The following is a 57,019-nucleotide window of genomic DNA, read 5'->3' as shown; positions in this document are numbered from 1 at the left end:
GAAGTGGTCTGGGCAGGAGGTGCCCAGGGCGGCCAGGCGCGGGTGCTCGGAGGAGCTGAGGAAGTCCAGCACCACATCGGCGTCGGTGAAGTGGCCGACCATCGGCCGGTCCGCCGAGGCGATCCCGCGGATCGTGGGGGCCAGTGCGGCCGCCTTGGCCCGACGCTCCTCCTCCGGGAGGGCGGCGTACCCGTCGAGGGCGGGGCCGAACGGCTCCGGGCGGCTGTGCTCGTCGATGTAGGCGGCGGCGGTGTCGATGATCCACAGCGAGTTCTGCTGTGCCTCCGCGCTGGTGTCGCCCCACGCCGTGATGCCGTGCCCGCCGAGGACGCAGCCGATCGCCTGCGGGTTCTTCTCCTTGATCGCGGCGATGTCGAGGCCGAGCTGGAAGCCGGGACGCCGCCACGGCACCCAGACGACCTTGTCCCCGAATACCGTGCGGGTCAGCTCCTCGCCGTCCGCCGCGGTGGCGATCGCGATGCCGGAGTCCGGGTGCAGGTGGTCGACGTGGGCGGCCTCCACCAGGCCGTGCATGGCGGTGTCGATGGAGGGCGCGGCTCCACCCTTGCCGTGCAGGCAGTAGTCGAAGGCCGCGACCATCTCGTCCTCCCGCTCGACACCGGGGTAGACGTCGACCAGGGCGCGCATCCGGTCCAGGCGCAGCACGGCCAGGCCCTGCTCGGTGAGAGTGCCGAGGTCGCCGCCGGATCCCTTGACCCAGAGCAGCTCGACGTCCTGCCCGGTGACCGGGTCGGTCTCGACGCCCTTGGCAGAGGTGTTGCCCCCGGCGTAGTTGGTGTTCTTCGGGTCCGCTCCGAGGGTGTTGGAGCGGGCGATCAGATCGGCGACTGCCGGGTTCGTCATGACGAGATCCTTGTGGGAGGGGTCGGGAGGGAGTCGGGGGCTACGGGGTCCGGGCGGCGAGGCTCGCGGGGGCGGCGCAAGCGCCTCAGGTCCAGGAGAGCTGGGCGCCGCCGACGCGGTCGGCCTCGATCTGCGCCTGGTAGCCGGACTCGGCGTAGGCGCGCATCGGGTCGGCGGGGAGTCCGCGGCCCTCACGCCACTCGGCCAGGTCGGCACGGACGTCGGTGTAGAAGGCGTCCATGAAGATGTCGTTGGCGCCGAGCACGTCACCGGCCTCCTGGGCCGCGGTGAGCGCCTCGCGGTCGAGCATCAGCGCCCGGGCGGTCATCTCCTGGACGTTGAGCACCGACCGGATCTGGCCGGGGATCTTCTGCTCGACGTTGTGGCACTGGTCGAGCATGAACGCGACCTCGCTCTCGCCGGTCGGGTTGGCCGGGCCGTAGCCGCCGCCGCGGATGACCTCGACCAGGATCCGGAAGAGCTGGAACGGGTCGGCCGAGCCGACGATCAGGTCGTCGTCGGCGTAGAACCGCGAGTTGAAGTCGAAGGAGCCGAGCTTCCCGAGCCGCAGCAGCTGCGCCACGATGAACTCGATGTTGGTGCCCGGGGCGTGGTGGCCGGTGTCGAGGCAGACCACCGCCCGCTCCCCCAGGGCCGCGACCTGGGCGTAGGAGGTGCCCCAGTCCGGGACGTCGGTGTGGTAGAACGCCGGCTCGAAGAACTTGTACTCGAGCACCAGCCGCTGGTCCTCGCCGAGCCGGTCGTAGATGGTGCGCAGGCTCTCCGCGAGCCGGTCCTGCCGGCCGCGCATGTCGGCCTGGCCGGGGTAGTTGCTGCCTTCGGCGAGCCAGATCTTCAGGTCGGCGGACCCGGTCGCGTCCATCACCTCGATGCACTCGAAGTGGTGGTCGATCGCCTTCTGCCGCACCTTGGGGTCGGTGTGGGTGAGCGCGCCGAACTTGTAGTCGTCGTCCTGGAAGGTGTTGGAGTTGATGGTGCCGATCCCGACACCCTGCTCCTCGGCGTACGCGCGCAGAGCGCCGAAGTCGTCGACCAGGTCCCACGGGATGTGCAGGGCGACCTTCGGGGCCAGGCCGGTGAAGCGGTGGACCGTCGCGGCGTCCGCGATCTTCTCCTCCACGGTGCGCGGGGTCCCCGGCGTACCGAACACCTTGAAGCGGGTGCCCGAGTTCCCGTAGGCCCAGGAGGGGACCTCGATCGCCTGCCCCTCGAGCATCGGGGCGATCTGCGCGAATGTCGTCATGGTGTCTCTGCCTTCGTGGAGCGGCGGCCGCGGTCAGCGCGGATCACGGTCGGTGGAAGTGGGAGCGGGGTCCGACGCCTTCGGCGGGTGGTCGGAGAGCGCGGTGAGCTGGTCCTCGAGGTGGAACACCTCGGGGATGAGGACGAACCCCTGATCGGGCGGCGTGCCGTCGAGATCGACGAAGAACTCGCCCATCTCGGCCTGCCAGCGGGCGTTGACCGCGGAGCGGTCCATCGCGGCCTGGGCCGCGTCGAGGTCGTCGGCCTCGACGTACCCGATCAGGAGTCCGTCCTCGCGTAGGAACAGGGAGTAATTGCGCCAACCGGAGCTGTGCAGCGCGCGCAGCATCTCCGGCCATACGGCGGCGTGCCGGGCGGCGTACTCCTCACGTCGCTCCGGGCGGACCTGGAGCTGGAAGCAGTAACGCATCGGTCTTCTCCCCTATCGGCGCGGACGCCTGTTCCTACTGTGGTGACGAACGGTCTTCAGCCGGATCAGAAGCTGAAGTCGTCGATGTTCTCGGCGTTGAAGACGAACGGCTCGCCCAGCAGGACCTCACCGTCGGCGCCGACGGTGTACTCGCCCAGGTCGCCGGCCTCGAAGGTGTCGCCCTCCTCGCCGGTGATCTCCTCGCTGGCCAGCGCGTTCGCGACGTAGGCCGAGAGGTAGCCGAGGTCGGTCGGGTTCCACAGCGCGAACTCGGTGACCGTGCCGTCCTTGATGTAGGCGCGCATCTGGTCGGGGGTGCCCAGACCGGTCAGCGCGACCTTGCCCTTGTACTCCGAGCTGGAGAGGTAGCGGGCAGCGGCGGCGATGCCGACGGTGGTCGGCGAGACGATGCCGGCCAGGTCGGGGTTGCGGGAGAGCAGCGCCGAGGTCTGGTCGAAGGACTTCTGGTCGTCGTCGTCGCCGTAGACGGTGTCGACCAGCTCGATGTTCGGGTGGTTGGCGGCGAGGTCCTCCTCCATCAGCTTGATCCAGGCGTTCTGGTTGGTCGCGTTGGCGGCCGCGCTGAGGATGGCGATCTTGCCCTTGTCACCGATCTGCTCGGCGATCAGGTCGACCTGGGCCTTCGCGATGCCGGCGGCGTCGGCCTGGTTGACGAAGATGTCGCGGCACTCGGTGTCGGTGTCGGAGTCGAAGGTGACGACCTTGACGCCGGCGTCGCGGGCCTCGTTGAGGGCGTCGCAGATGGCGGTCGGGTCGTTGGCCGAGACGATCAGGGAGTCGACACCCTGCTGGGCGGCGGTGTTGATGAACGACACCTGCGAGTCCGGCGTCGCGGTCTCGGGGCCGACCTCCTCCAGCTCGCCGCCGAACTCGCCGGCGGCGGTCTCGGCGCCGGTGGTGCTGGCGTCGAAGTAGGGGTTGCCGAGGTTCTTGGGCAGCATCGTGATGGAGGCGCTGTCTCCGGAGCCGCCGCTGTCGCTACCGCTGCCGCTGTCGTCGCCGCAGGCGGCCAGGCCGAGTCCGGCGATGAGCGTCACCGAGGCCAGGGAGGCGATCCTCCGGGTGTGGAGCTTCATCGTGAGTTCCTTTCGTTGGGCTGTTCGGACCGCTGGCCGCTTCTCGGCCGGTCCGGCCGCGGGTCTCGGGCCCGCGACCACATCACTCAGCTGGAGGCCGAGCTGGTGCCGGTGTTGCCTGGGCTGGTGCCCGGGTCGGGTGGATTGCTCGGCGGCACCGAGGGTGTGCTGCCCCGGCGTAGACCGGAGACCCAGCCGAGCAGGCTGCTGGAGATCACCGAGAGCACCAGCAGCACTCCGATGACGATGTTGATGACGTTGCTGGAGATCGACTCCAGTCGCAGGGCGCTGGAGAGTACGCCGATCAGGAGGACACCGGCGATCACCCCGTGCAGGGCGCCCCGGCCACCGAAGATCGAGACGCCGCCGAGCAGCACCGCCGCGATCACCTGCAGCTCGAGGAACTCCGCGTTGTCACCGCGGGCGCTGCCGTAGCGCAGCGCGAAGTAGATGCCGGCCAGCGCGGAGACGACACCGGTGAGCATGAACAGGGTCAGCTTGGTGCGGGCGACGTCGACCCCGGAGAAGGCGGCGGCCTGGTCGTTGAGGCCGATCTCGAATACCCCGCGACCGAAGGGGGTGAAGTGCAGCAGCAGCACGAAGACGACGATCAGCACCAGGACCACGGCCAGCACCAGCGGGAAGCCCGACCAGAACGACGGCCCCTCGACGAAACGCTCCTTGACCAGGTCGGTCCAGCGGTCGGGGAAGTCGGTGATCGCCTCGGTGCCGAGGAGCCCGACCGCGATGCCGCGGAAGAGCGCGAGGCTACCGATCGTGACCGCCAGGGACGGGAGTCCGACGTACCCGACCAGGAAGCCGTTGAAGGCACCGCACACCAACCCGGCGACCAGCGCCAGCACCGCGGCGAGGGGGATGGAGAGTCCGAGCTGGGCGTGGAAGATGCCGACCAACACGCTGGACAGGCCCATCACGCTGGCGACCGACAGATCGATCTCGCCGGTGATGATGACCAGGGTCATCGGCAGCGCGATCAGCAGGATCGGCGTGATGTCGAGGAAGAGGTAGTACAGCGTCAGCGGGCTGTCGAAGTTCTCCACACCGCCGCGGGCGATCAGGTAGACCAGCCCGAGCAGGACGATCATCGCGAACTCGCGGGTCATCACCACCCGCCACCACAGCGGCCGGGAGTACGCCGCGTAGGTGCGGGCGTCGACGGCGCTCTCGATCGTGCTGGTCATGATGCGTTCCTTGCTTCGTCACGGGCCTGCTTGAGTTGTCGCTCCCTGCGCAGTGAGAGCACCCGGTCGAGGGCCACGGCGGCGATGATCAGGGCACCGACCACGGCGCGCTGCCAGAAGTCGGAGATCCCGAGGAGCGGCAGCACCCGGTCGATGGTGACCAGCAGGAAGGCTCCGATGCCGGCGCCCCAGACGGTGCCGGTGCCGCCGAAGATCGCTACGCCGCCGATCACGGCCGCGGCGACCGACTCGAGTTCGAGGTTGCGCCCCGCACCGGAGCTGACCGTGCCGTACCGGGCGGCGTAGAAGACGCCCGCCAGGCCGGCCAGAGCGCCACAGAGGATGAAGGCGCCGAGCACCCGGCGGGTGACCGGGAGCCCGTAGAGCCGGGCCGCGGCCGGGTCGGAGCCGATCGCGTAGAACTCCCGGCCCGAGCGCATCGAGCGCAGGTAGAAGCCGACCACGGCCAGCACCACCAGGGCGATGATGGTGAGCACCGGGATGGTGAGGACCTGCTTGGTGCCCAGCGAGAGGAACCGGCCCGGCAGGTCGCCGGCGTTGATCCGGTCGCTGCCGGCCCATTCCAGGAAGACGCCGCGGTAGATGTACATCGTGCCGAGGGTGACCACCAGGGCCGGCACCCGCCCGAAGGCGACCAGGGCGCCGTTGATCAGCCCCAGCACCGCGCCGATGAGGGCGCCGATGACGAAGACCACGACCACGGGGATGCCGGGGAACTCCACGAAGATCTTGCCGACGGCGTACGCCGTCAGACCGACCGTGGACCCGACCGAGAGGTCGACGTTGCGGGTGATGATGACCGCGGTCTGACCGACCGCCAGGAGCAGCAGGATCGAGGGGGTGACCAGCAGGTCGCGCCAGCCGTCGCTGCCCACCAGGAAGCGCGGGTTGGCGATGGTGGCCACCACCAGGAGCAGCACCAGCACGGCGAAGACCGCGATCTCCCGCGAGCGCAGCGCCTGACCCAGCAGGCGCGCGGCCCGGGACTTGTCGGCGGCCTCCGCGGAGGGGCGGACGAGAGTGTCGCTCATGCGTCGTCCCCGTTCGATGCGGCCCGGAGCGAGCATTCGGATGCGGTGTTCACGCTGGGTCCCCGTTCGAAGCGGAGCGAGCATTCGGATGGGGTGTTCATGCGGTGACCTCCTCGACGCCCTCAGCGAGGGTGGCGCCGGCCTCGTGGCCGCCCACGTGGGTGGCGGCGTGCATCACGGTCTCGGGGGTGGCCTCGGACCTGTCGAACTCGGCGGTGACCCGCCCCTCGCAGACGACGACCACCCGGTCGGCCATGCCGAGCACCTCGGGCAGTTCGGAGGAGATCATCAGCACTGCCATCCCCTGGGCGGCCAGGTCGGAGAGCAGTCGGTGCACCTCGCTCTTGGTGCCGACGTCGATGCCGCGGGTGGGCTCGTCGATGATGAGCAGGCGCGGCTCGGTGGAGAGCCACTTCGCGATCGCGACCTTCTGCTGGTTGCCACCGCTCATCGTGCTGGCGTCCATGTCCAGCGCATTGGTCTTGACCTCGAGCTTGGCTGCCCAGGGCGCGACCGCCTTGTTCTCCGCCCGCGAGGTGATCAGCCCGAGCCGGGTGAGCCGGGTGCGGATCAGCGCGGCGATGTTGCGCGCGACCGACTGGTCGATGACCAGGCCCTGCTGCCGACGGTCCTCGGGCACCAGCGCCATCCCGGCCCGGATCGAAGCGGTCGGACGCCGCGGCGGGATGCGCTTGCCGGACAGGCGTACCGAGCCGGCGTCGTACCCGTCGATACCGAAGACTGCGCGCGCGATCTCGCTGCGCCCGGCGCCGACCAGGCCGGCCAGGCCGACGATCTCGCCGGCGCGGACCGAGAAGCTGACGTCGTGGAACGTGCCGAGCGAGGAGAGGCCCTCGACCTCGAGGACGACGTCCCCCGCCTCCGTCTCGGTCTTCGGGAAGAGGTCGGAGACCTCCCGGCCGACCATCAGCGCAACCACCTGGTCGGGAGTGACCTCGGCGATCTGCCGGGTGTCGACGTACTCACCGTCACGCATCACGGTGACCGTGTCGCACAGGTCGAAGACCTCGTCGATGCGGTGGGAGATGAAGACCAGCGCACGGCCCTCGTCGCGCAGGGCACGGGCGATCGTGAACAGTCGCTCGACCTCGACACCGCTCAACGCGGCGGTCGGCTCGTCCATGACCAGCAGGGTGGCGTCCAGGGACATCGCCTTGGCGATCTCGATGACCTGCTGATCGGCGATGGAGAGACCGTCCGCGGTACGACGGGGGTCGATCGCGACGCCCAGCCGGGTGAAGAGGGCCTGCGCCTCGGCGTACATCCGTGCGTAGTCGATCCGGCGACCGGACTTGGTCGGCTGCCGGCCCATGAAGATGTTCTCCATCACCGAGAGGTGCGGGAAGAGCGTGGGCTCCTGATAGATCACCGCGATGCCGGCGTCCTTGGACTCGGCGGTGGAGCTGAAGTCGACGTCGTTTCCCTGGAAGCGGAACACGCCGCTGTCACGTCGGTGCACGCCCGCGACCACCTTGACCAGGGTGGACTTGCCTGCACCGTTCTCGCCCAGGAAGGCGTGGATCGAGCCCGCCTCCACCTCGAGCCGGCCCGAGCGCAGCGCGGCGACGGGACCGAAGTTCTTGGTGACGTCGCGCAACTCGAGGACCGGTGCGGTCCCGCTGTCGGCGCTCATCGATTCCTCCTGATCGGACTGAACGGTTGAAAGGTTTCAACCTCGTCGTCACCTTAGGTGAGGGCGGTCACATCGTCAACGGTTCCTGAAAGATTCTTGAAACATTTCAACGTCCCGCTGTGAGCCGGACGACTCGTACTAATCTGAGCGCCATCCCGCGACCCCAAGGAGTCCCATGAGCACGACAGCCGCCCGCCGCGTCTCGGTCAAGGACGTCGCGGCCGCCGCGGGGGTCTCGCTCGGCACCGTGTCGAACGTGCTCAACCACCCCGAGAAGGTCTCCGCCGCGACCCGGGACCGCATCCTCGCCGTCATCGACGAGCTCGGTTTCGTCCGCAACGACGCCGCCCGGCAGTTGCGCGCCGGGCACAACCGCGCCATCGCGATGATCGTGCTCGACGTCGCCAACCCGTTCTTCACCGATGTCGCGCACAGCGTGGAGACCGAGTTCGCCGCCCAGCGGCAGCCGCTCATCCTCGCCGACTCCAGCCAGGATCCGGCTCGCGAGGCGACCTACCTCGATCTCTTCGAGGAGCAGCGGATCGGCGGCATCCTGATCACCCCGGTGGGCCGCGTGCTGCCGCGGCTGCGCCAGCTCCGCGACCGGGGCACCGCCATCGTGCTGGTCGACCGCAAGGCCGGAGCCCGCGAGTTCTCCTCGGTCTCGGTCGACGACCGTCGCGGAGGCCGGCTCGCCGCCGAGCACCTGCTCGAGACCGGCCGCCGCCGCCTCGCCTTCGTCGGTGGTCCGGCCGCGCTGGCCCAGGTCCGCGACCGGCACGTCTCGGCCAGGTCGGCCGTCGAGGAGCACCCGGGCGCGACCCTGCGCTTCATCGAGACCGACACCATGGATGCCCGGGCCGGCCGCAGAGCCACCGATCGACTGCTCGCGCTTCCCGCAGCAGAGCGCCCCGACGCCATCTTCGCGGCCAACGACCTGGTCGCCCTCGGCGTCCTGCAGGCGCTGACCCTCGCGCACGTCTCGGTCCCCGACGACATCGCCCTCATCGGCTACGACGACATCGAGTTCGCCGCCTCCGCCGCGATCCCGCTCTCCTCGATCCGGCAGCCCCGCGACGAGCTCGGCCGGCAAGCCGCGCAGATGCTCCGCGACGTCATCGCCGACCCCTCCGCCCCGGTCCGGCACGTCGTCCTCGAGCCCGAGCTCGTCGTACGCCGCTCCACCGTGCGCTGAGCACGTCGCGGCAGGCGCCCCGGTCAGGCGGTGTCTCCAGCCGGCCGCCGGGCATGGACTACGGCTGACTCGGCGCAGCGGGCCCAGCGGACTCAGCCGACTCAGCTGGCTCAGCCGACTCAGTGATCCGGCCCGGCATCAGCGCGGCGGCAACCAGCAACAGCACCGAGACGGCGGCGGCGAGCACGAACACGGCATGGATCGCGGGCTCGATCACCTCGGCGCTCAGGGTCTCGATCTCGGGCACTTCACCGACCAGTCGACCGGCGAGGACGGCGTTCGCGACCGCACCGAAGAACGCGACCCCGACCGCGGACCCGACCGAGCGGGCGAACATGTTCGCTCCCGTCGCGACGCCGCGGTGCTCCCACCCGACGCTCGACTGGGCCGCGATCACGCCGGGGCTGACCACCAGTCCGAATCCGAGCCCGATCACGAAGCATGGCAGCGCCAGGAGCACGATCGGCGTCCCGGCGTCGACCAGCACGAGCCCGGAGGCACCGAGGACGGCCAGCACCGCGCCCAGCCCGCAGGTGAACCTGAACCCGAGCCCGAGGTAGAGCCGTCCCGACTGTGAGGCTGCCAGCGGCCAGCCCAGCGACATCGCCGCCAGGGTGAGGCCGGAGACCACGGCCCCGTGCCCGAGCACCTTCTCCCCGAACAGCGGCACGTAGGACGCCAGGCCCATCATCATGCAGCCGGCCACCAGGCTGCCCAGGTTGCCGGCGTTGAGGGTACGCCGGCCGAAGACCCACAGCGGCAGCACCGGATCGGCCGCCCGGGTCTCGGCGTACACGAAACCGGCGAGGCAGACCAGCGCGACGGCGAACAGGCCCAGCGAGGCGGCCGACCCCCACGCCCAGCGCTGTCCGCCCTCCAGCAGCGCGAGCAACAGGGTGACCCCGCCGACGCTGAGCAGACCCGCTCCTGCCCAGTCGATCGACGTACGTCGGCGAACCACGCGCTCCTTGAAGTGGCGCTTCAGCATCCACAGCGCGGCCAGCCCCAGGGGCAGGTTGACGAAGAAGATCCACCGCCACGAGGCGAACTCCGAGAACACCCCGCCCAGGGTGGGGCCGATGACCGCGGAGAGCGCCCACACCGAGGCCATGTAGCCCTGCACCTTGGCACGTTCCTGGAGGGTGTAGATGTCGCCGACGATGGTCATGCTCATCGGCTGCACCGCACCCGCGCCGAGGCCCTGCACGGCCCGGAACAGGATCAGCGACCACATCGACCAGGCCAGCCCGCACAACAGCGAGCCGATCACGAACAGCGTCACCCCGGCGAGCATCACCGGCTTGCGCCCGATCACGTCGGCGAGCTTGCCGTAGATCGGCACGGTCACCGCCTGGGCGAGCAGGTAGATCGAGAAGAGCCACGGGAACTGGGTGAACCCGCCCAGATCCGCCACGATGCTCGGCACGGCCGTGGCCAGGATGGTCGAGTCGATCGCCACCAGCCCGGTGGAGAGCATGCAGGAGAGCAGGACCGGTCCCCGCTCACTCCTCAGCCCGACGCTCTTCCGGGTGATGGTCGGCTGCGGATCGGACACCCCTGCACGCTAGGGCATCGCCGGCCCGTCGCCCGCCCCGCCTCAGGGTTGAGTGGGTCCTCGCGGACTGTTGAATCGCTCCTCCGGGACGCCCCACTCAACGGTCCGGGAGGACCCACTCAACCCTCCGGGAGGCCCCACTCAACCGTCCGGGAGGCCCCACTCAACCCTCCGGGAGGACCCACTCAACCCTCCGGGAGGACCCACTCAACCCTCCGGGAGGACCCACTCAACCCTCCGGGAGGACCCACTCAACCGGCCAAAGGGTCAGCCGCGGACAGGCCAGGGGCCGAACACCCGGTCGGGATCGCTGCCGTAGCTGAGCCACGGGGCGATCGGCGCCCGCTCCCCCACGCCGCGACGGTCGTAGTCGCAGACGCCGCGCGGGAAGGCCGCCCGCAGCCGGCTCACCTGGTCATCGCTGAGCCCCGGGTAGTCGCGGGCCCGGATCGCGGTGGTGTGGCAGGCGAGTTGGGTCATGGGGAGCGACTGGCCCGCGACCAGGCGGGGGTTGGCACCGACGGGGTAGGTCGCCGCGCACGGTCCGCTGGCCGGATAGGTCAGCTCGGCATGGACCAGTTCCTGGCCGAGGTAGCAGCCGTCGGACAGGGTGCCAGGGCGGTTGTCGATCACCCGACGGGCCAGCGGCGCCCGCGAGTCGTCTGCCGCCAGGGCGGTGAGCCAGGCGTCCATCTGATCGATCACGTAGGCGTCGGCGAGCACGGCATGCTGCGGGATCGGCAGGGACTCGATGATCACCTGGTTGGCCGAGGTGCCGTTGCGTTCCTCCAACCGGGCACGGGTGACGTAGGACCACTCGGTGGTGTGGATGTCGGCGCCGACGCCGGCGAGGTCGAGATCCTGCCGGTGGTCGATGATCGCCGTCTCGGCGAGGCCCTGGGAGCCGTGGCTGACCAGTCCGTCGGCGTACGCGCGGTGCAGGGCGAGCCGGTCGGCCGCGGACCGCTCCGGCACCAGCCGGCCGGCGAAGTCGAGCCCGCCGATCTGCTCGTTGAGCCGCACGAACTGCTCGGCGGTGATCACCCCGTCGCGGAAGGCCGCGAGGCCGTACTGCACCCCGGTGTTGTCCAGCAGCGAGCGCGGGAAGCCGGTCCTCGGGTCCCGGCCGAGCTGGTTGACCGACTGGACCGCGGAGTTGCAGATGATCCCGTCGGGGTTGGTCTGCTCGTCCCAGCGCTCCGCCACCGGCACCGAGGCGTGGCAACTGTCGGTCGCGGTCGCGCGACTGGCGAAGGTGAGCTCCCACGAGCGGCAGGTGGAGTACGTCGGGTAGCCGGCCACGGCGGTGCGCTGCGCCTCGGTGAAGTCGCTGCCGGAGCCGTCGAAGAAGTGGTTGAGCAGGCGGCAGTCGGTCACCGGACCGCCGGTGGTGAACGGGTCGGGGTAGGAGACGCCCGGAATGATGCCGTCGAGGATCCCGGGATAGGCGTCGGCGATGGAGTACTGCTGGATCGCCCCGCCGGATCCGCCCCAGCCGGTCGTGAACAGGGGCTCCCCATAGGTCTCGACCACGTGTTCCTTGACCATCATCGCGGCCTCGGCGGAGATGACCGTGGAGCAGTTGTTGTCGAGCACGTTGAGGCTGGAGGAGGCCACCACGAAGCCGCGGGAGAGGAATCGGTCATCGAGCACGCCGCCGGTGCCGGCCCCCTGGTGGTAGCCGGAGTTGCAGCCGCCACCGAAGGTGTAGGCGAGCCGCTGGTTCCAGCCCCGCTCCGGGCCGGTGGGCGAGGGGTCCTGGCCGGCGTACAGACCGGCGACCTGGTAGACCGCCCGGTCGATGGTGCCCTGCTCGAGGCGTACGACGTAGGGCAGCGTCTCGCCCGCGACGGTCACGGTCGCGGCGTCCGCCGGCACCTGCGCGGGATCGGCGAGGGCCCGGAACTGGCCGGCGGTGGTGCGGTAGCGGTAGGTCACCTGAGGGCCGTCCAGCATGCAGGTGGGCGACTCGGCCGCAGGCAGCCCGAACGCCTGGGTCTCACATGCGAACGGGAGCTGACGTGCTCCCGAGAGCACCGGCCCCGCGCTGGGGTGGTTGTCGATCCACAATGAGTCACCGGCCCCGCGGGCCTTCAGTTCGAGCCGGTTGTGCCCCTCCTCCAGGCCCGTGACCAGTCCGAGCGCGCTGCCGTCGTCCTGGGGCACGAAGTCGTCGGTGACGTCATCGCGTCCGAGCCTGATCGTGACGTCGTCGAGATCGCGTCCTCCGAGGGAGGCCCGCACCAGCACGTCGCCACCGCTGACCAGCTGGGGGCGTGGGTTGGACACGCTGGTCAGGGAGACGTCCCGATGCCCTCTCGACGCCTCCGCCGGCCCCGCCGTCACGCCGAGGGCGGTCATCACCGCAACCCCCACTGCCAGTCCGCACCGAACCCTCACGACGACCTCCCGGTGATGTGACGCTCGACACACGAGAGTGTCGGAGAACGGCGCCGTTGTAAACGCCTCTCCTCACACTCCGACCGGGACCGCGCCCTCCTCGCAGCAGCAGCCTCCCCGAGGACGCGGGTCAGCCGACGAGGTCGGCCACCCAGCCCGGCACGATCTCCCCTGCCCGGCCGTGCCGCGCCTCGTGGAAGAAATGACTGCCGTCGCTGGGCTCGAGGTTGAGTTCGAGGGTGCGGGCACCGAAGGCCCGGGCGAGCTGGACGAACCCGGCCGCCGGGTAGACGGCGCCACTGGTGCCGATCGAGACGAACAGGTCCGCCCCCGCGAGCGCGCTCTGGATGCGGTCCATCTCGTAGGGGATCTCGCCGAACCACACCACGTCGGGGCGCAGCGCGGCGGCGTCGCACGCCGGGCAGGCCGGGCCGCCCAACAGGTCGCCGGCCCAGGGGCTCCTGGTCTCGCATGCTGCGCAGAGCGCCTGCAGCAGCTCGCCGTGCATGTGGATCACCCGCTTCGAGCCGGCGCGTTCGTGCAGGTCGTCGACGTTCTGGGTGACCACGAGGAGGCCGTCGCCCAGGGCGAGCTCCAACTCGGCGAGGGCATGGTGGGCGGGGTTCGGGACGACGTCGGCCAGCGCCGCCCGGCGGGCGTCGTAGAAGCGCTGCACCGTCTCGGGGTCGCGTTCGAAGCCCTCCGGCGTGGCGACGTCCTCGATCCGGTGGTCCTCCCAGAGCCCGCCGTTGTCGCGGAACGTCGAGACCCCGCTCTCCGCGGAGATCCCGGCACCTGTGAGCACGACCACCTTCATGCCGCCAAGCCTACGAGCGCCGCGGCGCCACCTCGGCTCCGACTCAGTCCCTGAGAGGGCGGGACGGGTGCACGAACAGCTGCGCCGACTCATCCGGGAGCCAGGGTGAGTCGGCGCAGCTGTACGGCGGCAAGGAGCCTCAGCCGGGCAGGTTGATCGAACGGCCGACCGCGGGGCCGGGTTCGACTCGCAGAGCGGCGATCCTCTCGGCGACCTGGGGCGGGAACGGCGCCGAGCGGCGGCCCGCGACGTGCAGACCGAGCACCTCCTCGGTGGCGCGCAGCCGACCGTCGACCCACAGCTCGTGCCAGATGTGCAGCAGCTTGCCGGTGGCGCCGACCAGGCTCGAGCGCACCTCCAGGTCGGCGCCGGCCGAGACCTCGTCGAGGTAACGGACGTGCGCCTCCACGGTGTAGAGCGAGGCATCGTGCTCGGAGCGGTACGCCGGGCCGAGCCCGATCTGGTCCATCACGGCGTCGGTGGCGTGCCCGAAGACCAGCACGTAGTAGGCCTCCGAGAGGTGCCCGTTGTAGTCGATCCACTCCTCGAGGACCGGCTCGCTCCACGGCGCTAGGGCAGTCGTCATGCCTTGCCCATCGCACGCAGGATCGCGATCACCTGCCGGTCGCGCTCGGCGACCAGGTCATCGATGGTGCGGTCCTCGGCCTCCTCCTCGCACCCCTCCACCACGGCATCGCGCAGCTCCTTGGTGAGTTCAGGTGCGTCCAGCCGGGTCCACGGGGAGAGCAGCGAGGGACCGAAGTGGTCGAGCATGTGGGCCATGCCGCCCTGACCGCCGGCGAGGTGGAAGGTGAGCATCGGGCCGTGGAAGGGCCAGCGCAGCCCGGGGCCGTCGGTGATCGACCGGTCGATCTGCTCGACGGTGGCCTCGCCCGCGTTGATCATGTGCAGGGCCTCGCGCCACAGCGCCTCCTGGAGCCGGTTGGCGATGAACCCCGGCACCTCCCTGTCCATCGTGATGACCGACTTGCCGGCCGCCTCGAAGAACGCGGAGGTCCACTCGACCACCTCGGCGTCGGTCTGCTCGCCGCCCACGACCTCGACCAGCGGAATGAGGTACGGCGGGTTGAAGGGGTGCCCCACGATGGTCCGGCCCGGCCGCGCGCAGGCGGTCTGCATGTCGGTCATCGGGTAGCCCGAGGTCGAGGAGGAGATCACCACGTTCTCGGCGGCCGCCTCGTCGATGTCGGCGAGCAGCTTCCGCTTGAGCTCGAGGTCCTCGGGGGCGCTCTCCTGCACGAAGTCGGTGCCCTCGACGGCCTCGGCCAGGGTGGCGCAGACGGTGAGGTTGTCACGCGAGGCCCCCTCGGCGAGACCGAGCTCGGTGAGCGCCGGCCAGCTGGCGTCGACCAGGTGACGCAGCTTCTCCTCGGCGTCGGGGGCAGGGTCCCAGGCGCGCACCTGGTAGCCCTGGGCGAGGAAGTACGCCGCCCAGCCGCCGCCGATCACACCGGCACCGATGCAGGTGACGGTGCGGACGGCGTCCGGTGCGACCCGGGCGCTCATCGGGCGTTCCCGGCGGGCAGGTCGAGGATCTCGCGCGCCTGGTCGGGGGTGGCGACCGAGGCTCCCATCGCCTCGATGATGGTCCTCGCCCGTTCGACCAGCTGGGCATTGGTGGCCTTGACGCCCTTGCCCAGGTAGAGGTTGTCCTCCAGGCCGACGCGGACGTGGCCGCCGAGCAGCACGGACTGGGCGACCCACGGCATCTGCATCCGGCCGAGCGCGAAGGAGGACCACACCGCCCCCTCGGGCAGCTGGTCGACCATGGTGGCCAGCAGCCGCGGGTCGGCGGGGGCGCCGTACGGGATGTCCATGCACAGCTGGAACATCGGCGGGGCGTCGATCAGCCCCTCCTCGACCAGGGTCTTGGCGAACCACAGGTGCCCGGTGTCGAAGATCTCCATCTCGACGCGGACGCCGAGCTCCTGGATCCGCTTCGCGCCGTCGCGCAGGATGTCGGGAGTGCTGACGTAGACCAGGCTGCCCTCGCCGAAGTTGAGCGAGCCGCAGTCGAGGGTGCAGATGTCGGGGTTGACCACACCGACATGCTTGAGCCGCTCCACGCCGTTGACCAGGTCGGTCTCGGGCAGGATGGTGGTGGGCTCCTGGGGGTCGAGGTAGAGGTCGCCGCCCATGCCGGCGGTGGTGTTGATGACCACGTCGACGTCGCTGGCCCGGATGATCTCCACGGCCTCGCGGTAGAACTCGACCTCCCGCGACCCCTGACCGGTCTCGGGGTCGCGCACGTGGATATGCACGATCGCCGCCCCGGCCCGGGCGGCGTCGATGCCGGCCTGGGCGATCTGCTCGGGGGTGACGGGGACGTGCTCGGACTTACCGACGGTGTCTCCGGCGCCGGTGAGCGCGCAGGTGATGATGACGTTGCGGTTCACGCTTGGTCCTTCTGGTTGGGGCTCGGTGTGCAGATGGTCCGGTAGGCCGGACCGGTGCCGGGAGGTCGTCCCGGCCGTCTAGTGGGGCGCTCGCGCCAGTGCAACAGCGCGGCAGCGTGCCGGGAGCCGACGTGCCACGCTTCTCCACCGGCACGCCGGCGAAGACACGCTCGCGCCAGTCCAACAGCGCGGCAGCGTGCCGGGAGCCGACGTGCCACGCTTCTCCACCGGCACGCCGGCGAAGACACGCTCGCGCCAGTGCATCAGCGCCCGGCGACGACGGCGTCGGCGATCGCCTGGACGCCGAGGTAGCTCAGGTCGCGGTAGTGCCGGTCCTCCCACGCGTCGGCGTAGGGCCACAGCGAGGTCTTGACCACGACGACGTCCCGGTCGCGATCGACCAGGGTGAACTGGCCGTGGCTGCCGTCGGCCACGAGGACCCGACCGGCGCGGTCCAGCGGCCACCAGTGCCAGGAGTACCCGGCGTGGGTGGTGTAGGCGCTGGGCAGCCGGCCCGGAGCGATGAACGGATAGGTCGGTACGCCGTCACCGGCCACCCACTCCTCGGAGAGGAGTCGCTCCCCGTCCGCGACCCCGCCGACCCGGCCGTCCACGGTGAGCAGCCCCACCCGGGCCCAGTCGCGGGTGGTGGCGGCGACTCCGCCGCCGGCCATCGCGACCCCCTGCCCGTCGAGAGCGACGACGGCGTCCTGCTCGGCGCCGAGGTCGGTCCACAGCTCACGCATCGCCTCGACGAACTCGAGGCCGGTGGCGCGCTCGCGCACCCAGTCCAGAACCTGGGAGTCGGCGGTGTTGTACTCCCACTGGCTGCCGGGCTCGAACTTCGGCCCGATCTCGGCCAGGTAGGCGCGGCTGCCGGCGTTGCTGCCGAAGGCCGCCACCAGCCGGGCGGCCGGTCCCTCGGGGTCGCGGTGGTCCTCGACCCAGTCGACACCGGTGGTCATGGTGATCACGTCGAGCACCGAGCACCGGGCGTACCCGGAGTCGGCCAGCTCGGGAACGTGGTCGACCACCGGGTCGGACAGGGAGAGCTTCCCCGCGGTGACCGCCCGCCCGACCAGGGTGGCCAGGGTGGACTTGGTCATCGAGGCGCCCAGGAACTTGGTCTGCGGACCGAGCCCCTCGGCGTACCACTCGTGGATCACCTGGCCGCGGTCGAGCACCAGCAGCGAGGTCGCATAGGTCTCGGTCAGCCAGCGGTCCAGGTCGGCCAGGTGGCCGGCCCCGGCGACCTCCACCTCGAGCGTGCGGTACGCCGACGGCAGGGTCGACGGCGCCGTGGCGGCAACCGTCTCGAAGGAGCGCATCGTCTCGCCGCGGTTCTGCTGGGGGTCGATGAAGCGCGCTCCGCCGAGCGTCTGGCGCTGTTCCGGTGTGGACTGGGTGGGCATGGAACTCCTCGATCGCTACTTCAGGGGTGACTGCGGTCCCGGCGGGCTCGGCCGACGCGCGCGGGCCCGGTCGGGCCCGTCGGGACCACGGATCAGTCGATCCGGGGGGTGTTGTCGAGCAGGGTGCGGGTGTAGTCCTGCTGCGGGTCCTCCATCACCCTCACCACCGGGCCGGACTCGACCAGCCGTCCGCCCTGGAGGATGTCGACGCGGTCCGCGATCGAGCGCACCAGGGCGAGGTTGTGGGTGACGAAGAGCATCGAGATGCCGCGCTGGGTGCGCAGCCTCTCCAGCAGTTCGACGATCGCGCCCTGCACGGAGACGTCCAGGGCCGAGGTGATCTCGTCGCAGACCAGGATCTCCGGCTGGGCGGCGAGGGCGCGGGCGATCGCCACCCGCTGCCGCTCACCACCGGAGAGGCTGTCGGTGCGCAGCGACATCACGCTCGGGGCGAGCGCCACCGCGTCGAGCAGTTCCTCGACCCGTGCGGTGGCCTTCTTCCCCTTGGCGAGGCCGAAGAGCTCCATCGGGCGGCGGACGATCTCACCGACGGTGTGGCGCGGGTTCAGCGACATGTAGGGGTTCTGGAAGATGTACTGGATCCGCTTCCGGTCCTCCACCGGACGCCGGCGCGCCGACCCGGCCAGCTCGTGGCCGTCGAAGACCACCGAGCCGGTCCACTGCCTGTGCAGGCCCCCGATGCTGCGCGAGATGGTGGTCTTGCCGGACCCCGATTCGCCGACCAGGGCGACGCACTCGCCGCGGGCCAGGTCGAAGGAGACGTCGTGCACCACCTGGGTGCGCCCGTACGACACGTCCAGACCGGTGACGGAGAGGATCACCTCGCGCTCGGCCGGCACCTCGCGGTCCACCGCACGGCCGAGGTTGATGTCCCAGCTACCGATCTCGCCGGTGCGCAGGCAGCGCACCTCGTGCCCGGGGGCGACCTCCACGGGGGCCGGTTCCTGCTCCCCGCAGGCGGGGGTGGCGAAGGCGCACCGGTCGTGGAACCGGCAGCCGCCCGGACGGCGGCCCGGCGCCGGCGTACTCCCGGGGATGCCGGTGAGCCTCCGGGCCTGGCTCACGTGCGGGATGGCGTCCAGCAGCGCCCGGGTGTAGGGGTGCGTCGGGGCCTCGAAGACCTGTTCGCGGCGGCCCAGCTCGATGATCCGGCCGGCGTACATCACCGCCACCCGGTCGGCGATGTTGCCGATCACGGCGAGGTCGTGCGTGACGTAGAGGGCGGCGACACCGTGGGTCTCGCAGAGCCGGTGCATGGTCTCGAGCACCATCGTCTGCGTGGTGACGTCCAGGCCGGTGGTCGGCTCGTCGAGCACCAGCACCTTGGGTCGGGGCAGGAAGGCCATCGCGAGCGCGACCCGCTGCACCTGGCCCCCCGAGAGCTGGTGCGGGTAGCGGCCCAGGAACTCGTCGTCGTCGGGCAGGGCGACCTCCCGCAGGCCCTCGCGGGCCCTGGCCAGCCGCCCCTCGGCGGTGTCGATCCCGCGCAGCTCCAGGAGCTCCACGATCTGGCGGCCGATCCGGATGCTGGGGTTCAGAGCGGCCGCCGGGTCCTGCGGCATGTAGGCGACCTCCTCTCCACGCAGCAGCCGGATCTCGTCGGGGGCGAGGCCGAGGATGTCGTTGCCCTCCAGCTCCACCGCCCCGGACTCGATCTCCGCGCCGGTGCGGGTGTGGCCGAGCATCGCCGTGCCGACCGTGGTCTTGCCCGAGCCGGACTCGCCGACCAGCCCGACCACCTCGCCGGGCCGCAGGGCCAGTTCGATCCCGTCGACCACGTCCACGCCGGGACGGTGGGTGAGCCCGACCCGGAGCCCCCGGACCGTGCAGACCGGCGCGAGGTCGGTCGTGTTCTCCTCGGTGGTGAGTGTCATCGGTCCTCTCCCTTCGAGGTGAGCTGGGTGATCCCGTCGGCCATCAGGTTGGTACCGATGGCGAAGATGCCGATCAGGATCACGGGGGCCAGCACGCCCCACGGCTGGACCAGCAGGGCCAGCCGGTTCTCGTTGATCATCTGGCCCCAGTCGGCGGCACCCGGGTCGGTCGAGAACCCCAGGAACCCGATTCCCGCGACCATGCCGATGGAGTAGGTCAGCCGCAGGCCGGCCTCGGCCAGCAGCGGGGCGCTCATGTTGGGGAGCACCTCGGCCAGCACCACCCGGGCCCGGCTCTCTCCGAGCGCCTCGGCGGAGGTGACGAAGTCCCGCTTGACCAGGCCCATCGCCACACCGCGGGAGACCCGGGCGACACGGGGCGCATGGGAGAGCCCCACCAGGAGGACGATCATCCACCAGGTCGGCTGCTCCACCGTCGAGAGCACCAGCAGGGTGAGAAGGATCTGCGGGAAGGCGAGCACCACGTCGTTCAGGCGCATCACCACCTCGTCGAACCAGCCACCGATGTACGCCGCCAGGACGCCGATCAGGACGCCGGCCACCACGCCGACGACGGTGGCCAGCAGGGCCACCACGAGCACCGACCGGCCGCCGTACAGCACCCGGGACCAGACGTCCTGGCCCAGGTAGTCGGTGCCGAGGAAACCGGTGTCGGAGTAGGGGTCGCCGGTTATCTGGTTCTCGCCGTACGGCGCGAGCCAGGGGCCGATGACGGCCACCAGCACCACCACGGCGGTGAGGACCAGGCCGACGACGAGTCGGGGCGAACGCCCCACGCGGGTCAGGCCCGCTGTCGCTGAGATCGCGCTCATGAGGAGATCGCCGTCCTCTCTCGCGGGGTGAACAGGATGGAGAGGACGTCGGCGACCAGGTTCACGATCACGTAGACGGCGGCGATGATCATCGCCAGGACCTGCACCATCGGGATGTCGGAGTTGCGGACGCTGTCGACCAGGCTCGCGCCCATGCCGGGGTAGGAGAAGAGGTACTCCACGATCACGATGCCGCCGGCCAGCCAGGCCAGTTGCAGCGCGATCACCTGGATGCCGGGCACGATCGCGTTGCGCAGCGCGTGCCGGCGCAGCACGACCTTCTCGGGCACGCCCTTGAGTCGGGCCAGTTCGACGTAGTCGCTGTCGAGCACCTCCAACAGGGTGGAGCGCATGATCCGGATGACGTAGGGCGCCACCGCGATCACCAGGGTGAGTACCGGCAGGATCATCGAGGCCGGCTGGGTCCAGGGGGCCTCACCGCCTGCGCTGATGGTGACGGCCGGCAGCGCGTGGAAGACCACGGTCGAGAAGACGGCCACCAGCACGATGCCGACGATGAACTCGGGCAGTCCGGCCAGGGTGAGCAGCACCACCTGGATCGCGGTGTCACCCTTCCGGCCGCGGAGCCGGGCGCTGAGCAGCGCGACCCCGAAGGAGACCGGGATGATGATCACGGCCGCGGCCGCGACCAGTACGGCGCTGTTGAGCACGCGGTCGCTGATCAGTTCGGAGACCGGCAGTCCGTTGGCCACCGAGGTGCCCGGGTCGCCGGTGAGCAGGCCTCCGAGCCAGTGCCAGTAGCGGTCCCACAGCGAGTCGTCGAGGTGGAGCTGCTCGCGGATCTGGTTGGCCCTGCCCTGGCTGGTCTCGGCCTCCTTGCCGAGGATGGCGCGTACCGGGTCACCCAGCGCGGCCGTGGCGAGGAACACCAGCACGGATACCAGCCACAGGGTCAGGGCCGCCAACCCGAGCCGGCGGGCCAGCCACAGGCTCCAGGCCGCCACCGGCGACCGGCCGGCCGGAGCGGCCGGGGGCGCGCTCTTCTGGGCGTCGAGGGTTGCTTCGGTCGCGGCCATCTCAGGCTCCCTCCACGAACGAGACCTTGCGGAACTTGTAGCCGCCGCAGGGCAGGTACTTGCTCGGCGTCATCCCCTGGACCAGGTTGGAGTAGCCGTCCACCTGCTGCTTGAAGCCCCAGACGATGTAGCCGCCGCGCTCGTACTCGATCTCCTGGCAGCGGTGCAGCAGGTCGTTGCGCTTGCTCTCCTCGACCTCGCCGATGGCCTTGGCGTAGGTGGCGGCGTACTCCGGGTCGTTGAGGTGCGTCTCGTTGTACGGCGAGGTGGGCAGCGCGCAGGCCGCGGCCTGGGGGATGTAGTTCCGCGTGTACCAGAAGTCCTGGGCGAAGGGCCACTGCAGGTACTGCTCACCGTAGAAGGTGTTGGGGTCGGCCTTGTTGAGGCGGACGTCGATGCCGGCCTGCCTGGCCTGGTCGACGAAGAGGTTGGCCGATTCCACCGCGCCGGACCCCACTCCGGCGGAGGTGACCAGCTCGACCTGGAGGTCGGACTTGCCGGCCTGCTTGAGCAGGGAGCGCACCTTGTCCAGGTCCTGCGTCCGCTGCGGAAGGTCGCCGGCGAAGGCCGGGTCGAAGGGCGCGTAGAGGTCGTTGCCCACGAAGCCGTAGCCGTTCAGCGCCTGGTCGATCATCTGCTGGCGGTCGACCACCAGCCGCAATGCCTCGCGGACCCGGGCGTCGGCGAAGGCGCCGTGGTCGACGCGCATCGTGAACGGGATCCAGGCCCCGGTGTCGGCGACGAGTGCCGAGGAACCCTGGGCGCCGATCGAGTCCACGAGGTACGTCGGCAGGTTGTCCACGGTCTGGATCTGTCCGGCGAGCAGCGCGTTGACCTTGGCCGAGTCGTCGGCGAAGTCGTAGATGATCAGCTCGTCGACCCACGCGGGATCGCCCCAGTAGTCCTCGAAGCGCAGGAAGCTGCTCAGCTGCCCCGGCGTGAACGTGTTCGCCTTGAAGGCCCCCGTCCCTACCGGCTTCCTCGGGTCGAAGTCGGTCGGGATGATGCCGGCGTTGTACTCGGCGAGCAGTTCGTCGAGGACGGCGTAGGGCATCGTCAATTGGAGGCGGATGGTGTGGTCGTCGAGGATCTTGGAGTTGTCCAGATCCAGGATGACGCTGAGCTGGCTGCCGGCCGAGGCCCCCGCGTCGGGATCGATCAGACGGCCCAGCGTGAACATGACGTCCTGCGCGGTCAGGCTCTTGCCGTGGTGGAAGACCACGTCGTCGCGCAGCTCGATGGTCCACTGGGTCGCGTCCTTGTTGGGCCGGACCGAGGTGGCGAGCGCCGGGGCGACCTTGTAGTCGTCATCCCAGAAAAGCAGTGGTTCGTAGAGGTTGTTGACGCGGGCGATGTCGGGGTTGGTGACCGGGAAATGAGGGTCGAGCGAGTCCTTCAGCCCCCCGCCGGTGGCGCCATGACTGAGCACGCCACCTCGCCTCTGCGGCGCGGCGGGGTCCGGCTTGGGTGGCACGGCCCCGCAAGCGGAGACCGCGGAGACACCGACGGCCCCAGCGGCGGCCATCGATGCCAACCTGAGGACGTCTCGCCGTGACAGGCCGCGGCCGCCCGGTCCGAGTCCGTTGTAGATTGTTCTCTCCTTGTTCGTAATACGAGCAATGGTTTGAGCGATGCGAACATAAGTGGTCTGATGCTCTACGTCAAACGCGAGCATTCCGATCATCTGGAGGGACTATTGAGCCTGGATGGAGTCGAGAGCGCAGCCGAGGCCAGGCGCACCGGCCGCGTGCAGTCGGTCGATCGAGCGGTCGCCCTGCTGCGCGCCGTGGCCCGCTCCAGCGGGCGCGAGGCCACCGTCGCGGCGCTGGCCGCACAGTGCGGGCTCAACCGAGCGACGGCCTGGCGCATCCTCACCACCCTCGAGGCGGAGAAGCTGGTCGTGTGCGAGCGGCGCACCGGCGAGTGGTCGATCGGGATGGGCCTGATCGAGCTGGCCGGCGCCGGGGGCGTGGACGCGTTGATCCGCCGAGCCCATGCGACCCTCGAACGGCTCGCGCTCCAGACCGGCGAGACCGCCGCCCTGGCCGTCGTCCGCTCCGGCAAGCTGACCTACGTCGACGAGGTCGCCCCGCCGGCCGTGGTCGCGGCCAGCTGGCGCGGGCGCGTCGTACCACTCCACGCCACCTCGACCGGCAAGGCCCTGCTCTCCGCCCTGCCCGCCGACACCGCCGGCCGGATGGTGGGCGACCACCTGCACCGCTTCACCTCGACCACGATCACCGACCCGACCACCCTGCGCGCGGAGCTGGACCTCACCCACTCACGCGGGTACGGCGTGTGTCGGGGCGAGTTCGAACCCTCGGCGTACGGCGTCTCCGCCCCCGTCCTCGACGCCGTCGGCCACCCGATCGCGCTGGTGAGCCTGTGGGGCCCCGGCGACAGGCTCACCGAGAACCGCTTCGACACCCTGGGCGAACTCGTCGTCGAGGCCGCCGCCTCGCTGACCGGGCCGGCCTGAGCATCCTCATCTCCCGCCCGATCAGGGCACCCGGGTAGGCCCCACGCAGGCCCACCGGCTCGGCTCGCGACCCACCCGAGACACCCCGCCCTGGCGCCACCACCCGCCAACACCCGCCGCCACCGACGCGGGGCGAGCGGCGATCCCCCCTGTCCGGAAGCGGACACGACCCTTGCCGCCGGTGTGACGGCCGCCATAGCCTCGGACGGATCTGAAACGATTCATCCGACGTGAAGCATCAGGAGTGGTCCCGTGCTCGTCCCCCACCCGTTCCTTCGCCGAGCAGCGCTGCTCGGCACCTCCGTGGCCCTGGCAGTGCCGGCGCTCGCGCTCACCCCCGGCGCGATGGCGGCCGCCGCGGTCGCCCCATCCGCGCCGATCCAGCTCCGGGTCGGGGGTGCGACCGACCCGATCGGCATCGACGACCTCACTCCCGACTTCGCCTGGCAGAACACCAGGGGACTCGAGGAGCAGACCGGCTTCGAGATCCGGGTCGCCTCCTCCGAACGCCGACTCGACCGGCCCGACCTGTGGGAGTCCGGGCGGATCACCTCCACCCAGCAGGCCGCGGAGTACGACGGTCAGCGACTCGATGCCCGCGACACCGGGGTGTGGCAGGTCCGGGTGTGGGGCGAGGGGAATCGGCCGACCAGGTGGAGCCGACCGGCCACCTTCGAGCTCGGTCTGCTCGACGAGGACGACTGGCAGGGTTCCTGGATCACCGACCCCCGCTGGGCCGAGCCGCTGCACCAGGATGTGAGCCTGGGCGAGCAGAGCGCCCGCTACCTCCGGATGACCGTGATCGATCTGGGCCGACCCGACGGCCCGCTCGATGCCGCCGAGTGGATCCCCCGGATGGAACTCGGGGAGCTCCAGATCAGTCACGGCGCCGACGGCGCCAACCTGGCCGAGGGGGCGACCGTCTCGGTGTCGGAGGAGTCCTCCGAGGAGGGCACCTGGGCACCGGAGTACCTCACCGACGGCAAGGTCACCACCGCCGACAGCCCGCGCGGCTACCGCAGCGCCGACCACCCCGAGACCGATGTCCAGGACCAGCCGATCGTGATCACGATCGACCTGGGCGAGGTGAAGACCTTCGACACCGTCCGACTCTTCTCCCTGTGGGACTCCCCCGGCCGCTTCGGAACCACCCCCAACTTCCCACGCGAGTTCTCCTTCGCGCTCTCCACGGACGGCGAGTCGTTCAGCACCGTCGGCGGTCGGCGCAAGATCGAGGCGGTCTCCAACCTGCACGAGTCACCCGAGGCCCTGCCGGTGCTGGCGCGGGACTTCACCACGCGGGGCCGGGTCTCCTCGGCGCGGCTCTACGTCACCGGGGCGGGCGTGTACCAGGCCTCGATCAACGGCCGGCCGGTCTCCCACGATGTGCTCGAGCCGGCCAACACCCAGCACCAGGAGCGGGTCGCCTATGCGACCTACGACGTCACCAAGCTGATGCGCTCGGGTCGCAACACCGTCGGTCTCGAACTCGGCAACGGGATCTACAACGTCTTCAACACCCCCGACGACCCGAAGCGCTACCGCAAGTCGGCCTCCGGCCACGGTGCACCGAGGGCCTTCGGCCAGCTCGAGATCACCTACGCCGATGGCCACCGCGAGGTGATCGCCACCGACGACAGTTGGCAGTCCCAGCTCGGCGAGGTCACCTTCGGCAGTTGGTACGGCGGGGAGGACCACGACGCCCGGCGCGACCTGGGCGACTGGGACACGCCCGGCGCCCGTCGTACCGACTGGGTGCCGGCCGCCGAGGTGGACGCGCCGGCCGGCGACCCGGAGGTCGTCGCACGGGTGAACCCGCCGATCCGCGAGGTCGACTCCCTCCGCACCGTCGGGGTGAGCGAGCCGAAGCCGGGCGTCTACGTCTTCGACCTGGGGGTCAACTTCGCCGGCTGGCAGGAGCTCACCACCCGCGGCCCGGCCGGCACCGTTCTCACGATGCGCCCCAGCGAGCGGCTCTACGCCGACGGCACCGTCGACCAGCGCAGCGCGGGCGGCGACATCCGCGACACGTTCACCCTGGCCGGGAAGGGTCGGGAGACCTTCACCCCGAAGTTCGCCTACCACGGCTTCCGCTACCTGCAGGTCGAGGGACTGGCGTCCGAGCCCAACGCGCGAGATGTCCGAGGCATCGTGCTCCGCGCCGACAACGACGCGGTCGGTTCGTTCACCTCCTCCGACGACATGCTGAACGGCATCCACCGGATCATCGATCGCTCGGTGCAGTCGAACATGTACTCCGTCTTCACCGACTGCCCGCATCGGGAGAAGCTGGGCTGGCTGGACCAGACCAACCTGGTCTTCGACACGGTCGCCTTCGGCTACGACATCCAGGCGCACTACCGCAAGATGCTCCAGGACGTCGCCGACGCCCAGCAGGCCGACGGCCTGATCCCCACCACTGCACCGGAGGATGCGCTGTTCGCGGGCGCCTTCCGTCACGACGCCAACTGGGGCGCGACCCTCGCCGTCTCCTCCTGGCAGATCCACGAGTGGTACGGCGACGACTCGGCCATGCAGAGGTTCTGGCCGGACATGGTCGAGTACGCCGACTACCTTGCCTCGCAGGCGGAGGGCGGGATCCTCGACGGCGGTCTGGGCGATTGGATCACCCCGGCCGACCCCACCACACCCGCGGCGGTGACCCAGACCTGGGCCTACCACCGGATCCTCACCCACATGAGCAGGATCGCCGACGCCCTCGGGAAGCCGACCGACGCCGAGGACTACCAGCAGCGTGCCGAGGAGGTCGCGGCCGCCTTCCACCGCGAGTTCTACGACGCCTCCACCGGCCTGTACGGCAACGGCGACCAGGCCAGCCAGGCGCTCGCCCTCGAGGAGGACCTGGTGCCCGCCGAACTCCGCCAGGACGTGCTGGACCGCTTCGTCGCGATGATCCGCGACGCCGGCGACCACATCGAGGTCGGTGAGGTCGGTCTGCACGCCGCCGTCGAACTGCTCTCCCGGGAGCGACTCGACGACGTCCTCTACGACTGGACCCGGCGTACCGACGGGGTCAGCTACGGCAAGTTCCTGGCCGCGGGCAACACCTCCCTGCCGGAGAGCTGGACCAACGCCAACTCCTCCAACAACCACTACATGCTCGGTGCGATCGACGCCTGGTTCACCAGCGGGGTTGCGGGCATCTCCCAGGCCGAGGGGTCGACCGCGTGGGAGCGGGTGGAGATCGAGCCCGCGCTCGTCGGGGACCTGAAGCACGCCGCGGCTTCGTACGACTCGGTACGCGGGACCATCGGCAGCGACTGGACCCGCGAGCGCGGCCGGCTCTCCCTGAAGGTGGAGATCCCGGCCAACACCACCGCCGTGGTCCGGGTGCCGGCCGCCTCCGCCGAGGCCATCCGTGCACCCCGCGACGCCCACCAGGTGGCCTCGGACGTCGACGGCTTCGTCGCCTACGAGGTCGGGAGCGGCACCTTCCGATTCACCGCCGAACTCGGCTGATCTCCGATCAGGGGCGCTTCCCGGGTCTCGCCACCGGGAAGCGCCCCGATCACCTCCGCCCTGCCCGCCGACGCCGCCGACCGGATGGTGGGCGACCACCCGCACCGCTTCACCTCGACCACGATCACCGACCCGACACCCTGCGCGCGAAGCTGGACCTCACCCACTCCCGCGCGGGCGCGCCTGAGCGGGAGTGGGTGAGGTGCGGAGATGACCTGCGCGGTGGGGCCCGCAGTCCGCGCCCGGTTACCAGCCGGCGACACCTAGATGAAGATGCGATGGCGACCCCGATTCGCAGGTCTCAGGACGTCCGGATCTCCTTATAGTCGGGCCATGGTCCACGCCGTTTCGGAGGCTCCCCCATCGCCGACGTGGCTGCTGCCCGAAGGCCTGCGGCATCTGCGCGAGTTGGTGATGGCCTATGCCAGGCGCCGGCCGCTTCGTCGGGTTGCCGCCCTCGGTAATGCGCCGTTGCAGGCGAGCGATCGGCGCGCCGACGTGATCGATTCCGCCGACCTGGTCATCCGGGTCAACAGCTTCGTGCTCGATGCCCCAGCAGGGCCGCGGGCTCAGGGGCGACGGTGTGACGTCGTGATCTGGAACCGGATCACCCGGGCCAATGAACACACCTTCCACCGCTATCGCGACCGGCTCTACCTACTGGCGGAGCCGATGCGCGCGCACGGGTTCCCGGAGATGTGGCCGGCCTCGTGGCCCGACGATCTGGGCTTCGTCCCCCTGTCGAACGCGGAGGTGCTTCCCCGCATCGGGAACGACCTGGGCATCCCGTGGCGCGCGGAGCGCCTGGCGCCGACCACGGGTCTGACGGCTGCGTGGCTTGCGGTGAATCTGTTCCCCGAGGCGGAGGTCGCGCTCGCCGGTTACTCCTTCGTCGACGCCCCCGACCAGGCCGAATGGTCCTATCAGGGCGGGGGCTCCTCGCCCGTGGCGCGGGAGCATCGGATCCAGGCCGAGGGCGCACTGATGCGGTCCTGGATATCGACGGGCAGGGTCACGTTGCACCGCTGAGGCTCATCCAGGCCCATCACTGTCATTCCCACACCTGAGCCGGGCGAACGAGCCGGACGAACGAGATTGGAGGATCCGAAGTCAGATGGGTTGGTTCACGCACCGTCAGCACGAGCCGGAAGCAGTCGTCGGTGAGCAGGGGCCGAAGACGTCGTCCGGCGATGCCACCCACGGACAACTGGCTCAACGAGTGGCCGCGCTGGAGGAGGAGGCCCGCGTCCGCCTCAACCGCCAGTTACAGCGACTCGACGAGCACACCCGGGAGTTGAACCGGCTCGGCCCACAGGTGGCCGCTCTGGAAGCCCGTCTCGAGCATCTGCGGAAGCGGGTCGACACCGCGGCGTACCCGTCCTCGGATCCGGTCCTTCCCCGACAGTCCCCCGACCCCACCGAGCCCACCCGCCCGGACCGGGCGCCGGCGCCGGCGTCGACCGAGACGGCAGTCCTGCTCGCCGAGGTCCAACGCCAGCACCAGCAGGTGCGCGCGCGGCTCAGCGCGGCCACGCGCTACGAGGAGCGGCTGCGGCGGGTCGAGGATCAGCTCGCCCAGGCCGACGCCGGTGTGCCTCACCTCGGACGCGACTGAGCTGCCGCCCGACGCCCCTGGAGCCGGCGGTCGATCTCCGGCGGCATCGTGAACAGGACCGGCAGCACCTGATCGAGCACCCGGCGGAAGCGGTCGGCCCGGACCGTGCTGAAACTCCCGATGTTGTACTCCTTGGCCGGGGTGTCGGCCACCAGGTCGGCCCATCGCTCCCCGCCCACCTTCCCGACCCTGAGGTTGTCCGCGTGATACTCGGCCACCAACGTGTCGCGGAACCGCGGCGTGAGGTAGTTCGCGCTGGCGGTGTTCCACCCCAGACTCGTCGTGGCCACAGTGAGCTCACGACGCACCAGGCCGATCCAACGCAGCCGTAGCACGTGCTTGTCAGGAGCCCCGTCCAGCCGATCGCCCAACCGCGCCTGAGCCACATAGCGGGTCAGGCGCCGGGCGGTCTCGACGGTCCGCCAACCACGGCCGACGTTCGCGTCGGCGACCGCGCCACGGTCGATCTCGATGCCTGCTGTCCGACAGAAGTCCGCGACGACGTCGCCCTCGTGCAGCATCGAGCGAACCATCGGGCGGGCCCGCAGATCCACCCCGGGGATGGCCGCTCGGATCTGCCCCAGGAAGCGGCCGTAGTCGAGGAAGCCCATGTCGATCGGCGACCAGTCCCGGAACTCCTCGAACGGTCGCCGCAGCCGTGGCAGGAACTCGGGCCGCATCACCATCAACCGCTCGACGTAGAAGGCGTTGTACAGGCTGGGCTGGTCGCGCAGATAGTGGATCCAGCGCACCTGGGCGCCGGCCCGTTCGGCGTACGCCCCGATCCGGCGGATCTGTTCGCCGCCCAGGGTGGACAGGTGCTCGGAGGAGACCACGACGGTGCTGTCCGGTCTGTCCCGCATGAGCTGCACCAGGTCCTCCCAGGTGCCGAACTCCGGCGAGAATCCCGGTCCGTCGACGAGTTGGGCGAACAGGTTGGTGTGCGGCGCTCCGGACAGGTGTCGGCCGATCTCGGGGTAGATCACCGACTCCGGCAGCCGCCCCCGCGCGGCCGCACGGGCGAGGAATCCTTGGATCGCCGTCGATCCGGTCTTGTAGGTACCGGAGTGGATCACCAGGGTCGCGGGCACGTCACTCCCCCAGCTTCTTCTGCTCGACGCCGGCGTTCAGTGCGACCAGCTCGGGCCGGGCGTCGAGCAGCGCGATGATCCGAGCGCAATCGAGCTTCTCGGCGTGGTGTTCCTCGATCAGGGCCCGGATCAGCCGCAGATCCTCGGGGGTGTCGATGGTGACCCGATACTCCGAGCGGTCCGGCGACCCGGCGAGGTTGTGCACGCGAGTCCGACCGGAGACGTTCTGGTACAGGAAGGGCGTGACGTGTTCACGCATCACCGGTTCCTCGGCCGCCGCATCGGCGGCCAGCAGCGCGGCACTCGAGAAGACCTCGTAGTCGAAGCCTCGAGGGAAGGTCCGCGGAAGGGTGTTGGTGACGTAGAGATCGGGGTCGCCGGCGGCGAGGTAGTGATCCAGGCCGGCTCTGATCAGTCCACCGTCGATCAACGGGCAGTCCGAGGTGACCCGGACGACCGCGTCGAGGCCCACCGTGCGGACGGCGTCCGCGTAGCGTCCGAGCACGTCGTGCTCGCTGCCTCGGACGACCGGCAGGCCCCGATGCTCGCCCAGGGCGGCGATCGGGTCGTCGGCCGCATTGACCGTGGTGGCGAGGACGACCTCGAGCCCGGCGGCCTGCAGCCGATCGAGGTGATGGTCGAGCAGGGTTCGACCACCGACCTCCAGCAGCACCTTGCCCGGAAGGCGGGCGCTGGTGGAACGCGCCTGGGTGATGACCGCGGCCCTCATCGCAGAATCCCCGTCAGCGTCTCGATCACCCGGTCGACATCGGCGTCGGACAGCGAGGGATGGAGCGGCAGGGAGAGTTGCTGGGCGTAGTAGGCCTCCGCGCGCGGACACAGCCCGCGCCGGTAGCCCAGTTCGGCGTAGACCGGGTGCCGGTAGACGGGGAGGTAGTTCACCTGAACTCCGATACCGGCGCTGCGCATTCGCTCGAAGACCTCGCGCCGACGACCGCCGAGCACCCGGATGGGGTAGAGATGCCACATCGGATCGACGTCCTCACGCCGGCCCGGGATGCGAAGACCGGCGACCTCGGCAAGCATCGCGTCGTACCGGGTGACGATCTCGGTGCGACGCCTCTTGAACTCCCCGAGCCGGCGTACCTGGGAGAGCCCGAGGGCACAGGCGACATCGCTGAGCCGGTAGTTCAGCCCGAACTCCTGCACCTCCTGGTGCCACGGACCTTCATCGCTGAGCACGAACCGGTCGGGGTCGCGGACCATCCCGAGACGGTGGAACTCGCGGGCCCGCCGCGCCAGCGTTCCATCGCGGGCGATCACCGCGCCGCCCTCCGCAGTGGTCACGTTCTTGGTCGGGAAGAAGGACATCGTCGTGACATCGGCCAGCGCGCCCACCGGCACGCCGGCGGCGGTGCCTCCGATCGAGTGGGCGGCATCCGCCAGGGTCAGGGCACCGACACGATCCGCGATCGGTTGGAGACCGGCGTAGTCGGCCGGCTGCCCGGCGTAGTCCACCGCGGCGATCACCGCGGTCCGCTCCGTGACCACGGCCTCGACCGACGCCGGCTCGATGAGCGCGGTGTCCTCATCGACGTCGGCGAACACGACGGTGGCGCCGCGGAGGGTCGCTGTCGCGGCGGTGGCGATGAAGGTCAGCGGGGTGGTCACGACCTCGTCACCCGGGCCGACGCCGACAGCCGCGTACGCGGTGTGCAGGGCAGCGGTGCCGGACGTCGTCGAGACCGCGGGCAACCCGCCGGCGATCGCGCTGAGGGCGTCCTCGAACGCGGCCACGGCCGGCCCCGTCGTCAGCCAGTCGCCACGGAGCACCTCGACGACAGCGGCGATGTCCTCCTCATCGATGCTCTGGCGCCCGTACGGCAGCATCGCCCCCACAGAGCTCATCGGACCTCGTCGACGAGGAGCGCCGCGATCTGCTCACGGGTGTACCACTGGTCGTTCGTGTTCGACCGGTACGAGAAGTCGTCGGGAAGCGGCTTGCCGATCGGTGGCTCGTAGCCCCAGGTGGCGAGGTCGGGCTGGATGACGAAGTACTTCCCGTCCTCCACCACCAGCGCACGCCGGCCCTCCTCGGGACTGATCATCTCCTCGTGGTGCTTCTCCCCCGGGCGCAACCCGACGTCGTACATGTCCGCACCGGGAGCGACCGCCTGGGCGAGGTCGGTGACCTTCATCGACGGGATCCGGGGGACGAAGAGCTCGCCCCCCTGCATCATGTCGAAGGCGTCGACCACCATCTGGACCGCCTGCGGCAGGGTGATGAAGAACCGGGTGCAGCGCATGTCCGTGATCGGGAGTGCCTGTCGCTCCTCGGCCAGTCGGCGGAAGAACGGGATGACGGACCCGCGGCTGCCCAGCACGTTCCCGTAGCGAACGACGGAGAACCTGGTCGGGTAGGCGGCCGCATAGTGATTGCCCGAGATGAACAGCTTGTCGGCAGTGAGCTTGGTGGCGCCGTACAGGTTGATCGGGCTGGAGGCCTTGTCGGTGGAGAGCGCCACCACCTTCTTCACCCCGCTCTCGATGGCGGCCTCGACGACGTTCTGACTGCCCTGGACGTTCGTCTTCACGAACTCGAAAGGGTTGTACTCCGCGGTGTCGACCTGCTTGAGCGCCGCGGCATGGACGACGTAGTCCACGTTGTGCATCGCGCGCTCGAGCCGTCGCTCGTCGCGCACGTCTCCGATGAACCATCGGAGCCTGGGGTCGTCGCGGAACAGCTGCCGGACCTCGTACTGCTTGAGCTCATCTCGGGAGAACACGACCAGCCGGGCCGGGTCGAGGTGCTCCAGCGCGTATCGGATAAACGCCTTGCCGAATGATCCGGTGCCACCGGTGACGAGGATCCGAGACCCTTGAAGAACGGACACGATGAGGCCTTCCTGCGAGTACTGAGACTGCGGCAGGCTATCGTGGGATTTATCGGGCAAGAATGACGCTCTCGGAAAGGATCTAGATTGTCGGGCGCTGTTCACTTGAAGGACACGAACAATTCACGCGTCCTATTTTTCTGCGATTTGAGTGCATTATTCGGGACCGGACATCTGATGCGTTGCCTAGCCCTGGCAGAGGAATTCCGGGACCGCGGATGGGATGTCGTGATCGCCGCCGACCTCACCTCGGTCCCGTTCGCGCTGACCCAGGTCGAGAGGCGCGGCCTGCCCTGGATCCAGCCGCCGGTCACGGCCGCACAGCACCATGACGTCGTCCGCGACCTCGGGGTCCAGGTCGCCGTCATCGACTCCTACGTGCTCGACGGCGACGTCTACCGAGCGGTGCGCAACGCGGTCCCGGTGCTCGTGGCGATGACCGACGGGGACACGGCGGACCGCTCCGCCGACCTGTACGTCGACCAGAACATCGGCGCGGAGTCCGACCAGCGGCCCGTACCGGACGGAGCGCGGCGCCTGGCCGGGCTCCGATACGCCTTGCTGCGCGAGGGGATCCTGCGGCGACGGCCCGAGCGACCGCGCGAAGACGTCCGCGAGGTGCCGGAGGTCCTCGCGGTGTTCGGCGGCACGGACAGCTACGGGGCGGCCCCCGTGCTGAGCCGATGCCTGGTGGAGACCGGTCGACCGTTCCGGCTGACGGTCGTGGCCGGTGATCGGAAGCTCGCCGGACCTCTCGCGGAGGTCGCAGCCCGGGCGCGACCCGGCCAGCAGGTCGAGGTCTGCCCACCGATCGACGGTCTCGAGCAGCGGGTCGTCGACTCCGACCTGGTGGTGAGCGCCTCGGGCACCTCGACCTGGGAGTTCCTGGCGCTGGGGACCGCATGTGCCCTGGTCGCGGTGGTCGACAACCAAGACGAGGGATGCCGTCGAGTGACCGAGCAACGACTCGCCGTCGGGCTCGGTCGATTGCAACAGGTGCGCGACGCCCCGGAGACGGCCATCACGACGCTCTCCGAACTCCTCGCCTCTCCGGACGCGATCCGGGAGCTGCGGACGCGCGCCTGGGCGGCGGTCGACGGCGGTGGACGCGCACGCGTCGTCGATGAGGTCGTGACGATGGCGAACAATCGGGCGGCGAGCTGAGATGGAGAGAGGTCTGCGGTTGATGGATGGCAACGGCGAACCGGCCCGTCGTCCGAGATTGAGCATCGTGGTGCCCTTCTACGGGGTCGAGCGCTACATCGCCGAGTGTCTCGAGTCGTTGCGTGCGCAGTCGTTCGCCGACTTCGAGGCGATCCTCGTCGACGACGGCTCACCGGACGGCAGCCTGGCGATCGCGCAACAACACGCCGCCTCGGACGACCGGTTCCGCATCGTGCGCCAGCACAACCAAGGACTCGGGACGGCCCGCAACACAGGGGCCCGATACGCCGTCGGCGAATACCTCACCTTCGTCGACTCCGACGACGTGGTGCCGCCGCACGCCTACCGGCGGATGATCGCCTCACTCGATCGCACCGGGTCCGACATGGCCGCCGGGAACGCACGCCGCTTCAACGACCTGGGGGTTCGCGACTCCTGGGTCCACCAGGTGCCGTTCGCCCGGCCCCGGCCCCGTACGCACGTGCGTGAGTTCCCGTCGCTGGCCCTGGACCGGATGGCGTGGAACAAGATGTACCGGCGCAGCTTCTGGGACAGGGAGGGATTCGCCTACCCGGTGGGGCTGTACGAGGACTACCCGGTGACCATCGCGAGCCATCTGTTCGCGGATCGGGTCGACGTCCTCGCCACTCCCGTGTACTACTGGCGCGAGCGTGACGGCGGAGATCTCTCCATCACCCAGCGGGTGTGGGAGATGGACAACCTCCGGGAGCGGGTCGCCTCGGCCGAGCGGGTCCTCGACCTGGTGGCCGATGAGAGCACCCAACTCCGCGGGGAGGTGGGACGACACTTCCTCCACATCGACGTGGGCGCGGTCCTCGCAGCGCTCCACCGCGCCCCGGCCGACCTCGTCGAGTCGGAGGACGAACGCCGACGCGAGATCCTGGAGCTGGCCCGCCGTCTGGTCTCCCGTATAGACGCCGACCAGGTGGCGCTCTCCTCACCGTTCGACCGGGTACAGGCCCACCTGGTGCTCGAGGGTGACCTGGACGGACTCTCCGAGTTGACGCACTACCGGGCCCGGCACGGCAGGAACGGCTCGTTGCAGGTGCGCGAGCAGGGCAGCATCACCGAGTTCTTCCGTGACCTTCCCGGCCTCGACGCCGGTGTACCCGAAGAGATCTATCGCGTGGCTCCCGCCCGGGTCCGCCTGCAGGGAACGCTCCAGGACACCCGCTGGGTCAGGGAGCCCGGCGGTGGGGACGCCCTGATCATCGACGTCCGGGTCGCGGTCGACCAACTCGACCTCACCGGTGCGCAGGTGTTCCTGCATCTGGTGAGCCCCTCCGGCCGCTCCAGATCGGTGCCGAGTCACATCCTGACCCAGGGACCCCGGCGCGAGCTGCGGCTGACCCTGCGACCCGCACTGTTGGCTGAGCTGGACGATCCGGGACATTGGCGGCTGGAGGTGGAGGCGCGGGTCGCCGGGCTCCACCGCCGCGGACGGGTCACCGGGTTGACCGGCACGCGAACCCGCTGGAGCGAGCAGCGCCTGATCGGCCCTCACCTGTGGGCGAAGCCCGCTCGAGACCAGGGTGCCTTCGGAGTCCTGATCCGACGACCGGAGGCCGCACTCACCGAGGTCGCCGCCGCAGCCGCCGAGCTGAGCCTGTCCGGCTGGTTCGTGCCCCCGACAACTCGGGAGGACACCCCCCCGATGCCGGTGCTCTGGCTGACGTTGAACAACGGCGCCGACGTCGTCCCGGCCACCGTCGACCTCGCTCCTCCCCGCGCAGGCGACCCGGTGGGGAGCGCGCGGTTCGAGGCACTGCTCGACGCCGAGATGATCGCGTCCCACGGCCTGGAGGACCACATCACCGAGCGGAGCGTGTGGAACGTGCGGATGGCGGTCGGCACCGAGCCACCCGTGAGCCTGTGCCATCCCAGCGTGGTCGGCTCCGCCGTCGCCGTGGTGGGCCATCGGCGCGTGAGCATCCTGCCCGGTCCCACCGGGCTCGCGTCGGTGCACGAGGAGTACGCCCATCCCAGCGTGGATCGCGCCCGGGCGGAGGACGGGGCGGTGGAGTTGTCCGGCTGGTTCGACCGCAGCGGAGACCGGCCCAGCCGGGCGCGGTGGCGTGGCTACATCACCCCCGACAACAGGGTGGACGTCGAGGTCCCGGTGTCCTGGTGCGCGGAGGAGCGACGCTTCGCGGTGCGCGCGCCCGTCGCCGAGTTGGTCGACCGGGCCGCAGCGGCGAGGGCCGAGGCCGCGGACGTGGTCGAGGGCGACGCGGCGACGTCGTGGGCGCTGTGGTTGCTGACCGAGGAGGCGAGTCCCCCTCCCCCCCGATGTCCCGGTGTGTCGGCCGAGCCGGCGATGTTGTCGGTCGCCGACGTGCATCGGATGCCGACCGCACTCCAGGCCGGAGGCCATGCGGTCACCCTGCACCTGGGGCGGATGGGGAGGTTGTCGGTGGTGGTCGACGGTGCCTGAGCGGAGTTGTGACCTGCCCGGCGGAGGGTCGAACGCGATCCCCGGTCTGCTGGCCGCCTATGCACGCCGTACCCCCGTACGCAGCGTGGCCGTGGTCGGCAACGCGCCCCTGACTCCCAGTGACGAGCGTGCCGACGCGATCGACGGCTGTGATCTGGTCATCCGGGTCAACAGCTTCATGCTCGACGAGCCCGGCGCCCCCCGCACCCAGGGTCGTGAGGTGCATGCGGTCGTGTTCAGCCGCGGCCTGCTGGCCACCCCGTTCTCCTACGCCGCCTACACCGACGCCGCCTACCTGGTCACCGAGCCGTCACGGATCTACTACGGTCGACCGCTGGCTCGATACGTGAAGGATTGGCCACGATGGTGGCCCGACGACCTCGGCTACCTCGCCGTGCCCAATCACGCCTTCACGGTTCCGCTCCTCGAGGAGCTCGGCGAGCCCTGGAAGGACGAGGTGTGCGTGCCCACCACCGGAATGATGGCACTGTGGATCGGCCGGAACTCCTTCCCCGGAGCCGAGCTGGTCTTCACCGGATTCTCGATGGTCGACGACCCCCACCAGACCGAATGGCGCCACCAGGCCGGCGACGTCTCGCCGATCGGTGGAGCGCACCACATCGGCCCCGAAGGAGAACTCATGCGACGTTGGATCGATGAAGGAGAGGCAAGGTTCCTGCGATGAGGATCAACGCCGAGAAGATGCGCGCCGCCGCCCGCCGGCTCCGACCGCGGTCGGTGGTCCGCACCGTGAGTGGACGTGAGGCGATGTCGGAGATCCAGCGGCTCCGACGCCGGGTGGACGGCATCGGAGAACGCACGCAGGCCTCGGTACAGGGCTCGTTCCGCTCGGCCCGGGCGGCCGAACTGGCCTCACGCGAGGTCAACCGGCTGGCACCTCAGTTGGCGGCGTTGGAGACCAAGGTGGAGCAGCTACGGCTCTCCCTGCGACCGGTCGCCGAGCCGGACTCGGCCGAACTGGAGCAGGCTCGTGGTCTGGTCGAGGCGATCCAGGAGGAGCACCGGCGGATCAGGGTTCGGCTGAGCGAGATGACGCGACACGAGGAGCGGATGCGGCGGATCGAGGAGAAGCTCGGGCTGCCACACGACTGACCTCGCACCGGGTCGGCTGAGCCCGCTCAGCCGACCCGGTGCAGGACCTGCACCTTCCGGCGCTTTTCGCCCAGCCGCCAGCGCCCCGAGTCGACCAGTTCGGCCACGACCTGTTGCGGGCCCCCGCGGTCGGTGTCGTCGAGGACCATCGGCGCCCCCGGCAGCAGATGACGCTCCCAGCTCTCGACGTCCGCTCGTACGGCTTCATAGTGATGGTCGCCGTCGATCCACAGGAGTCCGATCGGCCGATCCCACCCTGCGGCGACCACGGTCGAGGGCAGATTGACCAGCCGCACGTTCTCCCAATGACCGGTCGAGAGCATGGTCTCGTAGAACTGTCGTCGGTTGACCGGCCCGAACACTCCGCCGAACGGACCGTTGAAGGACTCGTGCGGATCGACGGCGTACACAGGCACGTCGTGGCCCTCCCGAGCACCGTGGGCAAGGGCGACAGTGGACTTGCCACGGTAGCTTCCGATCTCGACGATCACCCCCTGCGTGACCCGGGCGGCCAGCTCGCGAAGGAGGTCGCCCTGCCTGATCGAGAGCGGCCCGGGGATACCTCCGATCAGTCGTGCGAACGGAGGGGCCACCCCCACGTCGATCGCCCGTCGGATCTGCTCTTCGGGGTCCACGGTCGGCTCTGCCACTCTTGCTCCTCATCGATGGTCGTTGCACAGGGGTGCCGGATGCTGGCTGAGCCATCGGAGGCGTCAGCCTCCGGGGCTCACCTGCTTCTGGCTCGCAACCGGCGCAGTGGCTCGGTCGCCCGCCAGGATCGTGATCCGGTGACGGTGGCCAGCTCGCTCTCGGCCTCCTCGGCCCGGCGCCGCTGGTGCGCGGCCGCTCGCTCGAGGTCAGCACCCACTGCCAGGAGCTCGCCGATCCGGCGGTGCCGCTCGGCGAGCATCGCCACCGCGCCCAGACGATCGGCGGCCAGCGCCTGGCACTGCTCCTCGGAGAGGCTCGGGTCCGCCGCGGTGGCTCCCTGAGGCGGCACGTAGTCCCACGCCGCGTAGTCGGAGGCGAAGATCCTCGCCACCGCGAGAGCGGTCTCCGGATCCCAGATCGTCGGGTGGTAGGGGATCGGATTGGCGTTCTCCCGTGGCACGTCCGAACGCACTCGGCCGGGATCGGCGCCGACACCGGCCACGTGGTCCCGCAGGACCTGCAGAGTCCTCCCGGGGTCTTCGGCGCGACCCACCCAGGTCGGGTCGAAACCGGCCATCAGGCCGGTCTGCGGGCCCCAATGCGCGTCGTGGGGCGCGAGCTCCGGATCGACGTCGAGGGCTCGGACGAAGGCATGGAACGACGTCCGCAACGCCTCCGGGGTATCGACCCGGTCGGGGAACCAGGGTTCGCTGCCGAAGCGATCCACGAAGCGGGGCTCCGCGAGCAGGAGTTTGGACTGCCAGCCCGACCAGAGTCGGGGCGCCGGGTCGCGAACGACGCTAAGCCGCAGCCAGCCGGGATCGGAGAGGATCCTGTGCCGCTGCGCGGCGCTCCGCTCCTGCCAGCGATGGCGTGGTTCCCATCGGGTCATGTCGTGGATCGCCATCTGCGGCGTCACTTCGGCCTGTCGCGAGGACCCGAACCGCTCCGGGGCGAGCCCGGCCAGATCGGCCAACGTCCACAGCAGCGAGGTGCATCCGCTCTTGGGGATGGGGAGGAACGCGATCCGGAGTTCGTCGATCACCACGATCCGGGTCTCGGAGTGGCGGACGAGCCGGTCCGCGGCGGGCCGCCGGCTCACAGCAGGTCGAGCGACATCGGCGTCCCCGCGACAGCGGCGGCGCGGAACGTACGCCCCTCGATCTCGCCGAAACGCTCCGGCGCCAGCCCGTTCGCGGGCCGCACCGAGCGGACGTTGTCGGCCGAGACGGTGTCCCCCTCGCGGACGTCGCGGGTGACGAAGAGCGAGCGGCGGAAACGCAGGCCCTCGCGCTCGACCTCTTTCGGGCCGACGCGGGCCTCCCCCAGGGCGCTCCAACCGACAGCGGTGCCGGTCACCAGGTCGGCGAACTCGTCGGGGGTCAGGGAGAAGGCGCTGTCGACCCCGCCGTCGTCCCGAGCCAGCGTGAGGTGCTTCTCGATGACGCAGGCGCCCAGCGCCACGGCCGCGATCGAGGCGCCGATGCCCAGGGTGTGATCCGAGAGGCCGACCGGTACGTCGAGAGCGTCGCGCAGCACCGGGATCGACCGCAGGTTGGAGGCCTCGGGCGGCGCCGGGTACGACGCGGTGCAGGCCAGCACGATCACCTGATCGTTCCCCGTCTCCCGGGCAGCTCGGACCGCCGCATCGATCTCCGCCATGGTCGCCGTGCCGGTGGAGATGATCACCGGCTTGCCGGTGGCTGCCATGGTGCGGATCAACGGCAGGTCGGTGATCTCGCTGGAGGCGCACTTGAGGATCGGCACCTCCATCTCGACGAGGAAGTCGACCGCGGTCGGATCGAACGGCGCACTGAACGGCACCATCCCGAGCTCACGGGTCAGCTCGAACAGTTCGGCGTGCCACTCCCAGGGCGTGTGCGCCTCGGTGTAGAGATCGTGCAGGCGACGACCGGGCCACAGCGGGTGGTCGGTCGAGAGGCGGAAGTGAGGGGAGTCGACGTCGAGGGTGATGGTGTCGGCGGTGTAGGTCTGCAGCTTGAGTGCGTGGGCGCCGGCCTCGCCGGCAGCGCGGACCAGTTCCCTGGCACGACCCAGGTCGCCGTTGTGGTTGCCGGACATCTCCGCCACCACGAACGGCGGGCGATCGCCTCCGATGCTCGCCTCCACCGGGCCTGCGAGGCGAATGCTGCCTGCGGCGCTCACGCGGGGACCTCCCGGCCCGCAACGGCACGGCGATCCGCACGATGCAGGGAGAGTGGGATCACGGCGATCGCGCGGTCATCGACGGTGCGCTCCTCTGGAGTGCCCTCGACGAACCGGTAGCGCCGGTTCATCCTCCGGACCGGGTCGTTGTGCTCGAGGACCTCCGCGTACAAGACGTCGACCATCAAGACGTCGAAGGCGTAGTCGATGGCGGCGGCCATCACCTTCATCCAGGCCAGCATCGCCGTCCCCTCCGCCGTCACGGTGTGATGGTCCAGATAGAAGCCCCACGCTGCACTGGGGAGATCCGAGTTCAGGTCGATGTCGAAGAACGTCACCACACCGAGCGGTCGCCCGTCGACCTCGAAGATCAGCACCCGCCGTCCCGGGTCAGTGCTCACCGCCTGCCACCAGGAGCGATGCTCCTCGGCGCTGATCTCGTGGGAATTGATGCTGATATCTCGATTCGCCTCCTGGTTTCGCCAGGATCGCATCATCTCGACATCAACGTCGGCGGCAGTTCGGAGCATGCCCAGAGCCTGCCATCCCCGCTACTGCCGGCGAGAAGCATCCAGGCGAAATTCCGGCAAAGTCAGGATGAACGACGAAATGCATTCCGTGGACGCGAGATGAACGCCGCTCAAATATCGCCCTCACCAATATCAGGACGCCCGAGAATCACGGATTCTCAGGTTTCCTCGCCTATACAGTGCGGCCATGCAATCGATGTCCCGTGCGCAGGTCCGAGACCAGATGGCGCAGGTACTCGCCGCCCAAGGCAAACGACTCCCGGGCGGGGAGACCGGCGACAGCGCCGAACTGGCCGAGATCGGCTTCCGGTCGCTGGACTTCTCCGAGCTCGCTCTGCGGGTGGAGGACGAGGTCGGCATGGAGCTGAACTTCGAAGCCGCCGGACTGCGCGCCATCACCACGGTCGGCGACGTACTCGACCTGCTCGTCGAGCTGCAGCAATCGTGAGCCGGGCCGCCACGACCACTGCGGGCGCCGACAACCTGCTCATCGGCGCAGACGGCAGCACCCGCCGCTGGCGCGACCTCCCACCCGTCGTGCGTGGGGACGAGCCCACCGCGGCCGCGGTCGCGGACAGTGAGGACGCCCTCGCCTGGGTGTGGCAGCACGCCCTCAACCGTGCGGAGCTGTTGGTGGTGGGTCGCGAACGACTCGATCCCGGCATGCGCGCCGAGCTGCGAGCAGACGGGTTCGCGATCCGGGGTGAGGAGGAGGCGTCTCCCACCCGCCCCCGTGACGGCGAGAGCGGCCGGCTGTGGTTGCTGACCTCGGGATCCACCGGCCGGCCCAAGCGGATCGGCCACACTCTGGCCAGCCTCAGCACCGTGGCAGGCGATCTGCCACCGCGACGCTGGCTGTGCCCGTACTCCCCGGGCAGCTATGCCTGGTGGCAGGTGATCACGCTGGGTCTCTCACTGCCGGGGCAGGATCTGGTGCTCCTCGACCCAGCGCGCGTGGACGGGTGGGCCCAGGTCGCCGCCGAGCAGGAGGTGACCGCGGCCTCGGGCACTCCCACGTTCTGGCGACAGACCCTGATGTCGCAGTCCGACGCGCTGGCGCAGGTACCGCTGCAGCAGGTGACCTTGGGTGGGGAGCCGGTCGACCAGGCGATCCTGGACCAGCTCCTCGCCGTCTTCCCGACCGCTCGCGTCTCCTGGATCTACGCCTCCAGCGAGGTCGGCGCGTCGATCGTCGTCCACGACGGCCGCGCCGGATTCCCCGAGGAGTGGCTCGGCCGCGTCCGCCCCGGCCGCCCCGTCCTGGACGTCGTCCCAGCCGCTGAGGGCGGGGGCGAGGAGCTGGTCATCACCTCGCCCCATCACGGCACCGGCCTGAGCGGCCCGGTTCGCACCGGCGATCGGGTCGAGCGCCGCGCCGGTCGGATCCTCATCACCGGCCGGGTCGATACCGACGAGATCAACGTGGGTGGATCGAAGGTCTCGGCCGCGGCGGTCCGCGAGGTGCTCCAGGCCCACCCGGACGTCGCCTGGGCGCAGGTCTCGGCGCGACGGGCCCCCCTGGTGGGCGCGGTGGTGCAGGCCACCGTGGTCCCGCGATCCGGGGCCGAGGGAGGCCCTGTACTCGAGCAACACCTGTCCTCCTGGGCACGCGACCGCCTGCCCGCGCACGGCGTCCCGCGCCGCTTCCTCTTCCGCACCGAGATCCCACTGAAGGAGTCCCTGAAGAGCGATGTCTGAGACCACCGAGACGAGCCCGGACAACGATCGCGGGCCGGTCCCGCCCGCGGAGGTGGTCCTGATCTCCGGCGCCTCACGCGGGCTGGGCCTGGCGATCGCGACCGATGCGGCCGAGCGTGGCGTGAACGTCGCGGCGTTCGCCCGCACAGTGAGCGCGGAGATGAAGGAGCTCGCCGATGACCACCCCGGCCGGGTGCACCTGGGCGCGGTCGACATCACCGACACCACCGCGACGCAGGCCTTCGTGCGTGAGGTGGAGAGCCGGTTCGGCGTGGTCGACGCGCTGGTCAACAACGCGGCGATCGGGCAGGACTCGCTGCATGTTCACACCTCGCAGGAGCGCATCGCGGAGATCCTCGAGACCAATCTGACCGCGCCGTTGCTGCTCGCCCGGCTCGTGGTGCGCCGGATGCTGGGCCGCGGGGTGCGGGGCAGGATCCTCAACGTCACGTCGATCTGCGGGCAGCGCGGTTTCCCCGGGCTGGTCGCGTACTCGGCCGCCAAGGGTGGGATGGATGCTGCGACCAGGTCGTTGGCCAGGGAGCTCGGCGGCCGAGTGCTGGTGAACGCGGTGGCGCCCGGCTTCTTCGCCTCCGAGATGTCTGCCGTACTCGGTTCGACGCAGCTGGATGCGATCCGGCGCCGTACGCCCTCGGGCCAGATGACCACTCCCGCCGATGTGCTTCCGGTGGTGCGGATGCTGTTGTGGGAGCAGACCAACATCAACGGCGAGACCGTCGTGGTCGACGGTGGCGGCAGCATCTGACCCGGCCGCCCGACTGGTCGTGGGGTCGGACTCCGAACTCGCCGCCCACGCCGTGCGGAGCCACCTCGACGACGGCAGGGTGGTCGCGTGGATCGGGCCCGAGGCACGAGGTGAGATCGCGATCGACGCCGAGCGGGAGCGGCCGGTTCCCCCAGCGCTGGGGGCCCGCCTGGGGCGCGATCAGTTCTGGCAGCGGTGGACCCGCCTCGAGGTGATCGCGAAGCTGACCGACGTTCCCGTCATCGGGTTGCTCCCACCTGCGAGCACGACGACGCCGGTCGGAATGGTGCTCGAGAGCGTCATCCTCGAGGCCTCCGGGTCGCGGGTCGTGGTCTCACTCGGCCGTCGACGCTGAGCGTGCCGTCACCAGCAGAACAGGGCCGAGGGCGTCCCTCCTCCCCTCGCGTCCTGGCGCTCACCCGCGGACGGCGCGCTGGGTATGTGACCCCGGTCACTGTCGGCTAGCGTTCAGATAGCCGCGCCCCCACTCATCCGGGAGAGTTGCCTTGGTCGCCGTCCACACCACCATCGCCATCCTGATCGTCGTCGGCCTGATCATCCGGTTCAAGGTCGAACCGGTCATCGCCCTGGTCCTCGGCTCGCTCTACCTCGGCCTGGCCGGGGGCGTGGGCTTCGAGGGCACCGTCGTCGCGATCACCACCGGGTTCGGCGACATCATGGCCGAGGTCGGCCTGCTGATCGGCTTCGGCGTCGTGATCGGTGCGCTCCTGCACGCCAGTGGGGCCTTCCACCGCCTGGTGGAGGTGCTGGTGGCCCATCTGGGGGCCACCCGGTTGCCGTATGCGATGACCTCCCTGCTGGCGGTCGTGATGCCCTCCATCTACGTCGACGTGCAGGTCGTGCTCGCCTCGCCGGTCGCCAGGTCCGCCGCCCCGCGGATCGGGCGGCACGGACTGCCCCTGATGGCCTCCGCGCTCGGCACCGGCATCTTCGCCGGGTACGTCTTCGTCGTTCCGGGGCTCGCGGCGATCTCGATCGCCGGCCTGCTCGACGTACCTCTCGGCACCTATCTCCCGTACGGCGTGGTCATCGGCCTGGCCACGGCCCTGATCACCACGGTGATCATGCGGGTCGTGCTGCGGACGGGCTACTGGAAGCCGGGCACCGACGAGGAGCCCGACGAGGCGATGCTCGCGCAGGAGGCCGAACCGGAGGAGGCGCGCTCGGGCTCCGAGGGGGCAGCCGAGGCGGAGGAGACCCGCCACTTCCCCGAGCGTCGGCTCCCGCTGGTCGTGCTGTTCCTGCCGATCCTGGTGCCACTGGTGCTCATCGCGTTCGCGGCCTTCGCCGAACTCGGCGGCTGGTCGAACGCCTTCATCGCCTTCATCGGCGACGCCAACATCGCCCTGTTCATCGGCCTGCTCGGCGCCTACATCCTGGCCCGGACCACGATGGGGGGCCGGCGTACCAACGACGCCATGGAGAACGGCTTCCACACCACCGGCGAGATCCTGCTGATCACCGGTGTCGGCGGTTCACTCGGCGCGGTCATCACCGAGACCGGCCTCGACTCGGTGCTCGGCGACCTGTTCTCCGCCGAGGCGGGTACGCCGGTGGTGCTCAGCGTGCTGCTCGCCTGGTTCGTGGCGGCGGTGCTCCACCTGGCGATCGGGTCCGTCTCGGTCGCGGCCATCACCGCCTCCGGGATCATCGCCCCGATCCTGGACAGCATCGACGTCGCGCCGATCGGCATCGGCCTGGCCATCGCCTCCGGCGCCATGTTCGCCCTCCAGGTCAACAGCAACTTCTTCTGGATGTTCAAGGCGCTGCTCGGCCTGTCCACTGCAGGCACGTTGAAGACGCTGACCGTGGTCACGTCGATCGCCTCGGTCATCTCGCTCCCCATGGTCATGGTGGTCGCCCTGCTCGTGCCCGTCTGAGCCCGCCGGTGCCCGAATTCCGAGCGCTCGGGCGGCGTCCCGCCCTATCCTGGGACGGCGTGGTCGAGCCGGTTCCGGGACGGATCGTCGACACGCGTGAACCGAATGGGTCGCCCAGCGGCACAGAGGTGCGTGATGGTTGGCGAACGGATCCCGGCTGGCGAGGACGAGCGCACTGACGCCGTCCTGCTGACCGCGGTCGCCGACGGGGACCGATCGGCGTTCCACGAACTGTTCCGCCGACACGAGCCCTGGCTGAGCGCCCGGCTCACCTACCGCTGCCCCGACCCCGCGATCGTCGATCAGGCGATCGACGACACGTTCCTCAGCGTCTGGCGGCGACCCCGTGGCTGGCGCGGGGAGGGCGAGGTCGCGGCCTGGCTGTGGGGCATCGCGATCCGCTCCCTCCTGCACGAGCTCCGTCCCCGACGCAACGTCGTCGAGCGGCTGAGCGGTCTGCGCACCCGGGAGCCGGACTCACCCGAGGAACTGGTCCTGGCCCGGCTCGAGCACAGCAGCATCGGAGTCGCGCTGGAGAGCCTGTCCCCCGAACTGCTGGCCGTCGTCCAGGCCACCGTCCTCGACGGGCTCTCCACCCGGGAGGCTGCCGCCCTCCTCGGCATTCCGAGCGGCACCGTGAAGAGCCGGATGAGCCGAGCCCGGACCCAGTTGAGAGGAGCACTGTTGTGAACGCCTGGCACGCCCAGCCGTTGGACCTGGAGGCGTATCGGTCCGGCACCGCCGCGCCCGTCCTCGTCGCCTCCGTGGAGAGCCATCTCCTCGGGTGCGCCACCTGCCGCGACCGGTTCGCCCGCACCGCCGATCCGGCCTCCGCCGCCGAGAGCGCCCGCCGTTGGGCCGCGCTCAACGCCGCCCTCGACAGCGGTACGGCGACACCCGCGCTGCGACTCGCCGCCGCGACCCGGCCGCTGGTCGCGGCCTTCGGCCTCGCGGTCGCCCTGCTCGTCGTACTCCCCCTCGGCATCGCCGCCCTGGCGGGCACCGAACGCGTGCCCACCCCTCTCCTCGCCGGTGCACCGCTCGCCCCGATGGTCGCGGTCGTCCTCGCCTATCGCCGCGAGGCCGACCCGGTCGGCGAGCTCTCCCTGGCCGCGCCCGCCGCCGGCATCCGGATGGTGGCCGGACGGGCACTGCTGGTCTCCTGCGTCGCGGGCCCGCTCGGGGTCCTCGCCGCCCTCGTCGTCGGCGTACCCGCGGCCGTCGCGCTCGCCTGGCTGTTGCCCGGGCTGGCCCTGTCCGGAGTCGTCCTCGCCGTCGGTACCTCGCGGCTGGACCCGGCCGTGGTCGCGGCGGTCCTCGGCACGGTGTGGGCGGTGGCTGTGGGCGTGGCCGCCCGCCGCAACGGCACCGAACTGGTGGTCGACCTGGTCACCGCCGCGCCCGTCCAGTACGGCTGCCTGCTGGCCGCCGTCCTCGCCTTCGCCGTCGCGGTCCTGCGCCGTGACCGGCTCGCCTACCGGAGGACCCTGTGACCGACATCCTCGCCCCGAGTACGGCCGCCGTCGCGGCCACCGGGCTGACCAAGCGGTTCGGCCGGACCACGGCCGTCGACGGCATCGACCTGAGCCTCAGCGGCGGTGTGATCGGACTGCTCGGGCCCAACGGGGCCGGCAAGACCACGTTGCTCCGCGTCCTGGCCACCGTGCTCGCGCCCGAAGGCGGTGCTCTCGAGCTCCTCGGGCTCGACCCGGCCCGGCCCTCCGAGCGGCTCGAGATCCGCCGGCGACTGGGCTATCTGCCGCAGTCCCCCGAGCTGTACCCGTCCTTCACCGCCTTCGAGCTGGTCGAGTACGTCGCGATCCTCAAGGAGCACACCGACCGGAGGCTCCGGGCGCGGGAGTGCTCGCGGGTGCTCGAACTCGTCGGTCTCCAGGACGTGGCCCGCAGGCGGATCCGCACGCTGTCCGGCGGCATGCAGCAGCGGGTCGCGCTCGCGGCCGCGTTGCTCGGCACCCCCGAACTGCTCCTGCTCGACGAGCCCGCGACCGGCCTCGATCCGGAGCAGCGGCTCGAACTCCGCACGCTGCTCGCCGAGAACGCCCGGCGCGGCACCGTCCTGATCTCCACCCACAACACCGGCGAGGTCGCGACCCTGTGCACCAGGGTTCTCGTGATGACGCGCGGGGCGGTGGTCTTCGACGGCACCCCCGCCGGGCTGCGCGGCCTGGCGGAGGGACGGGTGTGGGAGTCGGAGGCGGCAGACCCGGCCGCGGACCGCTCCTGGATGACCGGCGAGGGAGGGTTCCGCAATCTCGGCAGACCGCCCCACGGTGCCGTGACCTGCCCCGCCACGCTCGACGACGGCTACCTGCTCGCGGTCCGGGGCGAGCGATGAACCGGTCGGTCCTCACCCAGGCCGCCCGACCGACCGCTGCCGCCCTCCCCTGGCCGCCGGTGCTGGCCGCCGGTGCGGTCGGGCTCGGCGCCGTGCTGCTCATCCGCGGCCTCTCGGAACGACCCTCCGGGCTCCCGGTCCTGGCCGCGGCGGCCGTGGTGTCCGGTGCCCTCGCCGCCCTACGCGACCCCGCCGACCCCCTGCTCGCCGCCCTCCCGACCTCGCGGCTCGCACGTCGGCTGCTGCGGCTCGGGCTGGTCGCCGTCCTGGCCATCCCGCTGCTCGTCGTACTGCAATCGCTCGTCCCCACCTCCGTCGACACCGACCTCGCTCCCGCAGCGGTGGCGTTGGCGCTGGCGGGCCTGGCGCTCGCCACCTGGCTGCCACCCGGCCGCGCCACCCAGCTGGCGGCCGCTCTGCCCGTCGTCTGGGTCACCGCGAGCCAACTCCTGGACGGGGTGGTCGACGGCCTGGACGTGTGGTCCACCCATCCGTGGCCGGTCGCGGCGGTGTCCGCGCTGGCCGTGATCGCCGGACGGCACCGATGACCCTCTTCGCCGCGGCCTCATCCCGGCCCGTCGTCCAGAGCCCGCTGGCGAACCGGTGGCGGGTGGTGGTCGCCCTCGCCCGGACCGAGGCCCGCCGGACCCTGCGCAGTCCGTGGCTGCTGGCGGCCGTCGTCCTGACCGCTGCGATGGTGCGGTCGTGGCTCCAGCCGTCGGAGTGGAACGGCGACAAGTACGGCGCCTGGTTCCTCCTCCCGGCCGCCGGCTACATCGCGGTCAGCCTGATCGTCGCGGGCGGCTTCCACCGCCAGCGGACCGACGTCGCCTCGGGGGCGCCGGTGGACGCGACCGACCGTTGCCTCGGCGTCGCGCTGGGCGCCTGGCCCGCGGTGGCGCTCACCCTCGCGTTCACCACCGGACTGACCGCCTACATCTGGTGGATCGGCGGGGTGGACCTCGGCACCGAGCCCGGCCGCACCCTGCACGCCCACCCCACCGCGGCCGAGCTCAGCCAGCCGGTCGCGGCCACCCTGCTGGCCGTCGCGGCCGGCGCCGCCGTCGGGCGACGCGTACGCCACCGCGTCACGGCCGCCATCGTCCTGCTGGTCGGGTGGCTCCCGGTCACGGTCACCGCGTGGGCCTTCACAGCCCCCGGGGTCGCCGCGTTCTCCATCCTCCAGACCCAGCCCGTGTACGTCGAGGTGGGCCCGGCGAGCACCGACCCGCTGACCTTCCCAAGCCACTGGCTGCTCGAGCCGCCGAGCGAGTACCAGGACCACTGGGCCCGACTGGTGGTCTCGGAGTCCCTGGCCTGGTGGCATACCGGGTGGCTGCTGGGACTGAGCGCCCTGGTGTTCGCCCTCGCGTTGCCGGGCGGGCGGGCTCGCCGGCTACTCGTGCTGGGCGGAACGGTCCTGGCGGCGGTCTCGGTGGGCGCCCAACTCCTGGTGTACCCCTCATGAGGACGCTGCTCACCGGGCTGGTCGGACTGCTGCTGTGCACCGGTTGTACGGCGGCCTACGACAACGACGGTGAGATCCGACCGCCCGGCCGACTCGCCGCCCCGGCTGCGAAGCAGGCGGACGCGATCGAGGTGGTCGTGGACACGGACCTGGCACCGGACGACCTGGTGGCGCTCGCCTTCCTGCTGCGCCATCCCGGGGTCCGGGTGCTCGCGGTGACCGTCCCGAGCACCGGCCTGGTCACGTGTCCCACGGGAGTGGACCTGGCTCAGGACCTGGTCACCGCGGTCGGCTCCGCCCCGGTGCCGATCTCCTGCGGCACCGCCGAACGTGGGCCCCACGGCATCCCCTTCCCCGCGTCCTGGGCGAGCGCAGCGGTCCTGGACAACGGATTCACCCGTGAGCCGGCGGTGACGGCGGCCGAGCCCGTCGAGGAGACCCCGGCGGAGCTGATCGCCCGGCTGGCGCGGGAGCGGCCACGCCTCCAGGTGGTCGCGCTCGGGCCGGCGACCGAACTGGCCGCGCTGCTCGCCGGCGACCCGGCGGGGTACGCGCGGATCGACCGGATCATCGCCATGACCGGCGTACGGGAGGGCCCCCCACAGGATGACCTCGCCGGGGAGTGGAACGCCGCCGCCGACCCGGACTCGCTCGCAGCGGTCCTCGGCGGGCCGGTGCCCGTCACCGTCGTACCGCACGAGGTGGTGCCGGACGGCTCGCCCGCGGGCATGCGTGCCCCTGTGGTCGGCGGGATCGGTGTGCTGACCGGGTACCCCACCCCGCGGTTCTGGGACCTCGCCACCGCGGCGTACCTCACCGTGCCGGAGGCCGGGGAGACGGTCTCGGGCACCTGGTCGGTCGCCCTGGTGGACGAGCCGGGCCGGCTCACCCGGATCGGCGACGGTGACGACGAGGTGGTCAGCGACCTCGATGCCGACCTGCTCGATGACGCCTACCGGGAGGTGTTCCGGGCCGAGGCCGGCCCAGCCCTCGGCTGAGCACCGGCCGCGGGTCAGGGTTGCATCAGGGCCGCCGGCGGGACCGTCAAGGAACCGTCAGGACGCCGCCGCTCGCGCTCCGGGCGGCGTTGGATCACTCCCGTGATCGACATCGTCTTCCTGCTCCTGACCCTGGCGTGCTTCGCCGGACTGGCGCTGCTGGTCGGACTCATCGACCGGCGACTGCCACCCGCCGAGGACGCATCCCCCGGCCCCACGAGCGCCGACCCGGCCGCCAACCCTGCGCCGCACGAGGTCCGCCCATGAGCGAGACCCTCGCCGCCGCCGGGCAGATCGCCCTGCTCGCCCTGCTGCTGGCGCTCGCCGTACCGCTGGTCGGGCGGCTGCTCGCCCACACCTACACGAGCACCGGGCACCTGCGCGTCGAGCGGGCGGCGTACCGGCTCCTCCGGGTCGACCCGGAGGCCGACCAGCACTGGCGCTCCTACGCCCTCTCGGTGCTCGGCTTCTCCCTCATCGGCGTGCTGTTCCTCTACGGGCTCGGCCGCCTGCAGAACCGGTTGCCGCTCGACACCGGGATGAGCGCGCTCCCGGCCGACGGCGCCTGGAACACGGCGGTCTCCTTCGTCACCAACACCAACTGGCAGTGGTACTCCGGTGAGGCCGCCGCCGGCCACCTCTACCAGATGAGCGGCCTGGCGGTACAGAACTTCGTCTCCGCCGCGGTCGGACTCAGCGTCGCCGCCGCCCTGGCGCGGGCACTCGTCCGCGGCCGATCCGGCGGACGGGTGGGCAACTTCTGGGTCGACCTCATCCGCACCACCCTGCGCGTGCTGCTGCCCTTCGCGTTCGTCGCGGCCCTGCTGCTGGTCATCGCCGGCGTGGTGCAGAACCTGCACGACCCGCACACCGTCACGACGCTCACCGGTGGACACCAGGCGATCACCGGCGGGCCGGTCGCGAGCCAGGAGGCGATCAAGGAACTGGGCACCAACGGCGGCGGCTTCTACAACGCCAACAGCGCCCACCCCTTCGAGAACCCCAACCCCTACACCAACCTCTTGGAGATCCTGCTGCTCCTCCTGCTGCCGTTCTCGATGGCCTGGGCTCAGAGACCGGTCCGGACGTGGTCCTGCTCGACCTGGGCCTCCCCGATCTCGACGGCACCGAGGTACTGCAGGGGCTGCGCGGGTGGACACAGGTGCCGGTCGTCGTACTCTCGGCCCGGCAGCACGGAGAGGACAAGATCCAGGCGCTCGACCTCGGCGCCGACGACTACGTCACCAAACCGTTCGCGATGAACGAGCTGATGGCCCGGCTCCGCGCCGCCGTACGCCGCGGACAGGACTCCTCCTCGCCCGCCGACCCCGACCCTGGAGATCGGTGAGTTGGTCATCGACTTCGCCCGCAAGCGGGTGAGCCGGGCCGGCGCCGACGTACGCCTCACCCCGACCGAGTGGGCCTTCCTCGACCTGCTGGCCCGCAACGTCGGGAGGCTGGTCCCCCGCGAGCAGATCCTCACCACCGTCTGGGGGCCGGCGTACGCCAAGGAGACGCACTACCTGCGCGTGTACGCCGCCCAACTGCGCCGCAAGCTCGAGCAGGACCCGGCCCACCCCCGGCACCTGGTCACCACCAGCGGGCTCGGATACACCCTGGAGCCGTAAGCCCCGGAGGCGGAGCGCCGTCAGAGCTGACGGACCCGCACCACCTCGGCGCGCGAGTGCGCCACCTCGGGTGAGTCGTTGCCGTAGCTGTGGGCCAGATCGGCGCTCAGATCGAGCACCGCGGCGATCCGGCGGCGTCGGTGCCACCGCTCGCGCCTCGACGATCGCCGCTGGCCACCCTCCTCGCCCCGGGCAACTGTTGCCTTGATGAACGTCTTGCGGGCCTTGCGGCCGAAGAGCGCGTTCACCTCGGCCTGCTCGACCACACCATCGGCGACCTCCGGCGCCAGCACGTCCGCGGCGTACGGCGCCGCCTGGCGGGTGGCCCACTCGAAGGCCCACCACAACACGGTGAGACCGAGAGCGGAGACGCCGAGCATCAGCAACTCGGTCAGCAAGCCGTTGCCGGCGCCGATCCCGACCATGCTGTCCCACAGCCCGTGCGTGAGCATGGCGGCCGCGATCAACCCGAGCCCACGACCGATCCGCCGCGGCTGGACGCGAGTGCCGACCAGGTAGATGAGGCCGGCACCGAAGAGGGCGGTGAATAGCGGATGGGAGATCACGTCCGAGGCCGCCCTGGTCGCGATCATGTGGGTGCTCTCACCGATCTGGTCGGAGCCGAAGCTGCCGGCCGCGCCCTGCCCGGAGTAGACGAAGTCCTCGAGCGCCTGGAATCCCAGGCCCACGAACGCGCCGAGGATGACCCCGTCGGCGACCGTGACGACGAGGTAGCGAGCCAGGCCGATGAGCAGCAGGACGCCCGCCCCCTTGGCGAGCTCCTCGGTGAACGGAGCGGACAGACCTGCCGCCCAGTCGTTGGCGAAGTCGCGACCGAACAGCTTGCCGTACAGGTAGTTCAGCGAGGTGTTGGCATAGATCGCCATCGCGAACGGCGCCGCCATTCCCCCCCAGACGAACGCCGTGGCGAGCATCGACCACGGCTCGTGCTCGAACTTGTCGAGGTGGCGGAACCAGACCAACCACGCCACCGTGAACAGGATGCCGATCCCGCCGCTGAGTCCCAGCGCGGGCAGGAAGTAGCCCACCTGGGCGGAGACCTCGCCCACGGCACGGTGAACTCCGAACAGGACGATCAACAAGAAGACCCACAGGCAGGCGTTGCGAGGCTGCCAGAACCGGAACGGCAGCCCCCATCCGGTGGCGTCCAGAGCATCGCGCCGACCCTGCTCAAGCTCCGCGGCCTGCGTGGTGGTGGTCATGAGTCGCCTCCCGACGAGCCGATCGGAGCGAGGCTCTCCACGACCTGGGTGACCTCGCGCGCCATCGTGTCCATCTGCTCCACCGGACCGGACACCTGGATCACGACGCCCTCGCCGTCGGCGGTGAACGCATAGATCCGGCCCGCGGTCCCGGCGCTCTGCAGGCTCTCCCCGACGCCGGTGATCCCGGAGTCCGTGGTGATCGTGGTGCGATCGGTCGAGGGGTTGAACGGTCCCGGCGAGAGTGCCTCGTCCAGTCGGTTCACCTGGTCGAGCAGGTCGTTGGCGTCGCCGTCGAACGTGTCTCCCTGCGCGACGAGCTGGACGCCGCCCTTGGTCAGGACGACCTCCTCCGGATCGGAGGGGAAGGTCGAGTCGGTGCGCAGCCCGAGCTCCACGCTCCAGCCCGCGGTCGGCGTGATCGCCAGGCTGTCGGTCACCTTCATCTGATCGCCGGCCACCGTCACATCGTCATCGGTGACCTGATCGTTGATCCACGGGACCAGCAGGTACATCAACAGCCACAACGCGACGACGACCACCGCGAACGGGAGACTTCGCTTGTCGAGACCGAGCACCCGCCGTTCGACCGGCACCCGGTACCACAAGGATCCCGGGCGCTCGGCCGAGCCGATCCCTCCCGAGTCGGTCACTGCCATGACAACCACGACATCCGGGCGTTTCCTCCGAGTCAGGTGTTCGGTGAGGCGGGAGCACGCCCGCGGAGCGATCCTCGCCTATCCGACAGCGCTGGGGAAGAGGGCCGTCTCAGGCTTCGGGCGAGACGACGACCACCACCTCGCCGAGGACATCGCCATCGCCCGGCGCCTGATCGCGTCGTGATGCGGGAGAACGGCGACCGTGCCATGGTCGGCGCTTCACGCACGGCCGACGCCGCTCGTCGTAGCGTGCCCGCGCCTGCGCGATCCCGTCTGGTTCTCGATCGCCCACCGGGCCAGCGCTTCGGAGAGCGATGCCTCGAGCCCCGACAGGACATAGCGCAGGCGCGTGGAGATATCGGCGTTCGTGCCTCGTGTCTGCCCGAATGCCGGCCTCGCTCGCGATTCTTGCCGCATCTCTGCCACAACGCTGCGTCTAAAGAGGATCTGACCTGCACAAACGCGCGAACGTCAGTAGTACCAGGGGTACGGCGACCAGTCGGGCTCGCGCTTCTCGAGGAACTGGTCGCGACCCTCCTGGGCCTCGTCCGTCATGTAGGCGAGGCGGGTGGTCTCGCCGGCGAAGAGCTGCTGGCCGACCAGGCCGTCGTCGAGCAGGTTGAAGGAGTACTTGAGCATCCGCTGCGCGGTCGGGCTCTTGCCGTTGATCATCCGCCCCCAGTCCAGCGCGGTGGCCTCCAACTGGGCGTGGTCGACGACGCGATTGACCGCACCCATCCGGTGCATCGTCTCGGCGTCGTACTCCTCGGCGAGGAAGAAGATCTCGCGAGCGAACTTCTGGCCCACCTGCCGCGCCAGGTACGCCGAGCCGTAGCCGCCGTCGAAGGAGCCCACGTCGGCGTCGGTCTGCTTGAAGCGGGCGTGTTCGCGCGAGGCGAGGGTGAGGTCGCAGACCACGTGCAGCGAGTGTCCGCCGCCGGCGGCCCAGCCGGGAACGACGCAGATGACGACCTTCGGCATGAACCGGATCAGCCGCTGGCACTCCAGGATGTGCAGCCGGGCGAGCTTGGCCTTGTCGATCGGGCTGGGCTCCTCGGCACCGGTGTCGGCGGTGCCGGCGTCGACGGCTTCGTACTGGTAGCCGGCCTTGCCGCGGATGCGCTGGTCACCGCCGGTGCAGAAGGCCCACTTGCCGTTCTTGGCGCTGGGGCCGTTGCCGGTGAGTATCACGCAGCCGACGTCGGCCGAGGTACGCGCGTGTTCGAGGGTGCGGAGAAGCTCGTCGACGGTGTGGGGACGGAAGGCGTTGAGCACGTCCGGCCGGTCGAAGGCGATCCGCACGGTGCCGTGCGCCTTCGCCCGGTGGTAGGTCAGGTCGGTGAGGTCCTCGAAGCCGGGAACGACGTCCCACTGGCTCGCGTCGAAGATCTCCGAGACTCCGTCGATGGCGCTCATGGGCCGCAACCTACCGCGCGGCCCGGAATAGACGGCCGGCCCCTCGGCTTAGGAACGTTATGGCACTTCAAGGCGAGTACGCACCCAGCAGCTGGGATTGGGTCCGCAACCAGGTCGAGAAGTTCGAGGCGAGCGACGGCGCCGAGGCGAACACCCTCCCCGGCACCGACGATCCGATCATCGTCATCACCAATCGCGGCGCCAAGAGCGGCAAGATCCGCAAGACTCCGCTGATGCGTGTGGAGCGCGACGGCAGCTACCTCGCCGTGGCGTCCAAGGGCGGCGCCGACGAGCACCCGGTCTGGTATCACAACTTCGTGGCCCACCCCGAGGTCGAACTCCAGGACGGCCCGGTCAAGAAGACCTACCGCGCCCGGCTGCTCTCCGGCGCGGAGCGCGCCGACTGGTGGGAGCATGCCGTCGCCACCTGGTCGACGTACGGCGAATACCAGAAGAAGACCGAGCGCGAGATCCCGATCTTCCTGCTCGAACCCGTGGCCTGACTCCTTCGCGCCCCACCGGGTCGTCGTACACCACGACGACCCGGTCCGCCGTGCCCCGAGCCGGCACAGCCGCAAGCCGACGGCCGCTCGTCGCACCGGCCCGCCCGTGGTGACCGGAACCGGCGTCCGGAACCTGCGACCGTTGCCCTCGAGGAGGGAGGGGTGTTCAGGGACGGACGGTCACGGCCGCGCGATCGAGGCGGCCAGGGAGGCCAGGTGGCCGAGCCGGGCGAGCTCGGAATCGAGGAAGTCAGGGCCACCGCGACGCGCCATCACGACGATGGTGTTGCCGTCGACCCGCGCACCGGCGGCCACCGTGTCCGGGTCGTCGTCGAGATCGAGCCGAATCGCCCGCTCGATCTCCACGAACGGCAGATCGGGAGCCGACTCGCTGCGGGAGACCACACCGTCGGCGCGATGGACGAGCTCGGCCCAATCCGCCCGGAAGGTCTGCGGGATGACCTCGACCAGACGATCGATCGCCTCCTCCGGCTCCTCGGTCAGGGCCTCGACCGCCTCGAGGTCCATGAAGAGGTTGCCGCCCGCGGCGTACCGGCTGATCCAGATCACCCGGACCCCCTCCAACTCCGTGCACGCGGAGACGATGGAGTCGGGCATCGCCCCCGGCGCGGTCTCGAGGAGTACGTCGTCGACGGCCATGCCCTGGGACTTCTCGACGATCTCGATGGCCTCGATGTCACCGCCCGCCTCACCGATGGCAGAGGCCAGCCGACCCAGCGATCCCGGGACGTCGGGCAGTTCGACACGCAGCAGATATGGCACGCACCGACCCTAGCCGCCATCGCTGCTCGACGGGCGGGAGACACCGGAAGGTGTGGAACCGCGCCGGACATGGGTCGGGTCGGCGGCGGGGGGCATGAACCGCCGGATCGGTGGACCCGCCACCGCGTGGCGGGTGGGGTCAGCCGTGACCGGGCGCGCCCGCGAGTCGTGGCTGCAGACCGGTCGCTCGCTGGGCCTGCCGCCCGACCGCCGCCAGCACCGACTCGGCGGTGCCGACCACTCGCACGCGCTCCTGGGCCCGGGTGACCGCGGTGTAGAAGAGCTGTCGGGTGAGAAGCGGCGACTCCGGCGGAGGCAACAGCAGGGTCACTTCGCCGGCCTGAGAGCCCTGGCTCTTGTGGATGGTCATCGCATGGAGGGTCTCGACCTCCCCCAGGCGGGCCAGCGCGAGTCGCTGGTGGCTGCCCACACCGGCGATCATCGCGACCGCGCCACGGCCCTCGCGCACCACGACCCCGGTGTCGCCGTTGTAGAGCCCGAGCCCGTAGTCGTTGGCCGTGACCAGGATCGGGCGGCCGACGTACCACTCCTGCCAGAGGCTCTCGCCCAGGTCGTCGGCCAGCCATCGCTCGATCTGCCGGTTCCAGTGCGCGACGCCGTACGGACCGTCTCGGTGCGCGCACAGGAGCCGGTGGGCCTCCATCGCGGACACCGCCGCCTCGGCGTCGCCCGCGACCGCCGCCGTGCGTACGGCGCGCGCGTGGCCCAGCAGCCGCAGGCGCAGCTCCTCGGCGTGGGCGAGGGGGTCGAGCAGGGCGACGCGGTCGTCACCGGCGGTGAGAGCCGCCAGCGCACCCTCGCTGTCTCCGTGCCGCAACGCATCCGCGAGCCGGCCGATGCCCTCGCCGTAACGGTGGGTGGTGCGCAGCGCGGCCAC

At 70.5% G+C, this 57,019-nt stretch carries 55 protein-coding genes and 2 pseudogenes (2 of these 57 cut by a window edge); 26 read left to right on the top strand and 31 right to left on the bottom strand.

Annotated features, from left to right (window positions below; translation table 11 throughout):
- The 7 genes from G515_RS0111255 to G515_RS20930 form a co-directional block, all read right to left on the bottom strand.
- Positions 1-864, bottom strand: the beginning of a protein-coding gene (locus tag G515_RS0111255) for a bifunctional rhamnulose-1-phosphate aldolase/short-chain dehydrogenase (protein WP_028660215.1). 1,173 nt of this gene lie to the left of the window's left edge; only the first 864 of its 2,037 coding nucleotides appear in the window; its start codon is at positions 862-864; its stop codon lies off the left edge, out of view.
- A gap of 85 nt (positions 865-949) precedes the next feature.
- Positions 950-2,128 (bottom strand): L-rhamnose isomerase, encoded by a 1,179-nt coding sequence (rhaI, locus tag G515_RS0111250; protein WP_028660214.1) that lies wholly within the window; start codon positions 2,126-2,128, stop codon positions 950-952.
- A 33-nt stretch (positions 2,129-2,161) separates the two neighbouring features.
- Positions 2,162-2,557, bottom strand: a complete 396-nt coding sequence (locus tag G515_RS0111245; RefSeq protein WP_028660213.1) for an L-rhamnose mutarotase — start codon at positions 2,555-2,557, stop codon at positions 2,162-2,164.
- Positions 2,558-2,622: 65 nt separating this feature from the next.
- Entirely contained in the window at positions 2,623-3,654 is a 1,032-nt protein-coding gene (rhaS, locus tag G515_RS0111240; RefSeq protein WP_028660212.1) for a rhamnose ABC transporter substrate-binding protein, read from the bottom strand.
- Between the two features lie 86 nt (positions 3,655-3,740).
- On the bottom strand, positions 3,741-4,856 hold the full coding sequence (locus G515_RS20935) for an ABC transporter permease (RefSeq protein ID WP_084653462.1): 1,116 nt from the start codon (positions 4,854-4,856) through the stop codon (positions 3,741-3,743).
- Positions 4,853-5,908, bottom strand: a complete 1,056-nt coding sequence (locus tag G515_RS0111230; RefSeq protein WP_028660211.1) for an ABC transporter permease — start codon at positions 5,906-5,908, stop codon at positions 4,853-4,855. Before G515_RS0111230 ends, G515_RS20935 begins: the two co-directional genes overlap by 4 nt.
- A gap of 97 nt (positions 5,909-6,005) precedes the next feature.
- Entirely contained in the window at positions 6,006-7,562 is a 1,557-nt protein-coding gene (locus tag G515_RS20930) for a sugar ABC transporter ATP-binding protein (RefSeq protein WP_051218277.1), read from the bottom strand.
- Between the two features lie 175 nt (positions 7,563-7,737).
- Here G515_RS20930 and G515_RS0111220 point away from each other — a divergent pair, with 175 nt between their 5' ends.
- The gene (locus G515_RS0111220) at positions 7,738-8,757 is read left to right on the top strand and encodes a LacI family DNA-binding transcriptional regulator (RefSeq protein WP_028660210.1); all 1,020 of its coding nucleotides are present in this window, start codon (positions 7,738-7,740) and stop codon (positions 8,755-8,757) included.
- Between the two features lie 58 nt (positions 8,758-8,815).
- Here the strand turns inward: G515_RS0111220 and G515_RS0111215 are convergent, their stop codons facing one another.
- The 11 genes from G515_RS0111215 to G515_RS20915 form a co-directional block, all read right to left on the bottom strand.
- Complete coding sequence (locus G515_RS0111215) at positions 8,816-10,312, bottom strand: MDR family MFS transporter (protein WP_051218275.1); 1,497 nt, start codon at positions 10,310-10,312, stop codon at positions 8,816-8,818.
- 267 nt (positions 10,313-10,579) lie between these two features.
- Positions 10,580-12,601, bottom strand: a complete 2,022-nt coding sequence (locus G515_RS20925; RefSeq protein WP_157571082.1) for a DUF6351 family protein — start codon at positions 12,599-12,601, stop codon at positions 10,580-10,582.
- Between the two features lie 241 nt (positions 12,602-12,842).
- Entirely contained in the window at positions 12,843-13,529 is a 687-nt protein-coding gene (locus tag G515_RS0111205; RefSeq protein WP_028660208.1) for an NAD-dependent deacylase, read from the bottom strand.
- A 139-nt stretch (positions 13,530-13,668) separates the two neighbouring features.
- Positions 13,669-14,115 (bottom strand): thioesterase family protein, encoded by a 447-nt coding sequence (locus tag G515_RS0111200; protein WP_028660207.1) that lies wholly within the window; start codon positions 14,113-14,115, stop codon positions 13,669-13,671.
- Positions 14,112-15,056 carry a 3-hydroxyacyl-CoA dehydrogenase NAD-binding domain-containing protein gene (locus tag G515_RS0111195; RefSeq protein ID WP_028660206.1) on the bottom strand — a complete coding sequence of 315 codons (945 nt, stop codon included), beginning with the start codon at positions 15,054-15,056 and terminating at the stop codon, positions 14,112-14,114. Before G515_RS0111195 ends, G515_RS0111200 begins: the two co-directional genes overlap by 4 nt.
- Positions 15,053-15,946, bottom strand: coding sequence for a beta-keto acid cleavage family enzyme (locus G515_RS0111190; protein ID WP_028660205.1), 894 nt, complete (start codon positions 15,944-15,946; stop codon positions 15,053-15,055). The genes G515_RS0111195 and G515_RS0111190 overlap by 4 nt, the downstream gene beginning before the upstream one ends.
- Positions 15,947-16,209: 263 nt before the next feature.
- On the bottom strand, positions 16,210-17,358 hold the full coding sequence (locus G515_RS20920; RefSeq protein ID WP_051218271.1) for a serine hydrolase domain-containing protein: 1,149 nt from the start codon (positions 17,356-17,358) through the stop codon (positions 16,210-16,212).
- Between the two features lie 92 nt (positions 17,359-17,450).
- Positions 17,451-19,253, bottom strand: a complete 1,803-nt coding sequence (locus tag G515_RS0111180; protein WP_028660204.1) for an ABC transporter ATP-binding protein — start codon at positions 19,251-19,253, stop codon at positions 17,451-17,453.
- On the bottom strand, positions 19,250-20,086 hold the full coding sequence (locus G515_RS0111175) for an ABC transporter permease (protein ID WP_051218269.1): 837 nt from the start codon (positions 20,084-20,086) through the stop codon (positions 19,250-19,252). The genes G515_RS0111180 and G515_RS0111175 overlap by 4 nt, the downstream gene beginning before the upstream one ends.
- The gene (locus G515_RS0111170) at positions 20,083-21,123 is read right to left on the bottom strand and encodes an ABC transporter permease (RefSeq protein ID WP_084653460.1); all 1,041 of its coding nucleotides are present in this window, start codon (positions 21,121-21,123) and stop codon (positions 20,083-20,085) included. The genes G515_RS0111175 and G515_RS0111170 overlap by 4 nt, the downstream gene beginning before the upstream one ends.
- Before the next feature lies 1 nt (position 21,124).
- Positions 21,125-22,552 carry an ABC transporter substrate-binding protein gene (locus G515_RS20915; protein WP_051218267.1) on the bottom strand — a complete coding sequence of 476 codons (1,428 nt, stop codon included), beginning with the start codon at positions 22,550-22,552 and terminating at the stop codon, positions 21,125-21,127.
- 222 nt (positions 22,553-22,774) lie between these two features.
- Here G515_RS20915 and G515_RS0111160 point away from each other — a divergent pair, with 222 nt between their 5' ends.
- The 4 genes from G515_RS0111160 (at position 22,775) to G515_RS22710 (ending at position 28,697) form a co-directional block, all read left to right on the top strand.
- Positions 22,775-23,602: an IclR family transcriptional regulator gene (locus G515_RS0111160; RefSeq protein WP_084653603.1), complete on the top strand. Its 828-nt coding sequence runs from the start codon at positions 22,775-22,777 to the stop codon at positions 23,600-23,602.
- Between the two features lie 252 nt (positions 23,603-23,854).
- Positions 23,855-27,082 (top strand): family 78 glycoside hydrolase catalytic domain, encoded by a 3,228-nt coding sequence (locus G515_RS0111155; protein ID WP_028660200.1) that lies wholly within the window; start codon positions 23,855-23,857, stop codon positions 27,080-27,082.
- A 333-nt stretch (positions 27,083-27,415) separates the two neighbouring features.
- Positions 27,416-28,111: a hypothetical protein gene (locus tag G515_RS0111150; RefSeq protein ID WP_211221018.1), complete on the top strand. Its 696-nt coding sequence runs from the start codon at positions 27,416-27,418 to the stop codon at positions 28,109-28,111.
- An 85-nt stretch (positions 28,112-28,196) separates the two neighbouring features.
- Positions 28,197-28,697, top strand: coding sequence for a hypothetical protein (locus tag G515_RS22710; RefSeq protein WP_051218265.1), 501 nt, complete (start codon positions 28,197-28,199; stop codon positions 28,695-28,697).
- On the opposite strand, the gene G515_RS0111140 is transcribed toward G515_RS22710, so the two are convergent.
- From G515_RS0111140 to pseB, 4 genes are read right to left on the bottom strand one after another with little or no spacing between them, the layout of a single operon-like run.
- The gene (locus G515_RS0111140) at positions 28,679-29,788 is read right to left on the bottom strand and encodes a hypothetical protein (protein ID WP_028660198.1); all 1,110 of its coding nucleotides are present in this window, start codon (positions 29,786-29,788) and stop codon (positions 28,679-28,681) included. The genes G515_RS22710 and G515_RS0111140 overlap by 19 nt on opposite strands.
- Position 29,789: 1 nt before the next feature.
- The gene (locus G515_RS0111135) at positions 29,790-30,518 is read right to left on the bottom strand and encodes a cytidylyltransferase domain-containing protein (RefSeq protein WP_028660197.1); all 729 of its coding nucleotides are present in this window, start codon (positions 30,516-30,518) and stop codon (positions 29,790-29,792) included.
- Positions 30,515-31,657, bottom strand: a complete 1,143-nt coding sequence (locus G515_RS0111130) for an aminotransferase class V-fold PLP-dependent enzyme (protein WP_245565353.1) — start codon at positions 31,655-31,657, stop codon at positions 30,515-30,517. Before G515_RS0111130 ends, G515_RS0111135 begins: the two co-directional genes overlap by 4 nt.
- Positions 31,654-32,643: a UDP-N-acetylglucosamine 4,6-dehydratase (inverting) gene (gene pseB, locus G515_RS0111125; protein WP_028660195.1), complete on the bottom strand. Its 990-nt coding sequence runs from the start codon at positions 32,641-32,643 to the stop codon at positions 31,654-31,656. The genes G515_RS0111130 and pseB overlap by 4 nt, the downstream gene beginning before the upstream one ends.
- A gap of 228 nt (positions 32,644-32,871) precedes the next feature.
- Between pseB and G515_RS0111120 the strand changes: the two genes are divergently transcribed.
- Genes G515_RS0111120 through G515_RS22700 form a run of 4 tightly spaced genes read left to right on the top strand, consistent with a single transcriptional unit; the run spans position 32,872 to position 37,375 of the window.
- Positions 32,872-33,807: a hypothetical protein gene (locus tag G515_RS0111120; protein ID WP_084653456.1), complete on the top strand. Its 936-nt coding sequence runs from the start codon at positions 32,872-32,874 to the stop codon at positions 33,805-33,807.
- Position 33,808: 1 nt separating this feature from the next.
- A complete protein-coding gene (locus G515_RS22705) occupies positions 33,809-36,262 on the top strand; it encodes a glycosyltransferase family 2 protein (protein WP_051218262.1) in 2,454 nt (817 codons plus the stop codon).
- Entirely contained in the window at positions 36,255-36,947 is a 693-nt protein-coding gene (locus G515_RS0111110; RefSeq protein WP_211221017.1) for a hypothetical protein, read from the top strand. The genes G515_RS22705 and G515_RS0111110 overlap by 8 nt, the downstream gene beginning before the upstream one ends.
- Complete coding sequence (locus G515_RS22700) at positions 36,944-37,375, top strand: hypothetical protein (RefSeq protein WP_051218260.1); 432 nt, start codon at positions 36,944-36,946, stop codon at positions 37,373-37,375. The genes G515_RS0111110 and G515_RS22700 overlap by 4 nt, the downstream gene beginning before the upstream one ends.
- Before the next feature lie 26 nt (positions 37,376-37,401).
- On the opposite strand, the gene G515_RS0111100 is transcribed toward G515_RS22700, so the two are convergent.
- The 4 genes from G515_RS0111100 to G515_RS0111085 all read right to left on the bottom strand — a co-directional run bounded on the left by G515_RS0111100 (position 37,402) and on the right by G515_RS0111085 (position 40,722).
- The gene (locus G515_RS0111100; RefSeq protein ID WP_028660191.1) at positions 37,402-38,025 is read right to left on the bottom strand and encodes a class I SAM-dependent methyltransferase; all 624 of its coding nucleotides are present in this window, start codon (positions 38,023-38,025) and stop codon (positions 37,402-37,404) included.
- A gap of 77 nt (positions 38,026-38,102) precedes the next feature.
- Positions 38,103-39,128, bottom strand: coding sequence for a sulfotransferase family 2 domain-containing protein (locus G515_RS20895; protein ID WP_036555411.1), 1,026 nt, complete (start codon positions 39,126-39,128; stop codon positions 38,103-38,105).
- A complete protein-coding gene (gene pseI, locus G515_RS0111090; RefSeq protein ID WP_245565352.1) occupies positions 39,125-40,192 on the bottom strand; it encodes a pseudaminic acid synthase in 1,068 nt (355 codons plus the stop codon). The genes G515_RS20895 and pseI overlap by 4 nt, the downstream gene beginning before the upstream one ends.
- The gene (locus tag G515_RS0111085; RefSeq protein ID WP_028660189.1) at positions 40,189-40,722 is read right to left on the bottom strand and encodes a GNAT family N-acetyltransferase; all 534 of its coding nucleotides are present in this window, start codon (positions 40,720-40,722) and stop codon (positions 40,189-40,191) included. The genes pseI and G515_RS0111085 overlap by 4 nt, the downstream gene beginning before the upstream one ends.
- 187 nt (positions 40,723-40,909) lie before the next feature.
- Between G515_RS0111085 and G515_RS0111080 the strand changes: the two genes are divergently transcribed.
- The 15 genes and pseudogenes from G515_RS0111080 (at position 40,910) to G515_RS23925 (ending at position 51,537) form a co-directional block, all read left to right on the top strand.
- On the top strand, positions 40,910-41,170 hold the full coding sequence (locus G515_RS0111080; protein WP_028660188.1) for an acyl carrier protein: 261 nt from the start codon (positions 40,910-40,912) through the stop codon (positions 41,168-41,170).
- Positions 41,167-42,420 carry an AMP-binding protein gene (locus G515_RS0111075; protein ID WP_245565351.1) on the top strand — a complete coding sequence of 418 codons (1,254 nt, stop codon included), beginning with the start codon at positions 41,167-41,169 and terminating at the stop codon, positions 42,418-42,420. Before G515_RS0111080 ends, G515_RS0111075 begins: the two co-directional genes overlap by 4 nt.
- The gene (locus G515_RS0111070) at positions 42,413-43,186 is read left to right on the top strand and encodes an SDR family NAD(P)-dependent oxidoreductase (RefSeq protein ID WP_028660187.1); all 774 of its coding nucleotides are present in this window, start codon (positions 42,413-42,415) and stop codon (positions 43,184-43,186) included. The genes G515_RS0111075 and G515_RS0111070 overlap by 8 nt, the downstream gene beginning before the upstream one ends.
- Positions 43,170-43,541 (top strand): hypothetical protein, encoded by a 372-nt coding sequence (locus tag G515_RS20890; RefSeq protein WP_157571081.1) that lies wholly within the window; start codon positions 43,170-43,172, stop codon positions 43,539-43,541. Before G515_RS0111070 ends, G515_RS20890 begins: the two co-directional genes overlap by 17 nt.
- A gap of 151 nt (positions 43,542-43,692) precedes the next feature.
- Positions 43,693-45,087, top strand: a complete 1,395-nt coding sequence (locus G515_RS0111060) for a GntP family permease (protein WP_028660186.1) — start codon at positions 43,693-43,695, stop codon at positions 45,085-45,087.
- A gap of 135 nt (positions 45,088-45,222) precedes the next feature.
- Complete coding sequence (locus G515_RS0111055; protein ID WP_051218254.1) at positions 45,223-45,777, top strand: RNA polymerase sigma factor; 555 nt, start codon at positions 45,223-45,225, stop codon at positions 45,775-45,777.
- The gene (locus G515_RS0111050; protein ID WP_028660184.1) at positions 45,774-46,580 is read left to right on the top strand and encodes a hypothetical protein; all 807 of its coding nucleotides are present in this window, start codon (positions 45,774-45,776) and stop codon (positions 46,578-46,580) included. Before G515_RS0111055 ends, G515_RS0111050 begins: the two co-directional genes overlap by 4 nt.
- Positions 46,577-47,443, top strand: a complete 867-nt coding sequence (locus G515_RS0111045) for an ABC transporter ATP-binding protein (RefSeq protein ID WP_028660183.1) — start codon at positions 46,577-46,579, stop codon at positions 47,441-47,443. The genes G515_RS0111050 and G515_RS0111045 overlap by 4 nt, the downstream gene beginning before the upstream one ends.
- Complete coding sequence (locus tag G515_RS0111040; protein ID WP_028660182.1) at positions 47,440-47,991, top strand: hypothetical protein; 552 nt, start codon at positions 47,440-47,442, stop codon at positions 47,989-47,991. The genes G515_RS0111045 and G515_RS0111040 overlap by 4 nt, the downstream gene beginning before the upstream one ends.
- Entirely contained in the window at positions 47,988-48,911 is a 924-nt protein-coding gene (locus tag G515_RS0111035; RefSeq protein ID WP_028660181.1) for a hypothetical protein, read from the top strand. Before G515_RS0111040 ends, G515_RS0111035 begins: the two co-directional genes overlap by 4 nt.
- Positions 48,908-49,909: a nucleoside hydrolase gene (locus G515_RS0111030; RefSeq protein WP_028660180.1), complete on the top strand. Its 1,002-nt coding sequence runs from the start codon at positions 48,908-48,910 to the stop codon at positions 49,907-49,909. The genes G515_RS0111035 and G515_RS0111030 overlap by 4 nt, the downstream gene beginning before the upstream one ends.
- Positions 49,910-50,011: 102 nt before the next feature.
- Positions 50,012-50,176: a hypothetical protein gene (locus G515_RS23340; RefSeq protein WP_157571080.1), complete on the top strand. Its 165-nt coding sequence runs from the start codon at positions 50,012-50,014 to the stop codon at positions 50,174-50,176.
- Positions 50,173-50,916: pseudogene (locus G515_RS20885) on the top strand (potassium-transporting ATPase subunit KdpA); the annotation flags it as partial. The gene G515_RS23340 and the pseudogene G515_RS20885, both read left to right, overlap by 4 nt.
- Positions 50,917-50,996: 80 nt before the next feature.
- Positions 50,997-51,131: pseudogene (locus G515_RS23930) on the top strand (response regulator); the annotation flags it as partial.
- A gap of 127 nt (positions 51,132-51,258) precedes the next feature.
- Positions 51,259-51,537 carry a winged helix-turn-helix domain-containing protein gene (locus tag G515_RS23925; RefSeq protein ID WP_281168303.1) on the top strand — a complete coding sequence of 93 codons (279 nt, stop codon included), beginning with the start codon at positions 51,259-51,261 and terminating at the stop codon, positions 51,535-51,537.
- Between the two features lie 20 nt (positions 51,538-51,557).
- Here the strand turns inward: G515_RS23925 and G515_RS0111010 are convergent, their stop codons facing one another.
- Positions 51,558-52,760, bottom strand: a complete 1,203-nt coding sequence (locus tag G515_RS0111010) for a PrsW family intramembrane metalloprotease (RefSeq protein WP_028660179.1) — start codon at positions 52,758-52,760, stop codon at positions 51,558-51,560.
- On the bottom strand, positions 52,757-53,419 hold the full coding sequence (locus G515_RS22695) for a hypothetical protein (protein WP_051218252.1): 663 nt from the start codon (positions 53,417-53,419) through the stop codon (positions 52,757-52,759). The genes G515_RS0111010 and G515_RS22695 overlap by 4 nt, the downstream gene beginning before the upstream one ends.
- A gap of 43 nt (positions 53,420-53,462) precedes the next feature.
- Here G515_RS22695 and G515_RS23335 point away from each other — a divergent pair, with 43 nt between their 5' ends.
- A complete protein-coding gene (locus G515_RS23335) occupies positions 53,463-53,603 on the top strand; it encodes a hypothetical protein (RefSeq protein ID WP_157571079.1) in 141 nt (46 codons plus the stop codon).
- Positions 53,604-53,890: 287 nt separating this feature from the next.
- Here the strand turns inward: G515_RS23335 and G515_RS0110995 are convergent, their stop codons facing one another.
- Entirely contained in the window at positions 53,891-54,835 is a 945-nt protein-coding gene (locus G515_RS0110995) for a 1,4-dihydroxy-2-naphthoyl-CoA synthase (protein WP_028660178.1), read from the bottom strand.
- Between the two features lie 59 nt (positions 54,836-54,894).
- Between G515_RS0110995 and G515_RS0110990 the strand changes: the two genes are divergently transcribed.
- Complete coding sequence (locus G515_RS0110990; RefSeq protein WP_028660177.1) at positions 54,895-55,338, top strand: nitroreductase family deazaflavin-dependent oxidoreductase; 444 nt, start codon at positions 54,895-54,897, stop codon at positions 55,336-55,338.
- Between the two features lie 180 nt (positions 55,339-55,518).
- Here the strand turns inward: G515_RS0110990 and G515_RS0110985 are convergent, their stop codons facing one another.
- Complete coding sequence (locus G515_RS0110985) at positions 55,519-56,121, bottom strand: ACT domain-containing protein (protein WP_028660176.1); 603 nt, start codon at positions 56,119-56,121, stop codon at positions 55,519-55,521.
- A gap of 139 nt (positions 56,122-56,260) precedes the next feature.
- Positions 56,261-57,019: the final stretch of an exodeoxyribonuclease V subunit alpha gene (gene recD, locus G515_RS0110980; protein WP_084653454.1), read on the bottom strand. The gene runs 1,074 nt beyond the window's last position; 759 of the gene's 1,833 nt are visible here — the last part of the coding sequence; its start codon lies beyond the right edge, outside the window — the gene reads right to left on this strand; it ends in the stop codon at positions 56,261-56,263.

The sequence above is a fragment of the Nocardioides insulae DSM 17944 genome (assembly GCF_000422825.1).
GTDB lineage: Bacteria > Actinomycetota > Actinomycetes > Propionibacteriales > Nocardioidaceae > Nocardioides > Nocardioides insulae.
The sequence above is the reverse complement of the archived record's forward strand: the minus strand, read 5'-3'. Positions and strand labels throughout refer to the sequence as shown.

Excerpts from the sequence above, each read along its gene's own strand:
- rhaI (WP_028660214.1), bottom strand. The coding sequence starts at position 2,128 with ATGACGACATTCGCGCAGATCGCCCCGATGCTCGAGGGGCAGGCGATC.
- G515_RS0111245 (WP_028660213.1), bottom strand. The coding sequence starts at position 2,557 with ATGCGTTACTGCTTCCAGCTCCAGGTCCGCCCGGAGCGACGTGAGGAG.
- rhaS (WP_028660212.1), bottom strand. The coding sequence starts at position 3,654 with ATGAAGCTCCACACCCGGAGGATCGCCTCCCTGGCCTCGGTGACGCTC.
- G515_RS20935 (WP_084653462.1), bottom strand. The coding sequence starts at position 4,856 with ATGACCAGCACGATCGAGAGCGCCGTCGACGCCCGCACCTACGCGGCG.
- G515_RS0111230 (WP_028660211.1), bottom strand. The coding sequence starts at position 5,908 with ATGAGCGACACTCTCGTCCGCCCCTCCGCGGAGGCCGCCGACAAGTCC.
- G515_RS20930 (WP_051218277.1), bottom strand. The coding sequence starts at position 7,562 with ATGAGCGCCGACAGCGGGACCGCACCGGTCCTCGAGTTGCGCGACGTC.
- G515_RS0111220 (WP_028660210.1), top strand. The coding sequence starts at position 7,738 with ATGAGCACGACAGCCGCCCGCCGCGTCTCGGTCAAGGACGTCGCGGCC.
- G515_RS0111205 (WP_028660208.1), bottom strand. The coding sequence starts at position 13,529 with ATGAAGGTGGTCGTGCTCACAGGTGCCGGGATCTCCGCGGAGAGCGGG.
- G515_RS0111200 (WP_028660207.1), bottom strand. The coding sequence starts at position 14,115 with ATGACGACTGCCCTAGCGCCGTGGAGCGAGCCGGTCCTCGAGGAGTGG.
- G515_RS0111195 (WP_028660206.1), bottom strand. The coding sequence starts at position 15,056 with ATGAGCGCCCGGGTCGCACCGGACGCCGTCCGCACCGTCACCTGCATC.
- G515_RS20920 (WP_051218271.1), bottom strand. The coding sequence starts at position 17,358 with ATGCCCACCCAGTCCACACCGGAACAGCGCCAGACGCTCGGCGGAGCG.
- G515_RS0111180 (WP_028660204.1), bottom strand. The coding sequence starts at position 19,253 with ATGACACTCACCACCGAGGAGAACACGACCGACCTCGCGCCGGTCTGC.
- G515_RS0111175 (WP_051218269.1), bottom strand. The coding sequence starts at position 20,086 with ATGAGCGCGATCTCAGCGACAGCGGGCCTGACCCGCGTGGGGCGTTCG.
- G515_RS0111170 (WP_084653460.1), bottom strand. The coding sequence starts at position 21,123 with ATGGCCGCGACCGAAGCAACCCTCGACGCCCAGAAGAGCGCGCCCCCG.
- G515_RS0111160 (WP_084653603.1), top strand. The coding sequence starts at position 22,775 with ATGCTCTACGTCAAACGCGAGCATTCCGATCATCTGGAGGGACTATTG.
- G515_RS0111150 (WP_211221018.1), top strand. The coding sequence starts at position 27,416 with ATGGTCCACGCCGTTTCGGAGGCTCCCCCATCGCCGACGTGGCTGCTG.
- G515_RS22710 (WP_051218265.1), top strand. The coding sequence starts at position 28,197 with ATGGGTTGGTTCACGCACCGTCAGCACGAGCCGGAAGCAGTCGTCGGT.
- G515_RS0111135 (WP_028660197.1), bottom strand. The coding sequence starts at position 30,518 with ATGAGGGCCGCGGTCATCACCCAGGCGCGTTCCACCAGCGCCCGCCTT.
- G515_RS0111130 (WP_245565353.1), bottom strand. The coding sequence starts at position 31,657 with ATGAGCTCTGTGGGGGCGATGCTGCCGTACGGGCGCCAGAGCATCGAT.
- G515_RS22705 (WP_051218262.1), top strand. The coding sequence starts at position 33,809 with ATGGAGAGAGGTCTGCGGTTGATGGATGGCAACGGCGAACCGGCCCGT.
- G515_RS22700 (WP_051218260.1), top strand. The coding sequence starts at position 36,944 with ATGAGGATCAACGCCGAGAAGATGCGCGCCGCCGCCCGCCGGCTCCGA.
- G515_RS0111085 (WP_028660189.1), bottom strand. The coding sequence starts at position 40,722 with ATGCTCCGAACTGCCGCCGACGTTGATGTCGAGATGATGCGATCCTGG.
- G515_RS0111080 (WP_028660188.1), top strand. The coding sequence starts at position 40,910 with ATGCAATCGATGTCCCGTGCGCAGGTCCGAGACCAGATGGCGCAGGTA.
- G515_RS0111070 (WP_028660187.1), top strand. The coding sequence starts at position 42,413 with ATGTCTGAGACCACCGAGACGAGCCCGGACAACGATCGCGGGCCGGTC.
- G515_RS0111055 (WP_051218254.1), top strand. The coding sequence starts at position 45,223 with ATGGTTGGCGAACGGATCCCGGCTGGCGAGGACGAGCGCACTGACGCC.
- G515_RS0111040 (WP_028660182.1), top strand. The coding sequence starts at position 47,440 with ATGAACCGGTCGGTCCTCACCCAGGCCGCCCGACCGACCGCTGCCGCC.
- G515_RS0111035 (WP_028660181.1), top strand. The coding sequence starts at position 47,988 with ATGACCCTCTTCGCCGCGGCCTCATCCCGGCCCGTCGTCCAGAGCCCG.
- G515_RS0111030 (WP_028660180.1), top strand. The coding sequence starts at position 48,908 with ATGAGGACGCTGCTCACCGGGCTGGTCGGACTGCTGCTGTGCACCGGT.
- G515_RS0111010 (WP_028660179.1), bottom strand. The coding sequence starts at position 52,760 with ATGACCACCACCACGCAGGCCGCGGAGCTTGAGCAGGGTCGGCGCGAT.
- G515_RS22695 (WP_051218252.1), bottom strand. The coding sequence starts at position 53,419 with ATGGCAGTGACCGACTCGGGAGGGATCGGCTCGGCCGAGCGCCCGGGA.
- G515_RS0110995 (WP_028660178.1), bottom strand. The coding sequence starts at position 54,835 with ATGAGCGCCATCGACGGAGTCTCGGAGATCTTCGACGCGAGCCAGTGG.
- G515_RS0110990 (WP_028660177.1), top strand. The coding sequence starts at position 54,895 with ATGGCACTTCAAGGCGAGTACGCACCCAGCAGCTGGGATTGGGTCCGC.